Origin of the sequence: Nesterenkonia flava, assembly GCF_031432335.1 — a bacterium.
Taxonomy (GTDB): Bacteria; Actinomycetota; Actinomycetes; order Actinomycetales; family Micrococcaceae; genus Nesterenkonia; species Nesterenkonia flava.
Genome location: NZ_JAVKGT010000023.1, coordinates 1 through 50,381 on the forward strand (window position 1 = coordinate 1; position 50,381 = coordinate 50,381).

The following is a 50,381-nucleotide window of genomic DNA, read 5'->3' on the forward strand; positions in this document are numbered from 1 at the left end:
ACCGGACAACACCACTTATCCTGCCGGAGAACTGGTGCCCTTAGAAGCTAACGGGTGCGAGCCAGGTCTTTGCGGCGAAGCTCCACCAGTTCACCCCACCGGATACCGGAGGCTGTCAGTGTCCAGATGATCAGGGAGAAGTACGGGGTCTGCGCCCGCTCCCGCAACAACCGCGGCTCTTCCGGGGTGAGGTATACCGTCTCATGGCTGGGGAGCTCGTCACGTCTGCCGAGCACACCGCGGGCGGGGTTGTCCTGCAGGTGCTTGCCCACCTGACGTTTCAGGGCGGCGGAGACGATGGCGTGCAGGTTGTTCTTCGTCTTCCAGGTAGCTGGGAGCCTTCCGGGTTCGCTTTGGTGCGCCCCACCCTAAGACCGTCCAACCAGGCGGCGATGTCCTCACTGGTCAGCTCAGGCAGAGGGATGGCGGCAAGGCTGGTGCCCTTCACGTGCTGGGCCATGTCGCGCCGGTACTTCCGGGTGGTCTCAGTGTCTCTGAGCTTGCTCAGGTGGGTCTCGATGGCGTCCCAGACTGTGGTCCCGTGAGCGTCGGCTGCCTTCTTCGCTTTCCGAGCCAGGCTGAGGGTGTTCTGGTTCACGTCCAGATACAGCTTCAGGGTGCGAGCCTTCGTCTCGTCACGGAACGGCTGGGACATGTCCCGCTTCAGCTCACGGTCGTACCACTTCACATAGAACGATGCTCGACCATCCTTGCGTGTGTGCGTTGTCAGGCTCGCCATGGGCACTGACTGTAGCCGCCGCCGGGGCACGGTGCCGGGCGGTCATTTCAGGAAAATCGGCTTTTATTTCAGGAAAACCCCCACCTGACCGGAAAACTCCTGGTCAGATGGGGGTTCGTTGGCGGAGGCGGGGGGATTTGAACCCCCGATCCCCGGTTAAGAGGATCCTTCATTAGCAGTGAAGTCCGTTCGGCCGCTCCGGCACGCCTCCAACGCTCATCAACCCTTGCGGATAACAAGCGCCTACCTAGCCTAGCGGGTGCGGGCCGTTCAGATCAAAGCCGCCCCGGTAGGGTAAGAGAGCACACAACCACAAGGAGGACATGGATGGCAGGCAGCGGGCGCGAGTTCACCATCGCGGTGATCGGAGCAGGACCCCGCGGCACCTCATTCATGGAACGCCTCCTCGCCCTGGTGGAGCGCACCGACGCCCGGACCGCCCAGCGCCTGCGGCTGCTCGTCATCGACCCCGCGCCCCACGGACCCGGCCGGGTCTGGGACCCCGAGCAGTCCCCGCTCTACCTGATGAACACCCCGGCCTCCTACCCCACAGCGGCCCCCAGCGACGAGACCCTGGAGCACCTGCCGGCGTCGTCGGTCTCCATCAGCTTCCTCGTGTGGGCCCGACAAAACGGCCTGACCTACGAGGCCACCGATTACCCCACGCGCGCTGACTACGGCCGCTACCTGCGTTGGCTCCAGGAAATGACCACCGAGCGCCTCCAGGACGCCGGCGTGGTGGTCAAGCACCTCCTCACCGAAGTCACCGCCCTCAGCCCCGCAGCGGACGGCTACTCACTCACCCTGGCAGACCGCGAGGATCCCATGGAGGTCAACGCCGCAGTCCTGGCACTGGGCCACCTGCCCGCCCACCTGACGGGAGGCGCCGAGCAGCTGGCGCGCTCAGCCGCGGAACTCGGGCTGCACTACATCCCCGCCTCCGTCCCCACCGACGTGGACTATGCCTCCTTCCCCGCCGGCGAGACCGTCCTGGTACGTGGCATGGGCCTGAACTTCTTCGACCTGATGATCCAGGTGACTGTGGGCCGCGGCGGCGAGTTCGTTCCCGTTCCCGGCGCACCGGCGGGCAGGACCCTGGAGTACCGCCCCAGCGGGGACGAACCGCACCTGGCCGCCGGATCCCGCCGTGGCACCCCGTACCGCGCCAAGACCGTGGTGCCTGGATTTGTGCCCGAGGGCATCGACCTCGTCCATCTCACCGAGCCGGTGCTGGCTGAGCTCCTCGATCAGCACGGACGGCTCGACTTCCGCGAGCACCTGTGGCCGCTCATCGAAGCTGACGTCCGGCATACCTATGAGCGCTTCGGCGGCACCAGCCCGCAGGACTTCGACATCCGCACCCTGGCCCGGCCCTTTGACGGACGCTCCTTCCGCAGCGCGTCTGAGTACCAGACCGCCATGCTGGAGTTCCTCGAGCACGACGCCGCCACCTCAGCTGCGGGCACCGCGAGTCCGGAGAAGATGGCGATCGCGGCTCTGCACGCCGCGCGCATGCGCATCAAGCCTCTGCTGACCGCCCACCAGATCAGCAACGCCAGTCGACTGCACGACGTCGAAGGCTGGTTCGAGTCCCTGGTGGAAGGCCTAGCCAGTGGTCCGCCGCTGCAGCGCATTGAGGAGCTGGCAGCCCTGGCGCGCGCCGGCGTCGTCGAGTTCCTTGGCCCTGATCCGGTCTACGGCGTGGACCGTGAGCACGGCCTGTTCCTGGCCGACTCCCCCACGGTCAGCGGTGCGCGGTACTCGGCAGCGCACATGGTGGAGGCGATGATGCCGCCGAATAAGATTCCTGCCTCAGACTCGCCGCTGGTGCACAGTCTGCTGCAGCAGCACCTGGCCTATCCGGCCGGGCTTGTGGTCAGCGACCATCCCGGCGAGCGCGTGCTGCACAAGGGCTTCGCCGTCACCGAGGCCCCGTACCGGCTGCGCGGCGAGAAGAGCAGCACCGAGGCCCCGCTGTATGTGCTGGGCCTGCAGCTGTCCTCGGTGCACTGGGGCACTGCCATCGCCGCGGAGGCCGGAGGTGATCCGGCCGCTTCGGCACGGACACTGCTGGATGCCCAGGAGGCTGCGGCGGACATCCTACGGCGACTCACAGAGGACGCGGCCTAGCCGTCCTCCCAAAGACCCGGCCGACGTCGTCGTCCCCCTTACTCCTGCCCGCGTGCAGCTTCGTAAGCAGGGGCCGATTCTGGGGCGTAGTCCACCCGGCGCCCCCGCGGATAGTGCACGTCTGCAGCGATGGGAGCAGGCGCCCCGGGCGTGAAGTACGGTGCCAGCCGTTCTCGCAGTCCCGGCTCGCACACGTAGACGAAGGTGCCGCGGATGGCCCGGCTCAAAAGGACCGAGTAGATGTTCCTCACGTACTCCAGCAGATCCTCATCCTCGTACGTGATGCCCAGCCGCGGATTGTTCTCCTTGCCCTTGGCGTCGAAGTAGTTTTCACGGCTGAAGTCGATGCGCTGGTCCTTCTCATTCCAGTAGAGGTCGGGCCCGATGATGACCCCCGCATAGTTCAGGTCATAACCCTGCACGGTGTGAATGGACCCGACTTCCTCCAGCGATGTCTTGGAGTTGATCCAGTCTTTAGACGTGCGGTTCCACTGAAGTCCGTATCCGTCCAGCACAATGTCGTGTGCCGCGGGGTCCTTGCGGCTAACCCATTTCCAGGCGTAGCCAGCCACCAGGCGTGAGAGACCGAACTCGGCGTCCTTGGCGCGAATGGCCTCGTGCATCTGCCGCAGATCCGTAAACATCGCCAGCTCATAGTTCGGGAAGGTCTCGACCTCCGGATGTTCGGAGCGGAGTATGGAACGGACGTAGTCGATGTATCCGCTACCGGCCCGCACCCGAAGCTGGGATTCCAGGCGATGATGCCGTTTCTCGGAGCGGGCGGTTTCCACCATGTCGTCCCATACCGATGTCGGCAGGTCAGCGGGCCTCACGCTCTGTGCGCGATCCAGCAGGAGAATCTGATGCCTGCTCTTGGCTCTGATCCAGTCCCATTGGGTGTGGGTGCTCTCCCCGTCACCGAAGAGCTTCTGGTTGATCTCCGCGAACCGGGTGTTCTGCATCGCGGAGGGCTGGTTGGCGCGGCGGTTCAGGCGGTGAGCCTCATCCACCACCAGAACGTCGTAGTGCTGATCTCCTGCACCTACGGCGAAGGGATCCAGCACCATCGACTTCTCCAGGTACGGGGTCCGTTTGAAGACTTCTGTGACCGAGGCGCGGAGGGACTGCTGGGGAATCACCAGTCCGATGGTGAGGCCTCTCAGCATCTCCCGGTTCTCCTCAGTGAAGAACTCCGCGAACCGGGCGTCGCTGTCGTCCAGGGAGGTGTCTAGGTCCTCGTCGTCGGCGGTGGCGATGTCGATCAGCAGCTTCATCAGGTAGATGGCCACCACGGTTTTGCCCGTGCCGGGCTCGCCCTCCACGATGATCGGCCCACCGGCCTGCTCACGTTCCTGGGGATCCAGGAATCCGCGCACCACGTCCTCGACAGCAATCGCTTGCTCGGGTGTCAGAGCCTTGAACGGGGAGAGTTTGAAGAGGTCATCGTTCTCGATCTCCGGCAGGGTGCGTTCGAAAATTCCCTGGGCGCGCAACTCCTCGAAGATCTCGCGGAAGACTCGGCGGTACTCATCGCGCTCGAAGTAATTGTTGTCGACGATCCCCTTGTTTCGGTTGAGCAGCGAGAACTGCCGCTCACCACCCAGGTACTGAATGAGGAAGGATTCCAGATCCAGGGCCGCTGACTTGTTGAATTTGTCGTCCAGCACAATCTGGACGCGTTTCAGTCCCTCCTTGGCACGCTTGGCCAGATGCTGCTGGAGACGAGAAGCCACGTTGCCGGACTCGCCCACATAGATGGACTTGTTGTTGCGCAGCGTGTACACGGCCGGCCAGTTAGCGTACCGGTCGTCACTCTGGGGCAGGATCGCGATCGCATCCTTGTTGAACGGGTAGCTGCGGATCTCAAAGCTGGTCATATTTGGTGCTCCGCCCCTTTGCCTTCTCCACGGGATACTTTGCCCGAGTCACTTCCAGCTTCTCCAAGACAATCTGCTCGGGGTCCCACCCCATCTTGTCTGCCAGCAGGTAGCAGTAGGTCAGAACATCGGCCAATTCTGCCTGGACCCGTTCCGGCTCTGACGATTCACCCCACTGCACGCATTCCAAGAGCTCACCCGACTCGATCGCTACGCTCTTGATCAAGTTCTCTTGGCTGTGAAACTGCGCCCAGTCGCGCTCAGCAACGAATTCCCGCAGTGCTTCTCGGACCCGTTCAAAGGACATACCCGCCACGCTATCGTGAGCTGGCGTCCAGGTTGGCGATGTTGAGTCGTTCATGGCCCTGCCCGTCCCGCATCAGGAGGTACCCATGACCCGCACACAGGCACCCACACCGTATGCACCCCACGGCGCTGAGCCGTTCTACCGCCAGCTCTCCCCCAGCTGCGGGCTGCGCGTTTCACCCATCGCCCTGGGCACCCTGACCTTCGGCCGCGGCGAGGCCCTGCATCACATGGGCGACCTCGACGCCGACGGTGCCGCCGAGCTGCTCACCCTCGCCCACGAGGCCGGCATCAACCTCATCGACACCGCCAACCTCTACGGCGGCGGCGTGGCCGAGGAGGTGCTCGGCGCAGCCCTGAACAAGGTCGATTTCGCCGAGGACCTCCTGGTCACCACCAAAGCCCGCATGGTCATCGGCGACGGCCCCAACGACGGCGGCGCCTCCCGCTGGCACCTGCTGCGCGAGGTCGACCGTTCCCTGACCCGCCTGGGCCGTGAGCACATTGATCTCTTCTACCTCCACCAGTGGGACGGTCAGACCCCGCTGGAAGAGACCCTGGAGACCATGGACACCCTGGTCCGCTGCGGCAAGATCCGCTACTACGGCGTCTCCAACTACCTGGGATGGCAGCTGCAGAAGGCTCTGCGCGTCTGCGAGGCTAACGGCTTCATCAAGCCGGTCTCCCAGCAGATCCTCTACTCCGCCTACACCCGCACCGCCGAGTACGAGCAGATCCCCTCAGCGCTCGACGCCGGCATCTCCACTCAGCCCTGGAGCCCCCTGAACATGGGACTCCTCACGGGCAAGTGGCGCCGTGGGCAGCAGCCCGAATCCCCGGCCCGCCTGAAGGACGGCACCGGTCAGGAGATGCGCATCCCCGACTGGGAGACCCTCTACCAGGTCGTCGATGCCCTCGAAGAAGTCGCGAACCGCTACGAAGCCACCATCCCACAGGTGGCCCTGGCGTGGACCCTGACCCGCCCCGGCGTCCACAACACGGTGGTCGCCGCCCGCAACGCCGACCAGCTGAAGGACCTGCTCGGCTACGCGGAGCTGGGCCTGAGCGCCGAGGATGTGGACCGCATCAACCAGGTCAGCGACCCTGCGATCATCTACCCGCACTGGCACCAGGCAGACATGGCGACAGACCGCCTGGGCCCGGCCGATGAGGACATCATCGGCACCATCGGGGACCAGGTCGCCGAGCAGTTCGGTGCCCGCGAGTAAGCACGCAGGCGCCTCTCCCGGCCGCGGCCTGCGCCCCTAGAGTGGGGACACCGCCGCGGTGAGCTTGGGCGTGACTTTGTAGTGGCGCAGCTGGGCGCTGACCTTAGGTGCCCCAGATGATGTCCAATCGCACCCAAAACAACGCATGCGCCAAGCGGCGCGGCGAGCACTTCACTGTGTCCGCCGCGCCGCTCAGGCATGGTTTTCACTCCAGCTCCAGGCGGCCTGAGGGGCGCAAGCGCACCAACGGGCCGCGGCCACTGGGGTCACGCGATGTGACAGCCATCACATTAGTGCATGCTTTGGGGTACGTCAAAAGTCGTAGTGGCGCGCGACCAGCTCGTCCACTCGCCCTCCGCGGTGGTCGCTCTTTGGCCACATCTCCCGCCCCTGGAAGGCTCCCCGCTCAGGACCCCCGCCCTGACGCGGGCCTCCACGGTTCGCTGTGCTCGTGTCCGCGCCTCACGGTAAGGTCTACTCCGTGACAACCGCGCTCTACCGCCGATACCGCCCTGACACCTTCGCCGATGTCATTGGGCAGGAGCATGTCACCGGACCCCTGGTGACAGCTCTGGGCAAAGACGCGGTCTCCCACGCCTATCTCTTCTCCGGCCCGCGCGGCTGCGGCAAGACCACCTCGGCACGCATTCTGGCGCGCTGCCTCAACTGCGCACAGGGCCCCACCGGCTCTCCGTGCGGAGAGTGCGAGTCCTGCCGCGAGCTGGCCACCGGCGGACCGGGCTCACTGGACGTCATTGAGATCGACGCCGCCTCCCACGGCGGTGTGGACGACGCCCGCGACCTGCGCGAGCGAGCCACCTTTGCCCCGGTGCGCGACCGGTACAAGATCTTCATCATTGATGAGGCCCACATGGTCACGGCAGCCGGCTTCAACGCGCTGCTGAAGATCGTCGAAGAGCCCCCGGAGCACATCAAGTTCATCTTCGCGACCACGGAGCCGGACAAGGTCATCGGCACCATCCGCTCCCGCACCCACCACTACCCCTTCCGCCTGGTGCCGCCGGAGCCCCTGCTGGACTACTTGGAGCGGCTCTGCGCGGCGGAGAACGTGGCCGTAGCCCCTGGGGTGCTGCAGCTGGTTCTGCGCGCGGGCGGCGGCTCAGTGCGCGACACTCTCTCCGTGTTGGACCAGCTGATCGCGGGCTCCGAGGAGGGCGGGATCGCCTACGACCGGGCTGTGGCGCTGCTGGGCTTCACCCACGCCGCCCTGCTGGACCAGGTGGTGGACGCGGTCGCTGATCTCAATGGTGCCCAGGCGTTCTCCGTGGTGGACCAAGTGGTCCAGTCCGGGCAGGATCCGCGCCGCTTCGTGGAGGACCTGCTCGAGCGGCTGCGCGACCTTATCGTGGTCAAGTCCGTGCCCGAGAACCCCGCAGCCATTCTGCGCGGCGTCCCCGAGGACCAGATCCGGGCGATGACGGCCCAGGCCGCCAAGCTCGGCTCGGCTGAGCTGTCCCGGGCGGCTGATACGACCGCCACCGCACTGACCGAGATGGTCGGCGCCACCTCACCGAGGCTTCACCTGGAACTGCTCATGGCACGCCTGCTGCTGCCCCATGCAGAACAGGGCCACGCCAGCCTCGCCGCCCGCCTAGAGCGGCTCGAACGGCGCCTGGACTTTACGACTGGCGCCGGGGTGACACCCGCCGCCGAAGCACCCAGTGAGGCTGCGGCGCCCAGTCCACCCGAGCAGCCCACACCGCATGACGACGACGGCTGGGCCACTCCCGGTGTCAGCTGGGGTCCGCCCACCACCCCGGATCCGGTCGGACCCTCGACTCCCGAACCGGTCCGCGCCACCTCCGGTCAGCCAGAATCTGGGCCGGCCGCCTCGGAACCCTCGCCCAGTGATTCGGGTGAGACTGAGCAGGGCTGGGGCCAGGAGCCGGCGTCGTCGTCTCCAGCACCCGGGCGCCCACGCCATGACCAGAGCCGGGAGTCGCACGGCCAGCCCACTCAGGGACGGGAGACGCACGCTCGCCAGCATCAGGGAGCAGGCCCCCACGAGCGCCCGAGTGCCCCCCAGTGGGATGCCTCGCCCCAGCAGGCGCCGGGCGCCCCCGCGGCGGCACCGCCCTCTGCCCCTGCTCAGCAAACCGCACCGCAGCAGCAGCCTTCTCAGGCGCAGCGGTCCGCGGCGTCCTCCCCCTCCGGACAGCAGGGCGGTCGCGGCGGATCAGAAATGATGCAGCGGGCCTGGCCCGACATTGTCGAAGCCATGAAGTCCCGGTCACGCATGCTCTGGATGCTCGTCAAGGGCAACGTGAGCGTGACGGGCTTCGATGGAGCCACCCTCACCCTGGCCTTCGCGAATGAAGGAGCCCGCAACACGTTCTCCAACCGCAAAGGTGAGGACGCGCTGAACGAGGCGATTCAGGAAGTTCTCGGCATGCAGGTCAGATATGACCTGGTCACCGGAGGTGCTCCCCCGACAGGTGGTGGGGCGCCCCCAAAAGCTGAAGGCCGGAGCACTCCGGCCGCCGCTGAGGAACCCCCCGCAGACTGGGACACCCCCACCGAACCACCCGCCTCCTCCGAGGACGACTGGTCGGCGCCTTCTGCCTCCTCACCGCAGCCCACAGCGCCTTCACCGGTATCAGCCTCGTCACCCACGCCAGCCACGCACCAGGACAACCCTGAGCGCGGGTGGACCGACGCCGGCGCTCAGCAGGGCGCCGGATCACCTAGCTCCGCTTCGGACTCCGTACCGAGCCCCGCACCCCAGAGCTCCACGACCCAGGGCCCTGCCCCCCAGGAGACTGAGTCGACCTCCGCGCGCCCGGCTCACCATGCACCACCGGAGAAACCGGTCATCCCCGCTTTCGCCCGCCGCGCCGGCGGCTCCGCTCCGGCGGCAAGCAGCGGCGCCTCGGTTCAGCAGACAACTCCGGCGGCACCCGCCAGTGAGGCGGGGAGCCGGGCGGCAGAGATCCGTCAGCGCCTGGCTGCCCGACGCCCCACACTTCAGGAGCCTCCGCCGGATCCCTTCGGCGATGTGCCCCCGGACCCGATGTATGACAACACCCCTCCCCCGGACTGGGCCGAGGCAGCCGCTCCGTCGTCAGACATGGACGACATCCCCAGTGACGACGACGTCACCCTGGAGCACTCCGGCGTCTTCGGCCGCCGGGCGATCGAGCGCATCCTCGGCGGCGTGCTCATCGAAGAACGGAGCCTGCGCGAGGACGAGGCGTAGGCGCCGTAGACTGATCCAGTTCCCCCCACGGAAGACCCCACAGGAAGGGCACCGGCAGCAGCGTGTACGAAGGCGCAGTCCAGGACCTGATCGATGAGCTCGGCCGACTTCCGGGCATCGGCCCCAAATCCGCTCAGCGGGTGGCCTTCCACATCCTGGAGGCCGACGCCGCGGATATGAAGCGCCTAGCCGAGGCCATCAGGACGGTCAAGGAGAAGGTCCAGTTCTGCGAGATCTGCTTCAACGTCTCCGAGGAATCCCGCTGCCGGATCTGTCAGGATGAACGCCGCGATGCTTCGCTGATCTGCGTGGTCGAAGAGTCTAAGGACGTCATGGCCATTGAGCGGACCCGCTCCTTCCGCGGCAGGTACCACGTGCTCGGCGGCGCCATTAATCCCATCGCCGGAATAGGCCCTGATCAGCTGCACATCCGCGAGCTGCTCACGCGCCTCTCGGATGAGACGGTCCAGGAGGTCATCATCGCCACCGACCCGAACCTGGAGGGCGAGGCGACCGCCACCTACCTGGTGCGCATGCTCTCAGCGGTGGGCATCACCATCACGCGCCTGGCCTCGGGCCTGCCAGTCGGCGGGGACCTCGAGTACGCCGACGACGTCACGCTCGGCCGCGCTTTCGAAGGCCGCCGCTCCGTCTCCTGAAGCGGCTCGAAAGAGCCTCGCGACCGCTGCATCACGAAGAGTAATTAAACCGTGATGGGGATAACTCTGCTCGATTTAGATTCATGCAATTCTGTATCGCGGATCGCAGTCGACGTAAGGCATCCCCGGCGCCGGGCTGATTCAGGCGGTTTATTTTCCAGAATGTTTCGCGCACCCCATTTCCTCCCGTCTGGCGGCATCACCATTAGGAAAGCCGATTTTCCGGCACTACGGTCAACAACACCCGGGTCTGCCCCCACGCCGCTCCCGCACTGGAGCCGTGAGCAGGTCCGGGAACTCGCACACCACTGATCGACCTTTGACACGAGACTGAGGTACCGGACTGATGGATTCCACAACCCCTTGGATGCGCTTCGGCGCCCTGAGCGCCGCCGCCCTTCTGGCCCTGACCGCCTGCGGTAACGGTAATGACAATGGCAACGGCACCGATGCCAACGGTGATGACGCAGGCGACGGCGAGACACTCACCATCGCCCTCAACGGCGAAGAACCCTATTCCTGGATTGACACGGAGACCGGTGAGCCCACTGGCGCCACCATCGCCATTGCTGAAGAGATTTTTGGCGAACGAATGGGCTACGACCTGCAGATCGAAGAGGAGCCCACTTGGGGCAACCTCATTCCCGGACTGACCAACGGACACTGGGACGTGGTCTCCGCGGGCATGTCCATCAACGCAGAGCGCTGCGCCGAAGCAGCCTTCGGCGAGCCTGAGCTGGTCTACACCACTGCACTCCTGGTCCCCGAGGGCAATCCTGAGGGAGTAGAGAATTTCGAGGATCTTCAGGGCACGGACCTCAATGTGGTCGCGATGAGCGGTGCTATTGAGCCCGGGTGGCTGGAGGAACTGGGCATCGAACACGACACGGTGGACTCCCCGGATGACGGGATCGACTTTGTCCAGGGCGGCCGCGCTGATGTCTTTGCGCTGACCGCCATCTCCTTGGAGACCATGGCCGGAGACATCGACGGGCTGGAGGTCACCGACTCCTTCATCCATGAGTTCTCCGTGGGCGCCCACGCCTTCCGCAGCGGGGACGAGGATCTCGTCAACGAGTTCAACGAACACCTGGCAGAACTCCAGGACTCCGGTGAGTACCTGGAGATCGTCAGCGAGTTCGGCTTCACCGAAGATGAGATGCCCCCCAGCGACCTCACCGCACAGCAGCTGTGCGAGGAAGATCCCGCGGAGCTGACTGAGCAGTACGCCCAAGACTGATCCTCACCCGCACCCGTTGACGTGTTCTGCGGCCGGCCCTGACAAGGAGCCGGCCGCAGAGCATGTCACCCCACCTACTGCTCACAAGGGGAAGATCTGTGGATTTCTTCGCCGACTGGCCTGACTACTTCGACGTGGTGATCGCCTGGTCCGACCGGTTGCTGGCCGGCCTCTGGACCACCATTCAGCTGACCATCTTCGGTGGAATGCTGGCCTTCGCCGTCGCCATCGTCCTGGGGCTGATGGCCAGCAGCCCCAGCCTGTGGCTGCGCGCACCGGCACGCATCATCATCGAGTTCTTCCGCGGCGTCTCACTGGTGGTCGTCCTCTTCCTGCTGCTCTACGTTCTGCCGCAGGTGTGGATGCGCAACCCGGACCTTCCCTTTGAGGAACTCATCCGCAACACGTTCCTCCTGGGCGTGCTCGCTCTCGGCATCAATTACGGCGCCTATGGCGCTGAGGCAGTCCGCGCCTCACTGACCACAGTCCCCAAGGGGCAGTGGGAGGCGACGACGGCCCTGTCGATGTCCTGGCCCCACAAAATACGCCGGATCATCTTTCCCCAGGCCTGGGCGCTGATGCTTCCCTCACTGACGAATCTGTGGGTGCACCTGCTCAAGGGCAGCGCGATCGCCTACATCATCCCCTTCGTCTCTGACTTCACCGCCGAGCTCAACCAGCTGCGCCGACCCACCGACATCTGGTTCTCCCATGCCTTCATCGGCCTGATCACCTACTTCATCCTGGCGCTGATCATCACCCTGTTCATGCAGGCGCTTGAGGCACGGGCCAAGCACAAGCTGGGACGCGGCCCCTCCCTGCGAGAGATCCTCTCCCCTGAGCCCAAGGCCGCCAGGCTTGGAGGTGCCGCATGACTCTCCCACTGACTCTGCGCACCGGCACCATCCGTGCCGCCGAGATCGATGACCCCACGATGGTCGATGAACAAGAGGTCCGCGAAAGCCCGTTCTGGGACTGGGGCTTCGCCCTCGACGCACTGCCCGAGATGCTCCTGGCATTCCTCCAAGTCACCCTCGTGGTCACCGTGCTGGGCACCATCATCGCCGCCATCTTAGGACTGATCATCGCCGTCCTCATCACGGTCCTGCCCAGGCCGCTGGCGTGGATCGTGCGCTGGAGCGCCAACTTCATCCGCATGACACCCATCGTGGTGCAGCTGATCTTCGTCTTCTGGACGTTTCTGTGGATGGATGCGATGACCATCGGCATCATCGTCTTCGGCGTCCACTACGCCACCTATATGTCAGAGGTCTACCGGGCCGGCATCGAATCCGTACCCAAGGGCCAGTGGGAGGCGACGACGGCGCTGTCCATGTCCGCCGTGCGCACCTGGCGCAAGGTCGTGATCCCCCAAGCGCTGCGCTCCACGGTGCCCTCGCTCGGCAACTACGCGATCTCCATGTTTAAGGACACCCCGTTCCTCATCGTCATCTCCGTGGCGGAAATGGTCACCGTCGCGGGACAGATCGGTGCCCCCACGTTCCGCTACACCGAGGTCTACGTCATCGCAGGACTGATCTTCCTGGCCGCCAGCTATCCCACCGCCGTTCTGGTCAATCGATTGGAGAAGCGTCTTGCCTACGCCCACTGATTCCCCGTCCCCCGCCGAGACCGACACCCCCGTCATTGAGTTCCGGGACGTGGAGAAGCGCTTCGGGGAGAACATCGTCCTCAAAGACCTGAACTTCACCGTGGCCCGCGGCGAACGCGTCACCCTCATCGGACCGTCCGGTTCCGGGAAGACCACCATCCTGCGCCTGGTCATGACCCTGGAGGAGCTCACCGGCGGCTATATCTTCATCGACGGTGAACCGCTGACCCACCAGGAGAAGGACGGCAAGCGCGTGCCGGTCTCCAAGAAACAGCAGAAGAAGCTGCGCACTCGCATCGGCATGGTCTTCCAGCAGTTCAACCTCTTCCCCAACATGACGGTGCTGGAGAACATCATCGAAGCACCCATCCACGTATTAGGCCGGCCCAAGAAAGAGGCCATTGCCAAGGCCCACTCCCTTCTGGACCAGGTCGGGCTGCCGGATAAGGCCGATGCCCACCCCACCAGCCTCTCCGGCGGGCAGCAGCAGCGCGTGGCCATCGCCCGGGCCCTGGCCATGGACCCGGAGATCCTGCTGCTGGATGAGGTGACCTCAGCCCTGGATCCAGAGGTCGTCGGAGACGTGCTGGGCATCCTGCGCGAGGTCGCAGACTCCACCAACGTCACCATGCTCATCGTCACCCATGAGATGGGCTTTGCCCGCGACGTCTCCCACAAAGTGATGATGTTCGACGGCGGGCGCGTGGTCGAGGAGGGCCCTCCGGAGAAGATCTTCACCCACCCCGAGCACGAGCGCACACAGAAGTTCTTGGGGGCGGTGCTGGGAGACAAATAAGCACTCCGCCCACATACCGGGACGGCGTCGTCGCGCCCATGCATGATGACCCGTGCCGGAATAGACTGTGTCCGATTACCCACCACACACTCACCGGGAGTGAGAACCACACGCATGAGTCTGATCGTCCAGAAATACGGCGGTTCCTCTGTCCAGGATGCCGAGAGCATCAAACGGGTCGCCAAACGCATTGTGGAGACCAAGAAGGCCGGCAACCAGGTGGTGGTCGTGGTCTCCGCCATGGGAGACACCACCGATGACCTGCTGGATCTCGCCGACCAGATCTCCTCCAAGCCGCCGCTGCGCGAGATGGACATTCTGCTGTCCTCCGGCGAGCGCATGTCCATGGCCCTGCTGGCGATGGCCATCCACGAGCTCGGCGAGGCCGCGCAGTCCTTCACCGGCTCCCAGGCCGGCATGATCACCGACGCGATCCACGGCAAGGCCCGCATCATCGAGGTCTCCCCCGCTCGCGTGCAGGAAGCGGTCGACGCCGGACAGATCGGCATCGTGGCGGGCTTCCAGGGCATGAGCCGGGAGTCCAAGGACATCACCACCATGGGTCGCGGCGGATCCGATACCACCGCCGTCGCCCTGGCCGCCGCGCTCGGCGCCGATGTCTGCGAGATCTACACCGACGTCGACGGCGTCTTCACCGCCGATCCGCGCGTGGTCAAAACCGCCAAGAAGATCGACGTGATCTCCAGCGAGGACATGCTGGAGATGGCCGCTGCCGGCTCCAAGGTGCTGCACCTGCGCAGTGTGGAGTACGCCCGCCGCTTCGGCGTGAAGCTGCACGTGCGCTCCAGCTTCTCCCAGCTGGAAGGCACCTGGGTCATCCCAGACGATAAAGACAAGGTCACCCTCCAGGAAGGCGAACCATTGGAACAGCCCATCATCTCCGGCGTCGCCCATGACGCCTCCGAAGGCAAGCTCACCATCACCGGTGTGCCCGACGTTCCGGGCAAGGCCGCCGAGATCTTCAACCTGATCGCCGAGGCCGGCATCAACATCGACATGATCGTCCAGGACGTCTCCCTGGAGACCAAGACCACCAACATCTCCTTCACCCTGCCCGGCGCCGACGGCCCCCTGGCCGAGGACGTGCTGACCAAGCATCAGGAGGAGATCGGCTTCAAGGACCTCGACTTTGTGCCGCGCGTGGGCAAGGTCTCGCTGGTTGGCGGCGGCATGCGCACCCATCCCGGCGTCTCCGCGAAGTTCTTCAGCGCCCTGCGCGACGCCGGCATCAACATCGGCCTGATCTCCACCTCCGAAATCCGCGTCTCCGTGATCACCGATGTGGAGCTGCTGGACAAGGCCGTGAAGGCCATCCACACCGCGTTCGGCCTGGACTCCGATCAGGAGGCCACCGTCTACGCCGGCACGGGGCGCTGAGACCGACTCGCCCACTGCGTCAGACACAGCTTGGGGCGGCAGGTTCCGGAATCGGATTCCTGCCGCCCCAAGTCTTCGGTGCGAGGTGATACGACCATGATGTTAGTCGCAAGCACAGAGAAATTTCAGCACTTTTCAGGATTGAACCTGATTTCTGAAAGCGAGCATCACAGCCGCGCCCAGGCTCACGACGCCGCCGTCTCCCGCTATACGCAGGGGTTCCTGGCTCGCCGGCATGCCGGGAAGAAGCACCCGGTCGAGGACTTTCTCTTTACGTACTACTCGCACACTCCCGGCCAGCTCGCGCGCTGGCATCCCGGCGTCGGACAGGTCCTCGAAGGGGCGGGCGCGGGGCCGCAGGCCAGCTGGAAGTTCTACACCCCGGTCGACGACGGCACCTCCACCGGTGGAGTTACGGTTGACGCTGCCCGCTTCTGCCAGGACCGGGCGGTGATGATCGACTTCGCCCGCCACCTGCTCAGCAGCACGGCAGCACAACCTGCCCAGCTCGGATGCTTCGGACTGCACGAGTGGGCCATGGTCTATCGCTCCGAGAAACACGGCCAGCGCCACGACCAGGTACCTCTGCGCTTGGGAGCGGAGGGCACCGATGAGGTGGTGGAGTCACTGCGCATCAGGTGCACCCACTTTGACGCGTTCCGGTTCTATACACCCTCAGCCCAGCCGCTCAACGCGCTGCAGCCCACGCGCGAGACCCAGATGCAGATGGAGCAGCCGGGCTGTCTGCACGCCAATATGGACCTCTACAAATGGGCCTACAAGCTCATTCCGGCCGTCAGCAGCGACCTTCTGCTGGAGTGCTTCGACCTGGCCTGGCGGATCCGCGAGCTGGACATGCGCGCCTCCCCCTATGACCTGCAGGACTGGGGCTACGAACCGGTGCGCATCGAAGAGCCCGCCGGCAGAGCCGAGTACACCCGCGCCCAGCGCGCCTTCTCTGAAGAGGCCCAGGTGCTGCGTGGGAAGATCCTGGCAGTTCTCGACCGGCTTGATCAGCTCACTGCCTGACATCCCGCCGGGCACCCTCCGACCGGGGCCCCGTGGGATGCCCGTCCGCGATCCCGCGGTGAAACATTCTGCGGGCCAGTCGTGCTCCCACTGCCTATCGCCCCGCTTATTGTTTCACCGGAGACCCTTCAGGACCGGAGCATGAAACAGCAGCGGGATGCGAGGGGCCCGGGCTCAGGCGTTGGCGCCGGCAAGGACCTTCTGGCACTGGTCCAGCAGCTCGCGCATCTGCGCGGCAGTATGGCGACCGTTGAAGATCTCCGTGCCGTTCTCGAAGGTCTTGCCAGCCGAGAGCGGGCCGGCGTTGACGGCGTCGTACCCCAGAGAGTCGATGAAGTTAATGACCAGGCGGGTGGCGTCGTCGTCATCGGAGGCCACGGCTAGGGCCCGGCGCTTGGGGTCACCGGCGGGGTAGGAATCGACCTCGATGTCGCCGTAGCCGATGTGATTCAGGGTCTTGACCAGGCGAACGTCGCCGAAGAACTCGGCGATGACCTCAGATGTGGAGTGGCCCGACTCGAACTCCTCCATGATGCCGTCCACCGGTGCCCAGTAGTTCATGGTGTCGATGACCACGTGGCCGGCCAGCACCGAGGTGTCGATGCTGCGGTACTTGTGCAGCGGCACCGCCACGATGATGATGTCGCTGCCGCGCAGCTCCTCCTTGTCCACGGCCACGGCACCGGGGACGATGACCTCGGTGAGCAGCTTGATCTCCGAGGCCGGGCGGCTCGTGGCGATCTTCACGCTGTGCCCGGCCCGCACGGCCTGACGGGCGACGGCGGTACCCACACGTCCGGCACCCAGAATTCCGATCTTCATAGCTGGTCCTCATCTCCCTCAAGGCAGGCGGCACTATTTCTAATTTGAAAGAACGCCGTAGGCGGGGACCCTGTTCCCCACTGTGGGCAGCACCACACCAGCTGCCGCGGCAAGGCGGCGACGACCGCCCCGACCAGCCCTGTGCCCCGAGCGCCGGGAACCCCCGCCGACGGGTAGACTTGACGGGCAAGCTCGCGGAGCGTTCGGTCTCGAGCGTGAGACGGCACTTTCGCGGGCGCTCACCCGTATCTGTCTCACGCAGGAGAATTCATGCCGCGCATCATCGTCGAGGTCATGCCCAAACCCGAGATCCTCGACCCGCAGGGCAAGGCCATCGTCAACGCACTCCCCCACCTGGGCTTCACCGACTTCTCCGGTGTCCGGCAGGGCAAGCGCTTTGAACTGACCGTCGACGGCGAGGTCACCGAGGAGATCCTCGAGCAGGCCCGCAAGGCCGCCGCCGAGATGCTCTCCAACCCGGTGATCGAAGACGTCGTCGCCGTCCGGGTCGACGAGGGTGACGCATCGGCATGAGCGTTGAGACTCCCCTGATCGGCGATTTTTCCTCCTCACCCGCCGAGGCGCTCGACGGCGCCCGCGTCGGCGTGGTCACTTTCCCCGGCACCCTGGATGACCGCGACGCCGCACGCGCCGTGCGCCTGGGTGGCGGCACCGCCGTGCCCCTGTGGCACGCGGACGACTCCCTGCACGGGGTCGACGCCGTGGTGCTGCCCGGCGGATTCTCCTACGGCGATTACCTTCGCGCCGGCGCCATTGCCCGCTTCGCTCCGGTCATGGGCACCCTGGTGAAGGAGGCCTCGGCCGGCTCGACGTCGTCGTCCCCCCTGCCGGTGCTGGGCATCTGCAACGGATTCCAGATCCTCACCGAAGCGCATCTGCTGCCCGGCTCCATGATCAAGAACAACCACCTGAAGTTCATCTGCCGGGACCAGGCGCTGCGCGTGGAGAATAACCAGACCGCGTGGACCAGCCAGTTCACCGACGACGAGATCATCGCCATCCCCCTGAAGAACCAGGATGGTCAGTACGTGGCCGACGACGCCACCCTCACTCAGCTCGAGGAGGAGGGCCGCGTGGTCTTCCGCTACGTGGGCGGCAATCCCAACGGCTCCCGCAACGACATTGCCGGGATCACCAATGAGGCCGGCAACGTGGTGGGGCTGATGCCTCACCCCGAGCACGCGGTGGAGGGCGGCTACGGCCCCGATGACACCACCGGCATGCGTAACGGCACCGACGGACTGACCCTGTTCACCTCCGTCATCTCATCCCTGGCAGGAGGCACCAAATGACCGAGCAGGCAGCTGAGCAGCCCACCGCTGCAGAGCAGACGGTCCAGGAGACGCAGTTCAACATCGACACCGTCGAGAACGCCTCCGCCACCCCGGACACCGACCTTCCCTGGGCCGAGCTGGGGCTGAAGGAGGACGAGTACCACCGGATCGTGGAGATCCTGGGGCGTCGCCCCACCGCCGCCGAGCTGGCCATGTACTCGGTGATGTGGTCCGAGCACTGCTCCTACAAGTCCTCCAAGGTCCACCTGCGCCAGTTCGGCGAGAAGGTTACCGAGGAGATGAAGAAGGACCTGATGGTGGGCATCGGCGAGAACGCCGGGGTCACCAACCTCGGTGACGGCTGGGCCGTGACCTTCAAGATCGAATCCCACAACCACCCCAGCTACGTGGAGCCCTACCAGGGTGCGGCCACCGGCATCGGCGGTATTGTGCGCGACATCATCTCCATGGGCGCCCGGCCGGTGGGCGTGATGGATCCCCTGCGCTTCGGCGACATCGACCACCCGGACACCAAGCGCGTGCTGCCCGGTGTAGTCTCCGGCATCGGCGGATACGGCAACTCCCTGGGCCTTCCGAACGTGGGCGGTGAAGTCGTGTTCGACTCCGTCTACCAGGACAACCCGCTGGTCAACGCCCTGGCCGTGGGCGTGATGCGGCACGAGGACATCCGGCTGGCCAATGCCTCCGGCGTCGGCAACAAGGTGGTGCTCTTCGGTGCCCGCACCGGCGGCGACGGCATCGGCGGAGCCTCCGTGCTGGCCAGCGAGTCCTTCGACGACTCCAAGCCCTCCAAGCGTCCAGCCGTGCAGGTGGGCGACCCCTTCGCCGAGAAGGTGCTCATCGAGTGCTGCCTGGAGCTGTTCAAGAACGAGCTCGTGGAGGGCATCCAGGACCTGGGCGCGGCCGGCATCAGCTGCGCCACGTCCGAGCTGGCCTCCAACGGCGAGGGCGGCATGCACGTGGAGCTGACCAACGTGCTGCTGCGCGACCCCACCCTGACGCCCGGCGAGATCCTCATGTCGGAGTCCCAGGAGCGCATGATGGCCGTGGTGACTCCCGAGAACACCGCACGGTTCGAAGAGGTCATGGCCAAGTGGGGCGTGGAGTACTCCTGGCTCGGCGAGGTCACCGACACCGGACGACTGATCATCGACTGGAACGGTGAGACGATCGTCGACGTCGATCCGCGCACCGTGGCCCACGATGGCCCGGTCTATGAGCGTCCCTATCACCGCCCCTCCTGGCAGGACGAGCTCCAGGCCGATACCTTCCGCGCCTCGGAGGCGGCCAAGGATCTGCCGAGCACGGCGGAGGAGCTGGGTGCCGCCGTCGTCGAGCTCATGTCGCAGCCCAATATGGCTGACGCCTCCTGGATCACCGATCAGTTTGACCGGTTCGTGGGTGGCAACACCGCGCTCTCCCAACCCGACGACGCCGGCGTGATCCGTGTGGACGAAGAGTCCGGTCTGGGCGTGGCGCTGTCCACCGACTGCAACGGGCGCTACGCCTACCTGGACCCCTATGCCGGGGCACAGCTGGCCCTGGCCGAGTCCTACCGGAACGTGGCGACCTCGGGAGCGATCCCCATGGCCGTCTCCGACTGCCTGAACTTCGGCTCCCCCGAGGACCCGGAGATCATGTGGCAGTTCGCCGAGGCGGTCCGAGGCCTGGCCGATGCCTGCATGGAGCTCGGCGTGCCGGTGACCGGAGGCAACGTCTCCCTGTACAACCAAACGGCCGGCCGCGCCATCCACCCGACCCCCGTGGTGGGCGTGCTGGGCAAGTTCGACGATGTCTCGCGCCGGACCCCCTCCGGATTCCAGCGCTGGGCCGATGGGCAGGCGATCTACCTCCTGGGCGTGACCCGCGATGAACTGGACGGCTCCGAGTTCGCCCGCATGCGCGGTCACCTGGGCGGCACTCCGCCGAAGGTGGACCTGGCCGCGGAGAAGGTCCTGGGTGAAATTCTCATCAACGCTTCCCGCGACGGAATGATCGACTCCGCCCACGATCTCTCCGAAGGTGGCCTGGCCGCAGGACTGGCCGAGATGAGCCTGCGCTTCGGCGTCGGAGCGCGCGTGGCCATCGATGAGCTGTGCGAGCGAGACGGCATCGACCCGTTCACCGCACTGTTCAGCGAATCCCAGGCTCGGGCACTTGTTGCCCTGCCGCGTTCGGAGGAGCTGCGCTTCACTGATATGACCACCGCCCGCGGCGTCTCCGCGATCCGCATCGGCGTGGTGGATGCGGAGTCCGGTGGCCTTGAGGTGACCGGTCCCTTCGAGGACGGCAGCTTCGCCATCGCCCTCGATGAGCTGAAGGAGGCGTGGAGCAGCGTGCTGCCCAGCCGCTTCGACACCCTGATCGAGGCCACCGAAGCCGTGCGTCAGGAGAAATAACCTTCGCCGCGGCGCTGCGCCGCTGCGTTCCTCGGGGCGGGCTGGTCGCTAAGACCGGATCCCGCCTCGGGGTGCATCTGGGGACGTCTCAGACCCCGAGGGATGCCTGTACGGAGAGCAGCGTCTGGGCGGAGGAGCGCAGAAGCTGCGCCTCAGCGTCGGAGAACGGCGTGGTCAGTACCGGCTGCGCCCCGCCGGCCGAGACCACGGACGGCAGGGAGAGCGCGGTGCCGCTGATGCCGAGGAAATCGTCAACAACGCTGCTCACCGGCAGGATCGCGTGCTCATCGCGCAGGATGGCCTCCACAATGCGCACCGCGGAGAGCCCGATGCCGTAGTTGGTGGCTCCCTTGCCGGCGATCACCTGGTAGGCGGCGTTGCGCACCTCATCGGTCAGTGTCGCCAGTTCTCGGGGTTCGAAGACCCGCTGGCCCTGACGCTCCCACTCCAGCAGCGGAGTGACACCGATAGTCGCCGCGGACCACAGGGGGAACTCCGTATCGCCGTGCTCACCGACGATGTGGGCGTGCACGCTGGAACGCGCCACGCCAGCGCGCTGAGCCAGCTTCCAGCGCAGCCGGGCCGTGTCCAGCACAGTTCCGGAGGAGAAGACCCGGTGCGGGGGCAGTCCGGAGACGCGCTGGGCGGCAACGGTGAGCACGTCGCAGGGGTTGGTCACCAGCAGGTAGATCGCCTCGGGAGCACGCTCCAGCAGCTGGGGCATCATGCTCCGCAGAATCTCGACATTGGTGCCGGCCAGATCCAGCCGGGTCTGGCCGGGACGCTGCTTGGCTCCGGCGGTAATGACGACGACGTCGGCCCCCTCCACGTGCGCAAGGTCTGCTCCGCCGTCGATATCGGTGGCACCGGTGAACTGGCTGCCGTGGGCGAGGTCCAGCACCTCGGCCTGTACCTTCGCTTCGTCAATGTCGTAGAGCCGCACATGCCGGGCCACACCCCGGATCATGGCGGCATAGGCCGTGGCGGTGCCCACGCTTCCTGCGCCCACTATGGCCAGGGTGGAGTTCTCGATAGCGCTCATGCGGCAAGCCTACACACGCATCCGCGAGTGGGAAGGTTCGGTCAGGAGGAGGCGGCCAGGGCCTTCAGCCATCGCCGACTCTGACGGGGGCTGCGCAGGCGCACCACGCTCAGATTCGCAAAAGCGACCTTCAAAGGTCGGAACCACAGGCTTCAGCGCGTCCCGGGTCCGCCACCCCCACCGAATCACGGGGTCGGCATCGGTGAAGAACGTGTGCAGGGCAGGCTCGACGTTCCCGTTCCACAGCTCGCGGCGTTCTAGCCGGCGCTTCACCGTGCGCCGCACAAGTCGCTGCATCTGCACCCGTGCGGGATAGTCCAACCACACCAGAGTGTCCGCGCGGGAGCCCCAGAATCTCCGCCATCTGCGTGCACAGAGTGGTCTTGCCCGAGCCGCTGGCACCGGCGACGGCAATGCGACGCGGGGTCCAGGTGATCGGCTGCTCAGCGGTGCGCACTGGCCAAGCCTCATAGCCGCCCCCTCGCCTCAAGAATTAACTAGATGATCTAACTACCTGTACCATCAGGGCATGTACGACGACGTCGCCACTTTGCGCACACTGCAGGCCATTCAGGTGCTCAACGACTCTCTGGACCGGATGCACAGCAACCTCACACGTGCCATGGGAATGCACACCTCGGACCTGCGGGCCCTGCGCATGCTGGCGATCCGGGAGCAGCAAGGCAGCACGGTGACCCCACACGCGCTGGCCGCGCACCTGGGCATCACCACGGCCGCGGCAACCTCCCTCGTCGACCGTCTGGTTGCTCAGGGATACGCCCAGCGGCAGCGGCATCCACACGACGGCCGCTCGCGCATAGTGATTCTGACCCCGCGCGCCCGTCAGCACTTCTTTCAGCACTTCGGGGGGCATCTGCAAGCAATGCGCGAACTGATGGAACCCATGGACACCCCTACCCTGCACAGCATCGCGGAGTTCCTCGAGGCTCTCGCAGCCCGAGTAGTAGATCCGTCCGGCACCGCACCAGCTCTCCACGAAAGGGACTCCCCATGACCCCCGCAGAGTCACAGCCGGTCACCCGGCGCAGCATGCGCCGCGCGCGATCCCATCCACGAGGGCTGCGCATCCTCCTGCCCGCGGTGCTGGCGGTGGTATGGCTAGCGTGGACCGCGTGGGGCGGACAGACGTTCGGGAACCTGTCCGAGGTCACCACCAATGACCAAGCCACCTTCCTCCCGGCCGATGCGGAGTCCACCCGCGCCCTGGAGCTCCAGGAGCGCTTCAGCGACCAGGACGCCGTCCCCGCGACCATCGTCGCGGAGTTCAGCGACGGTGAGCTCACCCCAGAGGCGATGAGCAGCGCGGAGGACCTCGCTGAGCAGGCAGCTCAGGTGGAGGGTGCGGACCAGGTCATCCCGCCCCAGCCCTCCGAAGACGGTGCGGCCCTTCAAATACTGGTCCTGCTGGATGAGGAGGCCGCGGAGAACGGGGCCCTGGAGGAGCTGCGCGATCTGGTGACCGAGACCTTCGACGAAGACCAGTGGCAGGCCTATGTCACCGGTCCAGCCGCCCTCTCAGCGGATCTGTCGGGGGCGTTCGCCGGGATTGACGGCATCCTGCTGCTAGTGGCAGTGGCCGCGGTGTTCATCATCCTCATCATCGTCTACCGCTCCGTGCTCCTGCCGGTTCTGGTGCTGCTGTCCTCTGTCGGAGCGCTGTGCGCGGCCATCACTGTGGTCTTCTTCATGGCCCAGCAGGGCTGGATCCAGCTCAACGGCCAGGTGCAGGGCATCCTCTCCATCCTGGTCATCGGCGCCGCCACCGACTATTCCCTGCTCCTGGTGGCCCGGTACCGCGAGGAACTGGGGCGTTCCGAGAACCGGTTCACCGCACTGGGAACCGCCGTGCGACGCTCGGCTCCGCCCATTCTGGCCTCCGGAGGCACCGTGGCGGTGGCCCTGCTGTGCCTGCTCTTCTCTGACCTGAACTCCAACCGGGCATTAGGACCGGTGGCCAGCACGGGCATCGTCTTCTCCATGGCTGCCACCCTGACGTTCCTGCCCGCACTGCTTGCGCTGACAGGTCGGCCAGCGTTCTGGCCCAAGGTGCCCCACGTGGAGACCGACACCTCAGCCTCCCAGTACACGCTGTGGCGCCGGACAGCCGGAATGGTGCGCCGCCGTCCGCGCACCGTCTGGGTGGTGGTCACCCTGCTGCTGCTAGTCAGTGCCGCCGGAGTCACCCAGCTGAAGGCCAGCGGCGTGCCCCAGTCGGATCTGGTGCTGGGCCAGACGGATACCCGTGACGGACAGGCGCTGCTTGAGGAGCATTTCGACGCCGGCACAGGCGCCCCCACCTCCGTTTTCGTCGACGCCGGTGAGGCGCAGGAGGCCCTGGACCTGGTCTCCGGCACCGACGGCGTGGCCAGCGCCTATCTGGTGGCTGAGAATAATGCTCCCGCCGGCGATCCTCAGCAGGCCCATGAGGTCGACGGCGTCGTACAGATCTCCGCCACCCTGGACAGCCCCGGGGACTCGCTGGAGGCCGAGGAGACCGTGCGTCAGCTGCGCGCCGAGCTGGCTGAGCTGGAATCTGAGGCGTTGGTCGGCGGCACTACCGCCACGCAGCTGGACACCAACGACACCGCCCAGCGCGATCTCCTGGTGATCATCCCCCTGGTGCTGGTGGCGATCACCGTGATCCTGGTGCTGCTGCTGCGCTCGGTGGTGACTCCGCTGCTGCTGCTGAGCACCACCGTGCTCTCATACCTCTCGGCGCTGGGAATCTCCGCACTGGTCTTCAACCACGTCTTCGACTTCCCCGGTGCCGATGCGAGCGTGCCCCTCTTCGGCTTCATGTTCCTGGTGGCACTCGGGGTCGACTACAACATCTTCCTCATGACCCGCGCCCGGGAGGAGACGCCCGAACACGGACCCGCTGAGGGAGTGCTGCGCTCGCTGGTGGTCACCGGCGGGGTCATCACCAGCGCCGGCATCGTGCTGGCGGTGACGTTCATGGCGCTGGCGGTGCTGCCGCTGATGTTCATGGTGCAGCTGGCGTTCCTGGTGGCGGTGGGAGTCTTCATCGACACCTTCATCGTCAGGACCCTTCAGGTGCCGGCGCTGTGCGTGCACGTCGGTCGCGGCATCTGGTGGCCCTCCCGCCTGAGCCGCAAAGACCTCACCCCAGCTTCCTGAGCCCCGCCAAGGGGAGGCCCGCTCGGCGCGTGGGATCCAGGGAACCCGGGCCTCAGAAGGGGTTCAACAGCCGGTGCACAAAACGGCGGGTGCGCTCCTGGCTCGGGGCGCGCAGAACCTCACTCGCGGGGCCTTGCTCCACCACGACGCCGCCGTCCATGAAGACCACCTGATCTGCCACCTCGCGGGCGAAGGTCAGCTCATGGGTGACCAGCACCATGGTCCACCCCTCCTCAGCCAGCTCCTTGATCACGGTGAGCACGTCGCCGACCAGTTCGGGATCCAGAGCGGAGGTCGGCTCGTCGAAGAGCAGCAGCGAGGGGCGCAGCGCCAGGGCACGGACAATGCCGACCCGCTGCTGCTGTCCGCCGGAGAGCTGATGCGGATAGTGGTCCCGCCGCTCGGAAAGTCCCACCCGGGCCAGCAGCTCCTCCGCCTCGGCGACGGCCTCGGCCTTGGGGCGCTTCTGGACCTGGACCGGGCCTTCGATGACGTTCTGCAGCACCGTCATGTGAGGGAAGAGGTTGTAGGACTGAAAGACCATGGCGCTGCGGGTCCGCAGGCTCTCGCGCTCCCTCTGCGAGGTCCGGGGGCCAAAGGTCACCGCCGGTCCGCCCTCGAAGGCCACGGTGCCGGCGTCGGGCCTCTCCAGGCCGTTGAGGCAGCGCAGCACGGTGGTCTTACCGGAGCCGGAAGGTCCGATGAGCGCCGTGACTTCGCCGGGGCTGACGCTGAGGTCGATCGAGGACAGCACGGTGTTCTCACCGAAGGACTTCTGAAGGCCCGTGACCTTCAGAAGCGGGCTACTTGGCGACATAGCGGTCGAGTCTCCTTTCCAACCGGCCCTGACCTATCGAGAGGACCAGACAGAAGACCCAGTAGATCGCTGCAGCCTGGAGGTACAGAGCCATGAACTCGAACGTGGAGGCCGAGATCTGCTGGGCCACCCGGAACATCTCGGTGACCAGGATCAGGGAGGCCAGCGAACTGTCCTTCACCAGGGAGATGAAGGTGTTCGACAGCGGGGGCACGGAGACCCGCGCGGCCTGCGGAAGGATCAGCCGCTTCAGCGACTGCGTCCGGGACATGCCGATGGTGTACCCGGCCTCCCACTGCCCCTTGGGCACCGAGAGGATCGCCGCGCGAATGACCTCGGCAGCGTAACCGCCCACGTTCAGCGAGAAGGCGATGATGGCGCTGGGCCAGGGGCTGATGGTCACCCCTATGGAGGGCAGCCCGTAGAAGATGACGAACAGCTGCACCAACAGCGGGGTGCCGCGGATGACCGAGATATAGGTCCGGGCCAGCCAGGAGACCAGCGGGTTGCTGCTGATGCGCATCAGTGCCACCACCAGCGCGATCACCAGACCAATCGAGAAGCTGGCCAGGGTCAGCGGAATGGTCCCGGTGAGTCCGCCCTTGAGCATCGGCCAGAAGGAGCTGACCACCAGCTCCCAGTCGATGTCCACGTCAGTGATGCCTTCCGTCGAGGTCCTGGCGCAGCGCCTGAGCGCTGCGCATCCGGTTACTGGGAGACGTCAGCGCCGAAGTACTTCTCGCTGATCTCACTCAGAGTACCCTCCTCGGCCAGCTCTGCCAGAGCCTCATCCACGGCGTCCACAAGAGAATCGCTGCCCTGACGGAAGATGAAGGCCGCGTAGGAGTGGTCCTCGGTTTCGGCGGCGATCTTGATGTTCTGGTTGTCCTCAGTGGCCTGGTAATCCAGGTAGGTGAGCTTGTCGTTGATGGTCGCATCCACGCGACCCTGCTCCAGCAGCGCCACGGCCTGAGCCCAACCCTCCACGGCCTCCACCTCGGCACCGGACTCGGTGGCCAGCTCGTACCAGTTCGAGGTCAGCGACTGTGCCGTCGTCGCGCCGTCGAGGTCTTCGAAGCTGGAGATGTCGTTGTTCTCCGCCAGAGTCACGATCACTCCGTTGGAGACGGTGTAGGGCTCGGAGAAGAGGTAGTTCTCCTGGCGCTCTTCGGTGATGGAGACCTGGTTGGCGATGACGTCGAAACGGGCGGAGTCCAGTCCGGCAAACATGGCGTCCCACTGGGTCTCCTGGAACTCGACGTCGACGTCGAGCTTCTCAGCAACGGCCTCGATGATCTCCACGTCATAGCCGGTCAGCTCGCCGGAGCCACCCTCGTGGTAGGAAAAGGGCCGGTAGGTGCCCTCCGTACCTACCGTCAGCACGCCGGCTTCCTGCACCTCTTCAAGGGTCAGGCCGGAGGCTTGCTCTTCCGGTCCCTGATCGGGGCCTTCGGTCGGGGCGGAGTCCCCGCCGCAGGAGGACAGTGCCAAAGCGGCAATGCCGGCAACGGCAAGGGAAGTGCAGCGGCGGATGCTCATGAGGATCGGGGCCCTTTCTGGCACAACGGGAAGCGTGCGACGAGGGAGTACGCTACACCCGCCAAAGCCAGAAAGGGGAGTTTGTGTTACGCCATAAGACAACCGCGCGAGACCCCAGCTCAAAGCCCCGTGTCAGGGGCACCTACGCGCGGAATCCGCGGCGGGGTCAGTTGATTCCGTAGGCGAGCAGACCGTGGGCCCAGTCCTCGATCGCGGGCCAGTCCCGCAGATCCGTGTCAGTGGGCGCCTTGGCCACCTTCAGCTGCAGCTTCTCGAAGAAGCTGAGCTTCTCGGAATCGATAGCACCGCGGAAGTAGGCGATTTCACGGTGCGGGAACTGCTTGAGCCGGGCTGTGAGCTCCGGCGCGAGGGACTCGCCGCCGCCTACGGCGAAGAGGAACAGAGGCTTACCGGTCAGCTCAGTGCGGTGCGCCTCCAGAAAGAGGGTGCCCTCGCCCAGGAGCTTCTGGCGGTAGACGGGGATGCCGACGACGACGTTGTCGGTCTCGTACAGCCACTTCCCGGCCTCCCCGACGTCCTTGACGTGGGCGGAGACTCCGCGGGCGCTCAGCGTAGCGGCGATCCGTTCGCCGATCTCCGCAGTGGAGCCGTGCTTGCTCGCCACAACGACCATGGTGGTCATAGGGTCATCCGCCTTTCGCCTGGGACTGGAGGTCTTCCCCCGAGCTTATCGAATCAACCCGCACCAGGGACACCATCCGGAGCGCGACGCGAGGCGCGTCAACTCTCCTTGACATTTCATGTCAAGTTAAGTTGTCATTGAGTCATGCCCCCCGATAACACCCCCTGGCTTCACCCCGTGAAGTCGCACCGTAAGAGCCTGCGCCTGACACAGGCCGAGCTGGGCCAGCGGGTGGGCGTGAGCCGCCAGACCATCGTGGCGCTGGAGCGCGGAGACTATGCCCCCAGCGTTTTCCTGGCCCTGCGCATCGCAAGGGTTCTGGGCTCGACCGTTGAGGACCTCTTCGGTCAAGCAGAAGAAGCAGGCCGACAGCCCAGGGAGGGCACCGCATGACATGAAGAGGACGAGACCATCACGCTACGGCCGGCGGGCGCATGGTCGAGCGCCGTTCCCCGCAGTGTTTTATCTGAACTGGCCTACTTGATGCCGCGCAGATCCAGTTCCAGCTGGGTCTCGGCGCCCTCTTCCAGAGTCACCGGAATGCCCCAGTCCTGCTGATAGAGATGGCAGGCCGCATGCATGGGGATCTCTTCCCCCGGGGCACCGTCACAGGCTGCCGCCCGGGCGGTGATGTGCAGAACGCCCTGAGGGACCTCAGAGTTCAGCCGCAGTGTGCGCTGCAGGCCTTCGGAGGTGCCTGCACCCTCGGTGATGAGTTCTGGCGGGGTCGAGGAGACCTGCAGCTGGGTGGGATCGCCCCATCGATCATCGAGCTTCTGCCCGGAAGGTGCCGAGAAGCCGATGCTGAGTCGGAACTCCCCCGGTGCCACTGCGGTGGCCGGACGCTGAGTCTGGGACGCTCCTTCGTCCACGGTGAGGTACTCCTCGGGCACGGCGATGCGCACGAGCTGGTGGGCATTGGTCTCAACCACCAGAAGAGTGGCGCCGTCGGCATCCAGCAGCACGTCGGAGGGCTCGTTGAGACCTCGCGCCACGGTGGAGACCTCCGCGGGGACGGTCGAGCCGTCTGCTGCGGTGTGCTCCCCGCGCCAGCGCCTGATAGCGCCGTTGTAAGTGTCGGCCACCAGCACCGAGCCGTCGGGAAGAGCGGTCACGCCCAGCGGATGCTGCAGCCGCGCCTGCGCCGGGTCGCCGTCGCGGAACCCGAAGTCAAACAGCCCCTCTCCGATGAGCGTCTGCGTCACAGGTGCGTGCGGATTCTCGGCGACTTTGAGCACGCGCAGGCTAGAGGTCTCGGAGTCAGCGATCCAGACATTGCCCTCGGCGTCCTGGGTCAGTCCTGAGGTCTGGGCGTACCAGGCCTCGTCGGCGGCGCCGTCGAGCAGCCCCTCCAGACCGGTGCCCGCATAGACGGCGATCTCCGAGGTGAGGAGATCGAAGCTGAAGATCTGATGCGTGCCGGCCATGGCGATGATGACGCGCTGGGCGGCCTCGCTCCAGAGCACATCCCAGGGTGAGGACAGGGAGACGTTCAGAGGGTCGGTGCCGAGGGAGCCGACCACCACCGCGCCCTCACGGGTGCGCTCGGCATCCAGCAGGCGCTGCACGCCATTGCCGGCCAGGGTGATGACCTCACCCGTGGCGGCCCGGATACCGCGCAGACGATGGTTGACGGTGTCGGCGACGATGACGTCGTAGCCGACCTGCTGCGCAACCTCTGCCGGAAGCAGCGCCAGCCCCTGGGGCTCGGTGAACTGCGCGCTCTCGGCGTCGCCGTCGGCATAGCCCTTCTCTCCGGAACCCCAGGAACGGGTCACGGTCTCCAGGTCCTCGGCGAGCTCCACAATGCGGTGGTGGCCCGTGTCAGCAACGAGGAAGCGCCCGGCGGAGTCCTCTCCGCCCAGAGCCCGGTCCACGGGAACGGCCTTGCCGGGGAAGCGCAGGGTGCGGCTGACTGGCTCGGGCGGGACATAGGGGCCGGAGCCGCGGTGCAGGGTGCCCTTGGCCTCGTGCTCAGCTACCAGCTCCTCCACCAGGGAGGTCAGACCCGCCACGTGGCCCTCGCCGGCGAGGGTCGCGGCGATGTAGCCCTCGGGGTCGATGACCACCAGGGTAGGCCAGGCACGGGCGGAGTAGTTCTGCCAGGTGACCAGCTCCGGGTCATCCAGCACGGGATGCTCAATCTCATAGCGCTCCACGGCTGCGGCAAGCGCGTCGGGGTCCGCCTCGTGCTCAAACTTGGGAGAGTGCACGCCCACGGTGACCAGCACGTCATGGAAGCGCTCCTCGAGGGGCCGCAGCTCATCAAGCACGTGGAGGCAGTTGATGCAGCAGAAGGTCCAGAAGTCGAGGATGACCACCTTGCCGCGCAGATCCTCAAGGGTGACCTGCTTGCCGCCGGTATTCAGCCAGCCGCGGCCGATCAGCTCAGAAGCGCGCACGCGGGCGCTGCGTCGGATCGCTTCGGTCGGTGCGGTCTCAGTCATCGGTAGTCTCTCCTAGCGCTGCCAGCGTCTCTTCAGTGATGGCCTCGGCGATCTGCGTGAACTCTTCAGAGCCCGCTGCCGACTCTCCCATAAAGGAGACCATCACGACGTCGTCGTCCTGAGGGGTGAACAGGATCTGGGCGGTTTCTGTTCCAGCCGGGGACTCAGCCCCGGCGGCGCGCCGTTCCCAGACGAATGCCGTGGTGTCCGGAAGATCAGCCTGGAGCTCCGGTTCGGAGATTTCCAGCACAAAGTCCCCGTCGTCCGTGGAGAATTCCACCTCCGAGCAGGAGGCGATGAGCTCCTCGACGGCCTGCTGGTACTCCTGAGCCCTGTCTCGGTCGTCCTGGTTCTCCAGGGGGGCAACTTCCAGGCTTCCCTGGCCGGCGAAGGTCTGCGCAGCGAAGTCCACACGTGCGGCGTCGGTCTCCAGCAGCAGTGGGGACCAGCCGTCAGCAAGTAGCGGGTCTGCGCACTCTGCCGGAGTGACCTCAAGGGCCTGGCGCTCTTCGAACGGGTCAGTCATCTGCTCGCGGTAGTAGTCCCGAGATTCCTTCGGCATGAATCCGGCCGCATCGAAGCCGTAGCTGGCCGCACGCTCGGCTCCGGCGGCTGCCGCAGCCACGGCATGCTCTGCGCCCGCCGGGTCCGGGGCCTGGGTCTCACCCTCGGGAACCTCGTCATCCTGTCCGCAGGCTGTCAGCAGGGCGAGCCCGCCCACCAGTCCCAGGGCGGCGAGCCGGCGGCGCCCGCGGTGACCGGGCATGATCCCCGGCGCAGAGGCGGGCCCGGGTTGCTGAACGGGCTCGTCGGTGCCTCGTGGGGCGGGGTGATTCATCGGCTCTGATTCCTCTCTGCCATGGCGGCGAACATTGCGTTGTACTCTTCCAGCTCGGCCTCGCCGGTGCGGTCAGCCTCTCGGTCCAGGCGTGTGGACTCACGCTTGTCATCGCGGGACCACTGGACCATGGCGATGACGGAGAGCAGCACCGCCGGCACCTCCCCCAGACCCCACATCAGCTCGCCACCGTGCTGCTGATCATCCAGGGCCGGGAACCACCCGTGGCCCATATTGCCGAACCATTCGGCCTGGATGAGGCTGTCCGCCCCGGAAATCGCCACCGCGAGGAAGGCGTGGAAGACCATCGTGGCCAGCAGGATGATCACGCGCATGAAATGCGGCGGTCGCGAGGGCAGCGGGTCGCGCCCCACCAGCACCAGCGCAAAGATGTAGCCGGTGAGCAGGAAGTGCAGCGTCATGAAGATGTGCCCCAGGTGGTACTCCAGGGAGAGCCCGAAGAGCGGGGTGTAATAGAACAGGACGATCGAGCCACCGAAGTTCACCGCTGCCACAATCGGGTGGGTAACGATCTTGGACCAGGTGGAGTGCACCAGCCACAGAATCCACTCCCTGGCCCCGCGGGTTCCGTCAGTGCGCGAGGGCAGAGCGCGCATCGCCAGGGTCACGGGTGAGCCCATGACCAGGAAGATGGGCGCCACCATGGTCAGTGTCATGTGCTGGATCATGTGTCCCGAGAACAGGACCATGCCGTAGACCGCGGGACCTCCGGAGGTGATCCAGAACAGGACCGTCAGGCCCACCAGCCAGGAGACGGTGCGCATGACGGGCCAGGAGATGCCTCGCCGGCGGACCTGAACGAAGGCGCGGACGTACCAGATGGCGAGGAAGGCGATGACTGCGACCCAGAGCCAGTCGATGCGCCATTGGGTCAGGTAGTTGACCAGGCTGGGCTCCGGCGGCAGGTCATAGCCGGTGAGTGTGCGGGCGGGTGTCGCGTCGGGAGGAAGATCCTCGGGCACCGGCGGGGAGGTCCGTCCCAGTACAGCGCTGATGCCGATCACCGCAGACATCAGAGCGATTTCGACGACGATGAGCTGCCACAGCAGCCGAACGGTGGAGACGGAGGTGACTGCGCCGCCGTCGTACTTGCGCGCGGGCTTGGCACCGGCGCCGGCGAGAGGGCCAGCAAGGCGCGGAATGATCCAGGCCCGGTGCATCCAGCCGATGCCCGCCAGAAGCAGGGTCCCGGTGGCTTTCAGCACGAGCATGAGGCCATAAGGAGTGGTCAGCAGCTGGGCGGGAGTTTCCACACGCAGGGCGCCGTTGATGATTCCCGAGGCGGCCACGGTCACCAGGCTGAGAGCCGCCAGCAGGGAGTAGCGGCGCAGCAGAGTCCCCAGCAGCTCTGGCCCGCCCTGGTCGCGCGCGGTGAGGGTCTCGGCGGTACGGCGGATCTCCGGCGCCAGCAGGGCCAGCACCACCAGTCCGCCCACCCAGATCACGACGCCGAGCAGGTGCAGTCCCAGCGAATTGACGGCAGCGGTGTGGTCGTCTCCGGAGGCGGAGTGGCCGACCATGGCCATGGGCACAATGGCACCCAGCCCGAGGGCCCCGATGAAGCCGACGGCGGCGGGGTTCCGGAAGGCGGTGATCAAGGTGGAGAAGAGCCCGGCGATGAGCACGATGGCCATCCAGGCCTGCCCTGTGGCGATCCCCGTGACGTACCCGAAGAAGCCCGAGGAGAAGCTTTCAGAAGCCGAGAGTCGCAGCCCGGCCAGGGAAGAGAAGCTCAGCACCAGCACGGCGATGGCGGCCACAGTCCAGACCACCGAGGCGATGGTGGCGATCTGCAGGGCACGGGCGTAGAGCGGGTGCTCCTGCGCAGCAGCACCCGCGGAGCTCTGCTGGCGCTTCTGCTGACGGACGCGGGGCCCGGTGCGGGCGGGGATGGCCACCGCGGCCAGGACGGCGGCGGCCACCGCGGTGGCCATGGCCAGATGGTGAACGTAGCGGGCCACCGGCAGGCCCCAGTGGGTGACGGCGCCGGGGTCCGAAATGGCATCGGTCTGCCCCACGCCGGTGAGCAGACCGGCTGCGGTCAGCGTCAGCAGACCAAGGCACAGTGCGGCCGCGGTCAGAGGCAGGGGGGCGACCCAGGTACGGGCAGGGGCTTGGGCCATGGAGGGAATTCTACGCGCGGTAGAACACGCGGCGCATATCGCCGGTGCTGACCGCACAGACAGACGACGACGGCTCCCCGCCTCAGCAGGAGGAGGGGAGCCGTCGTCGTGTGTACTAGCGTGACGCTAGCGGAGCGTGAAAGCTCACTTGCCGGAAGCAGCAGCCTTCAGCTTGGAGCCTGCGGAGAGCTTCACGGAGTAGCCGGCGGGGATCTGAATGGTCTCGCCGGTCTGGGGGTTGCGGCCGGTGCGGGCGGCACGCTCGGTGCGCTCCACGGAGAGCCAGCCGGGGATGGAGACCTTCTCGCCCTTGGAGACCTGCTCGGTGAAGACCTCGAAGACGGCATCCAGCACGCCGTTGACGGCGGCCTGGGAGTTGCCGGACTTCTCGGCGACGGCTGCGACGAGCTCGCTGCGGTTCAGTGCCATAACTGTGTCCTCCTGGACTGTTCTCTTGCTGTCCCGTGAGCGCCACACTTCCGCGTCATTCCGCGGCAGAAGGGCTTATTCCGGGCTTTCAGTCTGGCAACTTACCACGGTGGGCCGTCCGGAACCGCCAAAAACAGGCGTTTTGCGGCGAGTTGGCGGGGTTTCGTCCACTGGCGAACGCAATCGGGGGCAGAATGCGGCACCGCACCGCCTGCGCGCGAGCTTTGTCGCTTCCTGGGAACACACAAAGGGCAGCACCCCCGAAGGGATGCCGCCCTGTGCTCAGCGGGTCAGGCTGGCCGCTCTCTTGACGGTATTACCAAGAAGACTTGGTGATACCAGGGAGCTCGCCGCGGTGAGCCATATCGCGGAAGCGGATACGGCTGATGCCGAACTTCTGGAAGGTGCCGCGGGGGCGACCGTCGATGCTGTCGCGGTTGCGGACACGGATCGGGGAAGCGTCGCGGGGCAGCTTCTGCAGGCCCACGCGAGCTGCCTCGCGCTCTTCGTCAGATGCGTTGGGGTCAACGAGGGTCTTCTTCAGCTGGGCGCGCTTCTCGGCGTAACGCTCAACGATGACCTTGCGCTGCTCGTTCTTTGCGATCTTGGACTTCTTAGCCATGATCAGCGCTCCTCTCGGAAGTCGACGTGCTTGCGGACCACAGGGTCGTACTTCTTCAGCACGATGCGGTCAGGGTTGTTGCGGCGGTTCTTGCGGGTCACGTAGGTGAACCCGGTGCCGGCCGTCGACTTCAGCTTGATGATGGGACGTACGTCCTTGTCTTTTGCCATTAGAGCTTCTCACCACGCTTCAGAAGGTCGGCGACGACGGCGTCGATACCGCGGACGTCGATGGTCTTGATGCCCTTGACGGACAGGTTCAGGGTCACTTTGCGGCCCAGCGAAGGCACCCAGTAGGTCTTCTTCTGGATGTTCGGGTCGAACCGGCGCTTGGTGCGGCGGTGCGAGTGGGAGATCTGATTGCCGAACTGCGGCGTCACTCCCGTCACCTGGCAACGTGCTGCCATGATCACTCCTCTTGGATGAAAGTACGTAGATGTATTTATTGCATTCACCGTGACGTACGAGGACGACCAGGCTGGGTGAGATCCAACCGAAGTGCCTTGCGTGCGCACGGAGGCCCCTCTGATTACTCAGGCAGCTTCCGTGCAGACGGTGCAAAATCGTTCGCCGCACTGTTTTCCGGCGCCTACCCCTTTCAGCAAAAAGGGCACAGCACAGCTCGGCAGACAAAGATCAATCTTAGCCAGAAGCGCCTGATCCCCGCAACTGCGCGGATTCGCGCTCACGGTCATCCTCGGTGGCGCTTTCACGCGTCTCCGCCTCGGCGGCGTTCTCCGCGGACTCCCGGACCTTCTCCACGAACCAGCTGGCCAGGGTCGCAGTCACCGAGCCGATGAGTCCCAGGCCGGCGATCATCAGGCCCACCGCGATCCAGCGTCCCAGATCGGTGACCGGGTAGTGGTCACCGTAGCCAACGGTAGTGATGGTGACCACCGCCCACCAGGTGGCATCCCCGAAGGAGGTGATGTTGGCCTCGGGATGGTTCTGCTCGGCATCCAGGATGGCCAGTGCCGCGATGAGCACCAGCAGAGCCGAGGTGAAGCCGACGTAGAGCGTAATCTTGCCCCGCAGCGCCGCGCCCGCCGAGCGCTGCAGTACGTGCAGCAGAGTCACCAGGCGCAGCAGACGCAGGGGCCGGAGAAACGGCAGCACCACGATCGCCAGCTCGTGCAGGTGCGTGATGAACCACTGCTTAGTGTGGGGCACGAGCACGAGCGAGACCACGTAGTGGACCGCGAAGATCACCCAGATGACGTTCATGGTGACTTCCGGCCAGTCCGTGTCGGTGATCCGCAGATTGCCGATCACCACATAGGCATAGACGCCCAGGAAGATCAGGGAGATGCCCGCCATCGGCCACTCGGTGAGGGTGGACCAGCGGTCGAACGCGGCGCGGTTGTTCCAGATCTTCCCCATGCCATCAGCCTAACCAGGAACTGCCGCCGGTCCCCCGTCGAGGGCGCCGAGGCCTCACCGCTCGCTGAGGGCCTACCTAGAGGCGCGCTGGACTGCGGTCGCAGGCCGCGTGAACTTCTCTCCGGAGGCCACCTCATAGGCCCGAGCCGCGCGCAGCGCCAGCCGATCCTGAGTGCGCGCAGCCACGAACTGCAGCCCCACGGGCAGACCGCCACCCTCCCCGGACGCCGTCACACCACAGGGCACAGAGACCGCCGGCTGCTGGGTCATGTTGAACGGGTAGGTGTAGGGAGTCCAGGAGGTCCACAGCTCGGACCTCCACCCTTCGGGTGCCTGACGCGTGCAGTCGAAGGCGGTGATGGGCATGGTGGGGGTCACCAGCAGATCATAGGTTTCGTGAAACGCGCCCATCCTGACTCCCATCGCCATGCGCACCGCCGTGGCGTCGAGGTAGTCCCCGGCGGTGGCGCCGGCATACTCCTCGATGCCGGCCCGCAGTCCAGGGTCGATCTCCCCCAGAGCATCTGGTCCGTAGACTTCCAGGACCTTGGCGGCGCCGGTGAACCACAGCACGTGAAAAGCCTCCACCGGGTCATCGAAGCCCGGATCGACCTGCTCGACGATGGCACCGGCCTCCTCCAGCAGCCCCACCGCTTCGGCGACCAGGCGCTCCACCTCGGGATCGTTCTCCCCATACCCCAGGGTTGGTGAGTAGGCGATGCGCAGCCCAGAGATTCCGTCGTCGAGCCCTGCGGTGAAGGTGGTCTGAGGGGTCGGCAGGGCCGACCAGTCACGGGAGTCGAATCCGGAGATGATGTCCAGCAGCAGGGCGGTATCGGTCACCGTGCGGGTCATCGGCCCCGCGTGAGCCAGCGTCCCGAACGGGGATGAGGGAAACATCGGCACCGTCCCGTACGTGGGCTTGATGGCCACTGTGCCGGTGAATGACGCGGGAATGCGGACTGAGCCGCCACCGTCGGTGCCCACCGACCAGGGCCCCATCCCGGCTCCGACTGCGGCGGCGGATCCCCCCGAGGAACCGCCCGACGTCGTGCGGGGATCCCAGGGGTTGGAGGTCGCGCCGGAGCGCAGACAGTCAGTGGTGCCCTTCCAGGCGAACTCCGGGGTGGCGGTCTTGCCCAGCAGCACCGCTCCGGTCTCCTTCAACCGGGCCACGCAGGGGGCGTCGTAATCCCAGGGACCAGATTCGTCGATGAGCTGAGTTCCACGCAGCGTGGGCCAGCCGGTCGTGGCGAAGATGTCTTTGATGGACGTCGGAACCCCGTCACCTGGTCCCAGCGTTTCCCCGGCGGCCCAGCGGGCGGCGGAGGCCGCTGCCGCATCCAGGGCCGCGTCCCGGTCCACCAGCACGAAGGCGTTGAGCTCGGCGTCACGCGCCTCGATCCGGTCAAGCGCCGCTTCTGCCGCATCGACCGGAGTGAACTCTCGCGCCGCGTAGCCCTCCAGCAGCTCTGCGGCTGTCATCTCTGCCAAGTCCGTCATGGCCCCTCCTCCCTACAGTGTTGACGCACCCACAAGCCCGCGGGTGCGGCGAGGCCGGCGGCCTCCATCAGTGTCTGGGCACGTAGCCCTTCCTCTTATCCACCACATTGCGCAGCGGCTCCCCCGCCAACCAGCGTTCAGCGTTGTCCAGGAACTGCTCGGCCAAGGCCGGTCGCCAACCGACCACGTCCCCGGACATATGGGGGCTGATCAGCACGTTCTCCAGCTCCCAGAGTTCGGAGTCGGCCGGCAGCGGCTCGGTGGCGAAGACGTCCAGGGAGGCAAACCCCACAGGCCCGTTCTTCAGGGCGCTGACCAGGGCCGGTTCGTCCACGTGCTCTCCCCGGCCGATGTTGACCAGATGCGCCCCGGGCTTCATGGCCGCCAGGACCTCTGCGCTGATCAGGCCCCGGGTGGCCGGAGTCAGGGGCGCGGCGTTGACCACAGTGTCGGCCCATCCCACGTGGGCGGCAAGCTCATCGGAAGAGAACACCTCACCGAAATCCTCGTCCTGGGTCCGGGCCCTGCGCCCGACTCCCCGGACCTCGATTCCCACCGCGCGCAGCAAACGGGCGATCTCCCGACCGATGGCGCCGGTGCCGATCACCAGTGCAGTGGTTCCCGTGACACGTGCGGTCTCACGGTGCTGCCAGCGCTTCTCACTCTTGTGCCGGTATCCGAGGGCGAACTGCTTGGCTTCAGCCAGGATGGCGCCGAGGACCCATTCCGCGATGGGTCGGTCAAAGACGCCCTGGGCGTTGGTCACCGTGACCTCGGACTCCACGAGCTCCTCAAACAGAAGCTTGTCGACGCCGGCGGCGGAGACATGGATCCACTGCAACGCATCCGCCTGATTCCATACCTCCGCCACATCACGGGAGAAGGCGTGCCACAGGAAGAGGGCATCGGCACCGCGCAGGGCCGGTCCCAGCTCGTCGGCCTGGACGCAGCGAACCTCGGCTCGCCCGGCGAGCCGCTCCAAGCCCGGGGGAACATGATGGGAGACCTCGGAGTCCGCGGGAGAGCACAGGACGGTGATCACGGGCAAGGGGTCTGACATGTTGCTAGGCTAGGGATCCCGATTGCAGATTGTCAACAATCTTTGCGATCATGGAGGGATACCACCCACCCAACCCCACCACCCCGACGACGCGGAGCGACTTTCATGACGGCAACCCCGACATTCCAGCAGGTCAGACGGGAGTCCACGGCATCCCTGATCACCCGCCAGCTACGCGAGGGCATCATGTACGGCCACCTCGCCCCCGGCTCGCAGCTCTCCGAGGCGGCACTGGCCTCGAGCTTCGGGGTCAGCCGCGGCCCCCTGCGTGAGGCGATGCAGCGCCTGGTCCAGGAGGGCCTCGTGCTGGCCTCTCCCAACCGCGGGCTCTTCGTGAAGGAGCTGGATCAGGAGGAGATTCGCGACCTCTACTCCGCACGAACGGTCCTGGAATCCGCGGCCGGCCGCCTCATCATCCGCGAGCAGGGCCCGGTCCCCGCCGTCGTCGCTCTGCGTGAGGCCTACGACGCGATGCAGACTGCAGCCGAAGCGGGAGATCTCACCGCTCTCTCGGACGCAGACTTCCACTTCCACGAGGTGCTGGTCGCCGGCGCCGGGAGCCCGCGTCTGCGTCGCATGCACGACACCCTCATGGTCGAGACCCGCATGTGCCTCACCGCCCTTCAGGACACCTACCGCGACCCCGAGGAGCAGGTCCAGGAGCACAAGGACATCGCAGAGGCCATCGCCGAGGGTGACGAATCGCGCATGATGTCCGCGATCGAGGAGCATATGAACGAGGCGCTGACCCGCCTGATCAGCGGGCAGTCCACTCCGGAGCCTGTCTCACACCCCGCCCCCGCGCCGTGACCGTACTCTCCCGTAGACTGGGGGTTATGTATTCGCCGAGGCCCGCCGCGCGCGCTTCCGTGGCCGCCGCCGTCCTCGCTGGCGCCCTGCTGATGGGAGCATCAGCTGCTCACGGTTCCACATCCTCGGAGCCCGCGCTCGTCGAGACGACCCCTGAGCTGATGGCCGCATCTGCCCCGACGGCCCTTCAGGAAGACCTCGACGAGGACGAGGACGACGACGACCTCGACGAGGACGCCCCGGCGACTGAGACTCCTGCTGCAGAAACCCCCGGGACGGACCAAGACTCCCCGGGGACCGAATCCCCGGAGGAGGAGACCGAGGAACCCGAGACGGGCGAGGACGACGATGGACTGCCGCAGGAAGAGTTCCACGTGACCTGCTCCGGTGCCATTCTGAACGCCGGGGAGACGCACACCGTCCAGTGCAATACATCTCCCGGCGCCAGCCTCTCGCTGGGCTCCACAGCCTCCCAGGTGGGTGGAACGGTCTCCCTCTCGGGCTCGGACATCACTTATACGGCACCGGCGGCCTACCGAGGCACGGGTCAGGACCTCTTCACCGTGATCGCCGCCGGTCCCGACGGCCAGGAGGCCAGAACCCAGGTGATCTTCACGGTGCACGGCAACGCCACGGACCCGGGCACCCCGGCGACCACCCCTCCCCCGACCGAGGCGGCACCGCCTGCGGCTCCCGACTCCCCCACCTCCGGGACGCAAAACCCGGACAACGGAACAGGGCCCACGTCTCCCGGGATGCCCACGCAGCAGAGCCCCACCTCCGGAACGACCTCCCCCGGCGCCCCGACCTCCCCCAGTCCGACGGCGACCAGCTCTGCCCCTTCCTGGAGCGAGAGCCCGCTGACGTTCTTCCCGCTGCCCGGCTTCCCGCAGTTGGATCAGGACATCCCTGAGGGCCCCCAGGCCACAGCTTCCGCCTCACCGGAGGGACCTGAGGAGACCTCCGAGGAGGACGACGAGGCTGCCGAGTCCGACGCCGACCGGGAGGATGAGGACGAGAACTACGGCGATCTGGCCGAAACGGGCATGGGGACTGCGGGATGGGCTGCGCTGACCGCTGCTGTGGCACTCCTGCTGGGCGGCATTGCGCTGCTGCTCAGCCGGCGGACCGCCTGAGCGTTGCTTTCCGCTCAGCCCGCCGAGTCGGCTGAGTCCGCGGACTCTGAGGACGCCGCGGCCGGGCGCAGCACGTAGCCGGCCCCGCGCACCGTGTGGATCATTTTGGGATGCTCCGCCTCGATCTTCTTGCGCAGATACGAGATGTAGAGCTCGACGATGTTGGCCTGCCCGGCAAATTCGTACTCCCAGACCTGCTGCAGAATTTCCGCCTTGGGCAGCACCGTGCGGGCGTGGCGCATCAGCAGCCTCAGCAGCCGGAACTCGGTATCGGAGAGGTCAATGTCCTGACCCGCACGCGTCACGGTCCGGGTTGAGGTGTCCAGCTCAAGATCACCGACCACGAGACGTTCACCGTCGCGACGCTCCGGCAGCCGGCCGGTGAGCAGATGCAGGCGGGTCAGGGACTCCTCGATGTCGATCGTGCCGCTCATATGGTCATCCCCGGGCGTGCACAGGGTAAGAATCTCCTCACGAGAAGCTCCGGCGTCGAACCAGAAGAGGGCAGCGGACTCTGCGGCCTCCTCACGCAGGGCAGCCGCGGCGTCCTCGAGACCCGCAATGCGGCGACTGGTGCGGGCGTCAATGACGAACAGCGCCGCGTGGTCTTCCCTGGCGGCCTCCAGCGCCAGAGACCCGGAGGATGCCTGGAGGACTTTCACATCCAGGCCCCGCAGCCGCTGGGCCAGCTCGTTGCTGGCCGGGGAAGGACCGGCGAGCATCAGCACCGGAGAGGAAATCCTCAGGGACACCGCGGCATGGGGCTCAGGGGCCTCTCCCGCGTCTTCTCCCTGGGCACCGGGCACACCGTTCATGTCCATGCGCCCTCCCCACGTGGTCTCGACTCACACAGCCGCTGTCCAGATGATATACAGACTCACTCGCCCATGCCTTGGGTTCACTATACGGACACTCCAGGTCAGCGAAAGTTATCCTGCGCCCGAGCGCGCGTAGGGTATGAGCAGATGTCGAGCGAGAAGTAAGGACCACCATCATGACTGAGGCTGCGGTGACCAGTCAGTTCAGAGCAGCACGTGACCAGCTGGTGCGCTGCCAGCAGGATTACGCGAAGGCCCGTGCCGAGTTTGCCTGGCCCCGATTCGAGCACTTCAATTTTGCCCTGGACTGGTTCGATGCGATCGCCACAGCCCCCGAGCGCGGCGACCAGGATGCCCTGGTCATCGCCGAGGCCGACGGTCAGGTGCTGCGCCGCACCTTCGCACAGCTGGCAGAGACCTCCGACCGAGTGGCCAACTGGTTGCGCGGGATCGGCGTACAGCGCGGGGACCGCATCATTCTCATGCTCGGCAATCAGGTGGAGCTCTGGGAGGTCATGCTGGCAGGCATGAAAGTGGGTGCCGTCCTGATTCCCACCGCCACGCAGATGGGCCCCTCCGAGCTTCAGGACCGCGTGGCTCGCGGTGAGGTGGCCTGGGCCGTGGCCGATGCTGCGAATCTGCAGAAGTTCGCCGAGGTCCACGGGACCTTCAACCTCATCCACGTGCCCGGTCACTACAGCCCGGAGACCCCCAGCCCGGACGTCACCGCACCCTCGGGCGAGTCCCGCACCGTGCTGCGGTACAGCGATGCCTACGCGGCGTCGTCGTCGTTCACACCCGCTGAACCCACGCCCGCGGACGAGACCCTGCTGCTGTACTTCACCTCCGGCACCACCACGCTGCCCAAGCTCGTGGAGCACACCCACACCTCGTATCCGGTGGGGCACCTGACCACCATGTACTGGATCGGCATCCAGCCCGGTGATGTGCACCTGAACGTCGCAGGTCCCGGGTGGGGGAAGCATGCCTGGTCGAACTTCTTTGCTCCGTGGATCGCCGAGGCGACGATCTTCGTCTACAACTACCAGCGGTTCGACGCCGTCGAACTGATGGATCAGATGGGCCGTCATGGGGTCACCAGCTTCTGTGCTCCGCCGACAGTCTGGCGCATGCTCATCCAGGCTGACCTCACCCAGCTGACCAACCCGCCCCGCGTCACCGTCTCCGCGGGCGAACCTCTCAACGCCGAGGTCATCCAGCAGGTCCAGCGGGCGTGGAACACCACCATCCGCGACGGCTTCGGTCAGACCGAATCCACCCTGCAGGTCGCCAACACTCCCGGTCAGCCGGTCAAGCCGGGGTCCATGGGCCGCCCGCTGCCCGGCTTCGACGTGGTCATCCTGGACCCGCAGACAGGCCAGGAGGCCCAGGAGGGCGAGCTGTGCCTGCGCGCCGAACAGAGCGGTCCGCACCGGCCCGTGGGGCTGATGAAGTCCTATTACGGCGATCCCCAGCGCACCGCCGAGGTCTTCCGCGGCGGCGTCTACCACACCGGAGATGTGGTCTCCCAGGACGAGGACGGCGTGCTGACCTACGTGGGGAGGGCCGACGACGTCTTCAAGTCCAGCGACTACCGGATCTCCCCCTTCGAGCTGGAGTCAGTGCTCGTGGAACATCCGGCAGTGGCGGAAGCAGCGGTGATTCCCTCCCCCGATCCGCTGCGGCTCTCCGTGCCTAAAGCCTTTGTGGTGTTGGCCGCAGGCTACGAGTGGACGCGTGAGACCGCTGCCTCGATCCTGACCCACTGCCGCGAGACGGTGGCACCGTTCAAACGCATCCGACGGATCGAGCTGGCGGACCTGCCCAAGACCATCTCCGGCAAGATCCGCCGCGTGGAGCTGCGCGCTCTGGAGGAGTCCCGCTCCGTGGACGGACAGGCTCCCGCCACCGCCGAGGGTGAGTTCCTGGAATCCGACCTGCGGTGAGCCGGTCCCGCGGGCGGGGACACCCCGGGCGCTAAAGCCAGTCGCGTTCGCGCGCGTAGCGGGCGGCGTCGTGCCGGGTGCGGGTCTGCGTCTTCTGCATCGCGTGGGAGAGGTAGTTCCGCACCGTGCCCTCGGCCAGGTGCAGGCGTGCGGCGATGTCGGCCACCGAGTACCCCTGTGAGGTTTCGCGCAGCACGTCAATCTCCCGCTCGGTGAGGGGACAGTCGTCCACCACGGCGAGCGCCGAGACATCCGGATCGATCCATCTCTTGCCCGCATGCAGTGCGCCAATCACCTCCGCGATGTGCTCGGGCTCAGCGGACTTACTCACGAAGCCCCGCACCCCCAGCTTCAGGGCCCTGCGCAGCACGCCGGGGCGGGCATGGCGGGTCAGCATGAGGATCGCCTGATCAGGAACCTGCTGCTGCAAGCGGGCCACGGCCTCCAGACCATCGGTGCCGGGCATCTCCAGGTCAATCACCAGCACATCCGGGTGGTGCTCCAGCACCGCCGTCACGGCCTGGGCGCCGTCCTCCGCCTCGGCGAGCACGCTGATCTCACCCTCCAGAGGCAGCAGGGACGCCAGCGCTTTGCGCAGCAGCACCTCATCATCAGCCAGCACAATGCTGATGCTCATCGGGCTGCCCCGCTGTCTGCCGCCACCGCGACCTCGGTCTGGCATCCGTGCTCCGGGAGCACGGCGTAGGTGGTGAAGCGTCCGTTCTGCACGGCGGTCTCCAGCCGGCCGTCATGCTGGGCCAGCCGTTCCCGCAGCGTGGCCAGACCACGCTGGCGCGTACTGGCTGCTGCTGCACCGTCGTTCTCAATGCGCAGGCTGCGCCCGGTGACGATAATCCTGACGTGCGTGGCCTGAGCGTGGCGCAGGATATTGGTGGTGGTCTCCCGCAGGACTTGGCCCAGCAGCTCGCTCCAGGCGACGCCGTCGTCGTCGTCCTTCTCCACACTCACCCGGATCCCCGCCGCCTCAAAGAGATTCTTGACGTTCTCCAGCTCCGCGTTGAGGTTCAGCGTGTGCTGCGCGTAGGCCAGCTCCTTGGTGCGCGTAATGGTGTCAGCCACCAGTTCATGGACCTCCCGCAGCTCCTGAGCGGCACGCTCGGGGTCTCGGCGCAGCAGCTTCTCCGCCAGGGTGACTTTGAGTTTGACCACGTGGAGGGCGTGCCCCTGGATGTCGTGCAGGTCGCTGGCAAACCGAAAGCGCTCCCGCATCACCGCCAGGTCGGCGTCAGCCTGCTGCAGGCGCCCCAGCTCCCCCACCAGATCGAAGTGGCGCTGGGTGATCACCATGGCCCACGCGAACAGCCAGGTCATACCCCCGGGAAGCACAATGTAGGGCACCAGCTGGTCACCGGCGCGCTCGGGCCGCAGCATCAGATCCAGTGCGCCGATGGCGGCCACCGCCACTCCCAGCACGAAGCCCGAGACCAAGCGGTGACGCGGCAGCTTGGAGATGACCACACCGGCGACGACGGCGAGCATGAAGAAGCCGCGCGGACTGTCGACCACCACCACGCTCAGCACCCAGGAGAGCGCCGTCACCGCCAGAGCCGGGTAGACCAGGGGGTGCGTTCCGGTCTCCCGCCATGTCAGCACCGCGATGACCGCGCCGAGCACTCCGGCCCCCAGGATGACGACGTCGACCCAGGACTGGGCATCCATGATCAGGAAGATGATGCCGATCGGGATGGTGCTGGCCACCAGGGACACGATGTTCAGACGCCGGATCTGCCGGTGGGTGGATTCGGTGTTCGCAGTCACCCGTTCAGCCTAATCGGCGCGGCCTGCCCCACACAGTGACGCTACGTCATACGCAGGTTCTGACATTGCGGCACTGCTCGCGGGCTCCGGATCCCAGAAGGATGGAGGCACAAGACAACGGAGAGGCACGACGACGCCGCTCCCCACCTGAAAAAGGAGACACCTCATGGACTTCATGCCCGACTTCATCACCGACTTTGTGGTCGATGTCCTCACCTGGCTCGGCGATACCCTGACCGGCGCGGAGCCGTGGCAGCAGTTCTTTGTGATTCTGCTGGCGGGAGCAATCCCGTTCGTGGAGTCCTACCTCGCGAGCTTCTTCACGGTACTCCTGGGAGTCACCCCTTGGTTGGCGGTGCCGGCTGCGATCCTGGGCAACTGGCTGTGCATGATGGTGCTGACCGCTCTCACCGGAGGTGCCCGTGACGCCGCGACCCGCGGCCGGGACCCCAAGCCGGAGCAGGAGACCAGCCGCAGCCGCCGCCGCGTGGCCAAGTATGTGGACCGCTTCGGGGTCCCCGGAGTGTGCTTCCTGACCCCGCTGGTGCTGCCCACCATGATCACCGCACCCATCCTGGTGGGCTTCGGAGCCTCCCGACGGAACGTCTACCTGTACATGACGCTGTCGATCATCGCCTGGGGCGTGCTGTTTGGCGTCTTCAGCGACTGGGTGATGACCTGGTACGGCCTTGGCTGACAGGCGGTCACGGCGCATGGGGGCTCTGCCACGGCAGGGCCCCGGCCGTGCTGGGCCTCAGAAGATGAAGTGGATCAGCGCCGCCAGCAGAAAGGCGGCCACCGCGGTGCCGGCAAGCAGAAACTCCACCAGAATGCCGATGCCCATGGCGCGCAGGGCTTTCAGGCTGGCGGACCCCGCCGCCTGCCAGTCGTAGTCCCGCCGGATAAGCTCCGCACCGAAGAGGCCCAGGGCAAAACCGAGGAAGAGCCCCAGGGGCGGAAAGATGACGAGGCCGATGACGGCGCACACAATGCCGATGAGGATCGGTCCGCGCGGAATCCTCTCCCTCTGCAGCGCCCGGCCCGTGAGCACCGTGGAGGCGCTCCACCCCGCCAGCGCCAGCAGCATGCCGATCACGGCGGCGGTCCAGACCACCGGTCCTCCCACGAGGATCGCCCAGATCAGCAGACCCAGAATAATGACCAGGCTGCCGGGCAGCACCGGCAGGATCACCCCGACCACGCCGGCCAGCAGCACCAGGCCGATGATGATGGTGGTCACCGCTTCAGCGGTGGTGGATTCAAGCATGGCGGACCTTCCGGATCAGTTCAGCGGATTCTGTACATGCGGATGGTAAAGACCACCACGGGAAGAAGCACCGCGGCCATCGCGAACCAGATGAGCGGGGTGAGACCGAACCAGCCGGCCCACTCGCCCGCCATCGAGACCGGGATCAGGGCCATCCCGGCGCAGAGCCAGATCATCATCTGCTCGGCATTCTTGTACTGGCGCTGGATATTCTCCTCGGTGAGCTGGAAGGGGAAGTTGAAGATGCGCGGAAAGCGACCCAGCGCCGCGCACAGGACAAATGCGCCCAGGGAGAGGAGATACGGCAGAAGCGCCTCGTTCGGACTGCCGTAGCGGGTGACCTCCCCGGCGGCGTTGTAGTGCATCGGCACCTGATCCTCAGCTCCGGCCCACCACATCGCGAACCCCACGGAAGCGACGATGACCATCGCGATGGAGGCCGCGTAGAGCCCCCGGTGGAAGAGGTCCAGGGTGTAACGGCGCGGCGGGCGAGTGCCGAAGCTGGGGTAGATGACGGTGCCGTCGGCGTCGCGCAGAGGAACGCCTCGCTGCACCGCCTCCTGATAGGTGCTGGCGTAAGCCACCTCCTGCGACGTGGTGCGGTCTGTCTCCTGATGCGTCATCTGCTGAAGCCCCTCGTGCGTCGTCGTGCTCTGGTTATTTCAGTTTTTCAGAAAACTGTCGTCCAGCGCGTTTCCGACGTCAGGGATGACGCGCCGCTAGAGCAGAGTCAGCAGCTTCCCCGGCACCGGGGTGAAGTAGTGGGCCAACAGGTCCTCATCGACCTCCGTGACCGCAGCAGGCCGCCAGCGCGGGCTCTTGTCCTTGTCCACGACCTGGGCGCGGATCCCCTCACGGAAGTCATGGGAACGCAGCGCATGCACCGCGATCGTGAACTCCTGGCTCAGCGCCGCCTCCAGACTGAGCTCCGCTGCCAGGCTGATAGCGCGGTGAGCGACCTTGACCATCGTGGGTGAGGCCGCCCGCAGCACATCAAGGGCCTGCCCAGCACCGGGATGCTCCTCACTGAGTTCCAGCAGGCGTTCCATAATCTCCTCGACCGTCTCCGCCGAGTAGGCGTCCTCAATCCACACCGCCGCCTCCGCCAGGGGAGCCGGCTCCGGGCTCACGCTGAAGCGCGGAAGCACCTGATCCACGTGCTCTTCGGTCAGGGCCTGGGTGAGTTCATCGATGCTGGAGGAGTCGATCTGCACGTCGGCCAACCCCATGTGCAGGGCATCGGCGGCGCCCACGTGCAAACTGGTCATGCCGGCGTGCAGACCCAGCCGCCCCGGGGCCCGGCCGTAGAGGTAGGAGCCGCCGGCATCCGGTGAGAAGCCGATCATGGTCTCGGGCATGCCCGCACGCGTGCGTTCGGTGACGATGCGGTGGGATCCGTGGGCGGAGACGCCGATTCCGCCGCCGAGCACCACCCCGTCCATCAGCGCGATGTAGGGCTTGGGGAACCGTGCGGTCGCCAGGTTCATCACGTACTCGGCGGTGAGAAAGTCCTCGCCGCCGAAGTGTGCCTGGTACGCCGGGGTTCCCTCAGGCAGCAGCGGTCCGCCGTCCTGGGGCTGCTGGGAGACCATGTCCTGATAGAGGGCCACGATGTCCCCGCCGGCGCAGAGCCCACGGTCGCCGGCGCCGCGCACGAGGACCTGAGTGACGGCGTCGTCCTCCGCCCAGTCGGCCAGCTGGACGATGATGGACTCGCACATCAGCTGGGTCAGCGAATTCAGGGCCTTGGGGCGGTTCAGCGTGATCAGGCCCAGGTGGCCGCGGACCTCGAAGGCTACGTTGCCGGCATACGTCTCTCGTCCCATGTGAGCCAGACTACAACGCCGACGCCGGCGGAATCACTACCCCTGGAGGCGTACCGCAGGCCGTTGACCAGCGCGGACCGTAGGCGCGGGGAGAGGAACGCTTAGGCGTTCCACAGGCCGTAGGAATCGGCCAGGGAGGCGATCTTCTGTGCGCGAGCCAAACGCGGCAGGTAGGAACCGTCACCGATGGAGGCGCCGCGCTCATGGGCCTCGATGAGTTCGCGGGCCCACGTGAGCTCATCCTCGGAGGGTGAAAGCCCCTTGTTGACCTGCTCCACCTGCGCCCGGTTCAGCGAGAGCTTTCCGGTCATTCCCATCTCGGCAGTGACCCGGCAGGCTTCAGCGATGGTGGCGTCGTCGGCGTTGGCTTCCGTGGGACCGTCGATGGCACCGGGCAATCCTCCCACGCGGGAGGCGATGACCAGCCGGGAGCGGGCATAGGCCAGAGCCATGGGGTCGGCTGATACACCCACGTCCTTACGGAAGTCATTGGTACCGAAGGCCAGGCGGAAGGTGCCCGGCGCGGAGGCGATCTGGGTGGCGTTCTCCACGCCCAGGGCCGATTCGATCAGGGCGATCACCGGGGTACCAGCGCGCAGCCGCATGGCGGTGTAGGTGACCTGATCGGGACGCTCCGTCTCGGCGAGCATGACTCCGCGCAGACCCTCGGCCTTGGACAGGGCAGCCACGTCGTGCTCCCAGTACTCCGAGGTGGTGGGGCTGATGCGTACCCAGGCGGTCATTCCGCCGTTGAGGGCCCGCAGCACGGCATCGCGAGCCTGCTCCTTCTGGTCGGCCGGAACGGAGGCTTCCAGATCGAAGATCACCGAGTCCGCCTCTGAGGCGAGGCCGGGCGCAAAATCCTCTTCCTTGGCGGCGTTGATCAGCAGCCATGAGCGGGAAAGTTTGGCAGGCAGCGCAGCGGCTCGACGGTTCCGGATCGGCATGCTGAAAGCCTACCGGAGAACGCACCGGCACCTGGTGTTTGCGGGGTCCGTCACACCGCGTTCCGCCGCCTTGACATGGTTACTCGTCGGTTGCACTATAGATGAACCGGAGATATTCAAGTTTGAAACATCTCCGCGGTGAAACACCAGACGAGGCATTGGAGTTTCCGTTCCCTCCGATGTCGTCATCTGCCCCGTGAGAAGCAGTTAGAGCGCCGGGTGCGAATCGTCCCACCCCCTCCGTGCAGCACCCGGGTGCGCTTCTCTTCCAGGGCGGGAGGCTGCCCCCGTTCACAGCCTCCCGCCCTTTCTCACATCCGCTGACCGAAGCCCTCCGGGGCGAAGTCCTCACCCGTGAAGCAGCTGTCGTATCCTGTTCCAATGACCTGCTCCCCCCGGCCTGTCCGGCGCTGGCTTGCGGCTTCCGCCGTAGCCGCAGCTCTTCTCACCTCGGCTTGCTCCCCTGGCGGCGGCGAAACCGAGACCGACGACGCCGAGTCTCCCGTCCCCGAGAACCCGCTGCCCGAACCCGAGTACGAGGGCGATGACACTATCCGGCTGCCGGTGGCCATGGTGAGTCCGGCGGGTCACTCCGAGCGGGCCCCCATCGGGGAAGACGGCACCCTGGAGTCCGACCTTGCGCCGGGAGCGCAGCTGGACAACACCGGGGTCTCCCAGCCCCACCCGCACATGACGGAGATTGCCCGCACCGGGACGTTCGGCTGCGGCGACACCATTTCTGTGGTGCAGACCGTCCCGATGGTGACCGACGACGCTGCCAGCGCAGCCCTGGGCTTCCTCCTGCAGGATCAGCTCTACTCTCACGGGGATCCCGCGTTCATCAATGCGCTGGCGGTCTCCGCCGACTCGCTGGAGCTGGACTCCGTGAGCGTCGACGGCGACACGGTGACCGTTCAGCTGAGCGGGGAGGCGGTGACCCGCAGTTACTGCGAGGCGTGGCAGGCGCTCAAGCAAGTCGAGACCACGGCGATCGTGGCCACCGGCACCCGATCGGCGAACGTGCTGCTCAACGGTGAACCGATGGCGGCACATCTTGGGGTGGACGACGACGGCACACCCCTGGAGATCATCCAGATCCAGCGCGACGACTGACCGCGCGGCCCGGGGCGCGCCTGGAGCCCGCGTCGGCTGTTTTCTCCGCAGGTAGCCCTACCTGCCGAGAAAGTGTGCTGAAACTGCAGCTTCCGGCCCCTGCTGACGCTTCTTTCTGCAGTTTCAACACACTTTATGTACCCGGACTGCGGTCGAAAGTCGCCCACGGGACCGGTGCTTCGGGCGTGAAGGCGAGCCCCAGCTCGCCCAGAGCGCGGCGGGGTTCCCCCGCCCACGGAACCAACACTTCAGGCGTGATGGCGAGCGCCAGCTCGCCGAGAGCGCGGCGGGGCTTCCCCGCCCGCGGAACTAGCTGTGATGTTCAGACACGTTGTTCCGACGAGGTTC

The 50,381-nt window shown here is 66.1% G+C and carries 48 protein-coding genes and 1 tRNA gene; 21 read left to right on the forward strand and 28 right to left on the reverse strand.

The genetic code is table 11. The annotated features are described in order from the left end of the window. Window positions 1-47 precede the first annotated feature (47 nt). The 3 genes from RH857_RS09290 to RH857_RS09300 all read right to left on the reverse strand — a co-directional run bounded on the left by RH857_RS09290 (window position 48) and on the right by RH857_RS09300 (window position 950). The gene (locus RH857_RS09290; protein WP_310537702.1) at window positions 48-272 is read right to left on the reverse strand and encodes a site-specific integrase; all 225 of its coding nucleotides are present in this window, start codon (window positions 270-272) and stop codon (window positions 48-50) included. Between the two features lie 8 nt (window positions 273-280). Next, window positions 281-739, reverse strand: a complete 459-nt coding sequence (locus RH857_RS09295) for a hypothetical protein (protein WP_310537703.1) — start codon at window positions 737-739, stop codon at window positions 281-283. A 119-nt stretch (window positions 740-858) separates the two neighbouring features. Further along, window positions 859-950: transfer RNA gene (locus tag RH857_RS09300), tRNA-Ser, on the reverse strand. 116 nt (window positions 951-1,066) lie between these two features. Between RH857_RS09300 and RH857_RS09305 the strand changes: the two genes are divergently transcribed. Next, window positions 1,067-2,869: an FAD/NAD(P)-binding protein gene (locus RH857_RS09305; RefSeq protein ID WP_310537704.1), complete on the forward strand. Its 1,803-nt coding sequence runs from the start codon at window positions 1,067-1,069 to the stop codon at window positions 2,867-2,869. 38 nt (window positions 2,870-2,907) lie between these two features. Here the strand turns inward: RH857_RS09305 and RH857_RS09310 are convergent, their stop codons facing one another. Continuing rightward, a complete protein-coding gene (locus RH857_RS09310; protein ID WP_310537705.1) occupies window positions 2,908-4,746 on the reverse strand; it encodes a DNA/RNA helicase domain-containing protein in 1,839 nt (612 codons plus the stop codon). Further along, complete coding sequence (locus tag RH857_RS09315; protein ID WP_310537706.1) at window positions 4,733-5,053, reverse strand: nucleotide pyrophosphohydrolase; 321 nt, start codon at window positions 5,051-5,053, stop codon at window positions 4,733-4,735. Before RH857_RS09315 ends, RH857_RS09310 begins: the two co-directional genes overlap by 14 nt. Before the next feature lie 85 nt (window positions 5,054-5,138). Between RH857_RS09315 and RH857_RS09320 the strand changes: the two genes are divergently transcribed. The 9 genes from RH857_RS09320 to RH857_RS09360 all read left to right on the forward strand — a co-directional run bounded on the left by RH857_RS09320 (window position 5,139) and on the right by RH857_RS09360 (window position 16,232). After that, a complete protein-coding gene (locus RH857_RS09320; protein WP_310537707.1) occupies window positions 5,139-6,281 on the forward strand; it encodes an aldo/keto reductase in 1,143 nt (380 codons plus the stop codon). 481 nt (window positions 6,282-6,762) lie between these two features. Further along, the gene (locus RH857_RS09325) at window positions 6,763-9,498 is read left to right on the forward strand and encodes a DNA polymerase III subunit gamma and tau (RefSeq protein WP_310537708.1); all 2,736 of its coding nucleotides are present in this window, start codon (window positions 6,763-6,765) and stop codon (window positions 9,496-9,498) included. Window positions 9,499-9,560: 62 nt separating this feature from the next. After that, a complete protein-coding gene (recR, locus tag RH857_RS09330) occupies window positions 9,561-10,157 on the forward strand; it encodes a recombination mediator RecR (RefSeq protein ID WP_310537709.1) in 597 nt (198 codons plus the stop codon). A 346-nt stretch (window positions 10,158-10,503) separates the two neighbouring features. Continuing rightward, the gene (locus RH857_RS09335; RefSeq protein WP_310537710.1) at window positions 10,504-11,397 is read left to right on the forward strand and encodes a transporter substrate-binding domain-containing protein; all 894 of its coding nucleotides are present in this window, start codon (window positions 10,504-10,506) and stop codon (window positions 11,395-11,397) included. 98 nt (window positions 11,398-11,495) lie between these two features. Next, window positions 11,496-12,272 (forward strand): amino acid ABC transporter permease, encoded by a 777-nt coding sequence (locus RH857_RS09340; RefSeq protein WP_310537711.1) that lies wholly within the window; start codon window positions 11,496-11,498, stop codon window positions 12,270-12,272. 59 nt (window positions 12,273-12,331) lie between these two features. After that, a complete protein-coding gene (locus RH857_RS09345) occupies window positions 12,332-13,009 on the forward strand; it encodes an amino acid ABC transporter permease (RefSeq protein ID WP_374761146.1) in 678 nt (225 codons plus the stop codon). Next, entirely contained in the window at window positions 12,993-13,805 is an 813-nt protein-coding gene (gene ehuA, locus RH857_RS09350) for an ectoine/hydroxyectoine ABC transporter ATP-binding protein EhuA (protein ID WP_310537713.1), read from the forward strand. Before RH857_RS09345 ends, ehuA begins: the two co-directional genes overlap by 17 nt. Before the next feature lie 114 nt (window positions 13,806-13,919). Then, a complete protein-coding gene (locus RH857_RS09355; RefSeq protein ID WP_310537714.1) occupies window positions 13,920-15,203 on the forward strand; it encodes an aspartate kinase in 1,284 nt (427 codons plus the stop codon). 147 nt (window positions 15,204-15,350) lie between these two features. Next, complete coding sequence (locus RH857_RS09360; protein WP_310537748.1) at window positions 15,351-16,232, forward strand: 3-methyladenine DNA glycosylase; 882 nt, start codon at window positions 15,351-15,353, stop codon at window positions 16,230-16,232. A gap of 174 nt (window positions 16,233-16,406) precedes the next feature. Here RH857_RS09360 and RH857_RS09365 read toward each other — a convergent pair whose 3' ends face one another. After that, the gene (locus RH857_RS09365; protein ID WP_310537715.1) at window positions 16,407-17,054 is read right to left on the reverse strand and encodes an NADPH-dependent F420 reductase; all 648 of its coding nucleotides are present in this window, start codon (window positions 17,052-17,054) and stop codon (window positions 16,407-16,409) included. Between the two features lie 270 nt (window positions 17,055-17,324). Between RH857_RS09365 and purS the strand changes: the two genes are divergently transcribed. The 3 genes from purS to purL are packed head-to-tail and all read left to right on the forward strand — an operon-like array spanning window position 17,325 to window position 20,769. Next, window positions 17,325-17,588 carry a phosphoribosylformylglycinamidine synthase subunit PurS gene (purS, locus tag RH857_RS09370; RefSeq protein WP_310537716.1) on the forward strand — a complete coding sequence of 88 codons (264 nt, stop codon included), beginning with the start codon at window positions 17,325-17,327 and terminating at the stop codon, window positions 17,586-17,588. Then, window positions 17,585-18,367 (forward strand): phosphoribosylformylglycinamidine synthase subunit PurQ, encoded by a 783-nt coding sequence (gene purQ, locus RH857_RS09375; protein WP_310537717.1) that lies wholly within the window; start codon window positions 17,585-17,587, stop codon window positions 18,365-18,367. The genes purS and purQ overlap by 4 nt, the downstream gene beginning before the upstream one ends. Beyond that, a complete protein-coding gene (gene purL / locus RH857_RS09380) occupies window positions 18,364-20,769 on the forward strand; it encodes a phosphoribosylformylglycinamidine synthase subunit PurL (RefSeq protein WP_310537718.1) in 2,406 nt (801 codons plus the stop codon). The genes purQ and purL overlap by 4 nt, the downstream gene beginning before the upstream one ends. 88 nt (window positions 20,770-20,857) lie before the next feature. On the opposite strand, the gene RH857_RS09385 is transcribed toward purL, so the two are convergent. Next, complete coding sequence (locus tag RH857_RS09385) at window positions 20,858-21,811, reverse strand: L-lactate dehydrogenase (protein WP_310537719.1); 954 nt, start codon at window positions 21,809-21,811, stop codon at window positions 20,858-20,860. A 529-nt stretch (window positions 21,812-22,340) separates the two neighbouring features. On the opposite strand from RH857_RS09385, the gene RH857_RS09390 reads away from it, so the two are divergent. Together RH857_RS09390 and RH857_RS09395 are read left to right on the forward strand one after the other, a co-directional pair. Further along, window positions 22,341-22,826: a MarR family winged helix-turn-helix transcriptional regulator gene (locus RH857_RS09390; protein ID WP_310537720.1), complete on the forward strand. Its 486-nt coding sequence runs from the start codon at window positions 22,341-22,343 to the stop codon at window positions 22,824-22,826. Next, entirely contained in the window at window positions 22,823-24,970 is a 2,148-nt protein-coding gene (locus RH857_RS09395) for an MMPL family transporter (RefSeq protein WP_310537721.1), read from the forward strand. Before RH857_RS09390 ends, RH857_RS09395 begins: the two co-directional genes overlap by 4 nt. Window positions 24,971-25,022: 52 nt before the next feature. Here the strand turns inward: RH857_RS09395 and RH857_RS09400 are convergent, their stop codons facing one another. The 4 genes from RH857_RS09400 to RH857_RS09415 form a co-directional block, all read right to left on the reverse strand. Then, on the reverse strand, window positions 25,023-25,787 hold the full coding sequence (locus RH857_RS09400) for an amino acid ABC transporter ATP-binding protein (RefSeq protein ID WP_310537722.1): 765 nt from the start codon (window positions 25,785-25,787) through the stop codon (window positions 25,023-25,025). Next, on the reverse strand, window positions 25,774-26,433 hold the full coding sequence (locus RH857_RS09405; protein ID WP_310537749.1) for an amino acid ABC transporter permease: 660 nt from the start codon (window positions 26,431-26,433) through the stop codon (window positions 25,774-25,776). Before RH857_RS09405 ends, RH857_RS09400 begins: the two co-directional genes overlap by 14 nt. Window positions 26,434-26,495: 62 nt before the next feature. Further along, complete coding sequence (locus RH857_RS09410) at window positions 26,496-27,326, reverse strand: amino acid ABC transporter substrate-binding protein (RefSeq protein ID WP_310537723.1); 831 nt, start codon at window positions 27,324-27,326, stop codon at window positions 26,496-26,498. A 166-nt stretch (window positions 27,327-27,492) separates the two neighbouring features. Next, a complete protein-coding gene (locus RH857_RS09415; protein ID WP_310537724.1) occupies window positions 27,493-27,969 on the reverse strand; it encodes a flavodoxin domain-containing protein in 477 nt (158 codons plus the stop codon). A gap of 144 nt (window positions 27,970-28,113) precedes the next feature. Here RH857_RS09415 and RH857_RS09420 point away from each other — a divergent pair, with 144 nt between their 5' ends. Next, window positions 28,114-28,362 (forward strand): helix-turn-helix transcriptional regulator, encoded by a 249-nt coding sequence (locus RH857_RS09420; protein WP_310537725.1) that lies wholly within the window; start codon window positions 28,114-28,116, stop codon window positions 28,360-28,362. Between the two features lie 83 nt (window positions 28,363-28,445). Here the strand turns inward: RH857_RS09420 and RH857_RS09425 are convergent, their stop codons facing one another. From RH857_RS09425 to RH857_RS09470, 10 genes are all read right to left on the reverse strand, one after another. Beyond that, on the reverse strand, window positions 28,446-30,416 hold the full coding sequence (locus tag RH857_RS09425) for an NHL domain-containing thioredoxin family protein (RefSeq protein ID WP_310537727.1): 1,971 nt from the start codon (window positions 30,414-30,416) through the stop codon (window positions 28,446-28,448). Next, a complete protein-coding gene (locus RH857_RS09430) occupies window positions 30,409-31,254 on the reverse strand; it encodes a hypothetical protein (protein WP_310537728.1) in 846 nt (281 codons plus the stop codon). The genes RH857_RS09425 and RH857_RS09430 overlap by 8 nt, the downstream gene beginning before the upstream one ends. Then, on the reverse strand, window positions 31,251-33,398 hold the full coding sequence (locus RH857_RS09435) for a bifunctional copper resistance protein CopD/cytochrome c oxidase assembly protein (RefSeq protein WP_310537729.1): 2,148 nt from the start codon (window positions 33,396-33,398) through the stop codon (window positions 31,251-31,253). Before RH857_RS09435 ends, RH857_RS09430 begins: the two co-directional genes overlap by 4 nt. Window positions 33,399-33,542: 144 nt before the next feature. After that, the gene (locus RH857_RS09440; RefSeq protein WP_044493282.1) at window positions 33,543-33,827 is read right to left on the reverse strand and encodes an HU family DNA-binding protein; all 285 of its coding nucleotides are present in this window, start codon (window positions 33,825-33,827) and stop codon (window positions 33,543-33,545) included. A 316-nt stretch (window positions 33,828-34,143) separates the two neighbouring features. Beyond that, complete coding sequence (rpsN, locus tag RH857_RS09445; RefSeq protein WP_310537730.1) at window positions 34,144-34,449, reverse strand: 30S ribosomal protein S14; 306 nt, start codon at window positions 34,447-34,449, stop codon at window positions 34,144-34,146. Window positions 34,450-34,451: 2 nt separating this feature from the next. Beyond that, entirely contained in the window at window positions 34,452-34,619 is a 168-nt protein-coding gene (gene rpmG / locus RH857_RS09450) for a 50S ribosomal protein L33 (protein ID WP_022872124.1), read from the reverse strand. Beyond that, a complete protein-coding gene (gene rpmB, locus RH857_RS09455; RefSeq protein WP_310537732.1) occupies window positions 34,619-34,855 on the reverse strand; it encodes a 50S ribosomal protein L28 in 237 nt (78 codons plus the stop codon). Before rpmB ends, rpmG begins: the two co-directional genes overlap by 1 nt. A 235-nt stretch (window positions 34,856-35,090) precedes the next feature. After that, on the reverse strand, window positions 35,091-35,828 hold the full coding sequence (locus RH857_RS09460; protein WP_310537733.1) for a potassium channel family protein: 738 nt from the start codon (window positions 35,826-35,828) through the stop codon (window positions 35,091-35,093). Window positions 35,829-35,900: 72 nt separating this feature from the next. Next, window positions 35,901-37,331, reverse strand: coding sequence for an amidase (locus tag RH857_RS09465; protein ID WP_310537734.1), 1,431 nt, complete (start codon window positions 37,329-37,331; stop codon window positions 35,901-35,903). 67 nt (window positions 37,332-37,398) lie between these two features. After that, window positions 37,399-38,391: a D-2-hydroxyacid dehydrogenase gene (locus RH857_RS09470; protein ID WP_310537735.1), complete on the reverse strand. Its 993-nt coding sequence runs from the start codon at window positions 38,389-38,391 to the stop codon at window positions 37,399-37,401. Window positions 38,392-38,496: 105 nt separating this feature from the next. Between RH857_RS09470 and RH857_RS09475 the strand changes: the two genes are divergently transcribed. Together RH857_RS09475 and RH857_RS09480 are read left to right on the forward strand one after the other, a co-directional pair. Continuing rightward, complete coding sequence (locus tag RH857_RS09475) at window positions 38,497-39,201, forward strand: GntR family transcriptional regulator (protein ID WP_310537736.1); 705 nt, start codon at window positions 38,497-38,499, stop codon at window positions 39,199-39,201. A 26-nt stretch (window positions 39,202-39,227) separates the two neighbouring features. Then, a complete protein-coding gene (locus RH857_RS09480; RefSeq protein WP_310537737.1) occupies window positions 39,228-40,337 on the forward strand; it encodes a hypothetical protein in 1,110 nt (369 codons plus the stop codon). Window positions 40,338-40,351: 14 nt separating this feature from the next. Here RH857_RS09480 and RH857_RS09485 read toward each other — a convergent pair whose 3' ends face one another. Further along, on the reverse strand, window positions 40,352-41,158 hold the full coding sequence (locus RH857_RS09485) for a winged helix-turn-helix transcriptional regulator (protein WP_310537738.1): 807 nt from the start codon (window positions 41,156-41,158) through the stop codon (window positions 40,352-40,354). Window positions 41,159-41,331: 173 nt separating this feature from the next. Here RH857_RS09485 and RH857_RS09490 point away from each other — a divergent pair, with 173 nt between their 5' ends. Then, on the forward strand, window positions 41,332-43,101 hold the full coding sequence (locus RH857_RS09490; protein WP_310537739.1) for an AMP-binding protein: 1,770 nt from the start codon (window positions 41,332-41,334) through the stop codon (window positions 43,099-43,101). Window positions 43,102-43,132: 31 nt separating this feature from the next. On the opposite strand, the gene RH857_RS09495 is transcribed toward RH857_RS09490, so the two are convergent. Both RH857_RS09495 and RH857_RS09500 read right to left on the reverse strand, forming a co-directional pair. Next, window positions 43,133-43,738: a response regulator transcription factor gene (locus tag RH857_RS09495; RefSeq protein ID WP_310537740.1), complete on the reverse strand. Its 606-nt coding sequence runs from the start codon at window positions 43,736-43,738 to the stop codon at window positions 43,133-43,135. After that, the gene (locus RH857_RS09500) at window positions 43,735-44,880 is read right to left on the reverse strand and encodes a sensor histidine kinase (protein ID WP_310537741.1); all 1,146 of its coding nucleotides are present in this window, start codon (window positions 44,878-44,880) and stop codon (window positions 43,735-43,737) included. Before RH857_RS09500 ends, RH857_RS09495 begins: the two co-directional genes overlap by 4 nt. Window positions 44,881-45,046: 166 nt before the next feature. Here RH857_RS09500 and RH857_RS09505 point away from each other — a divergent pair, with 166 nt between their 5' ends. Then, window positions 45,047-45,577, forward strand: a complete 531-nt coding sequence (locus RH857_RS09505) for a hypothetical protein (RefSeq protein WP_310537742.1) — start codon at window positions 45,047-45,049, stop codon at window positions 45,575-45,577. A 57-nt stretch (window positions 45,578-45,634) separates the two neighbouring features. Here the strand turns inward: RH857_RS09505 and RH857_RS09510 are convergent, their stop codons facing one another. From RH857_RS09510 to RH857_RS09525, 4 genes are all read right to left on the reverse strand, one after another. Next, on the reverse strand, window positions 45,635-46,147 hold the full coding sequence (locus RH857_RS09510) for a DUF456 domain-containing protein (RefSeq protein WP_310537743.1): 513 nt from the start codon (window positions 46,145-46,147) through the stop codon (window positions 45,635-45,637). 20 nt (window positions 46,148-46,167) lie between these two features. Next, complete coding sequence (locus tag RH857_RS09515; protein WP_310537744.1) at window positions 46,168-46,770, reverse strand: DUF1648 domain-containing protein; 603 nt, start codon at window positions 46,768-46,770, stop codon at window positions 46,168-46,170. Between the two features lie 96 nt (window positions 46,771-46,866). Further along, complete coding sequence (locus RH857_RS09520; protein ID WP_310537745.1) at window positions 46,867-47,973, reverse strand: enoyl-CoA hydratase/isomerase family protein; 1,107 nt, start codon at window positions 47,971-47,973, stop codon at window positions 46,867-46,869. A gap of 101 nt (window positions 47,974-48,074) precedes the next feature. Next, window positions 48,075-48,920 carry an HpcH/HpaI aldolase/citrate lyase family protein gene (locus RH857_RS09525; RefSeq protein ID WP_310537746.1) on the reverse strand — a complete coding sequence of 282 codons (846 nt, stop codon included), beginning with the start codon at window positions 48,918-48,920 and terminating at the stop codon, window positions 48,075-48,077. Between the two features lie 381 nt (window positions 48,921-49,301). On the opposite strand from RH857_RS09525, the gene RH857_RS09530 reads away from it, so the two are divergent. Continuing rightward, entirely contained in the window at window positions 49,302-50,033 is a 732-nt protein-coding gene (locus RH857_RS09530; protein WP_310537747.1) for a hypothetical protein, read from the forward strand. Window positions 50,034-50,381: the final 348 nt, after the last annotated feature.

Bases quoted from the DNA above. Each gene is read 5' to 3' on its own strand.
- RH857_RS09365 (WP_310537715.1), bottom strand. From the start codon at position 17,054: ATGAAGATCGGAATTCTGGGTGCCGGACGTGTGGGTACCGCCGTCGCC.
- RH857_RS09345 (WP_374761146.1), top strand. From the start codon at position 12,332: ATGGTCGATGAACAAGAGGTCCGCGAAAGCCCGTTCTGGGACTGGGGC.
- RH857_RS09315 (WP_310537706.1), bottom strand. From the start codon at position 5,053: ATGTCCTTTGAACGGGTCCGAGAAGCACTGCGGGAATTCGTTGCTGAG.
- RH857_RS09430 (WP_310537728.1), bottom strand. From the start codon at position 31,254: ATGAATCACCCCGCCCCACGAGGCACCGACGAGCCCGTTCAGCAACCC.
- RH857_RS09530 (WP_310537747.1), top strand. From the start codon at position 49,302: ATGACCTGCTCCCCCCGGCCTGTCCGGCGCTGGCTTGCGGCTTCCGCC.
- RH857_RS09510 (WP_310537743.1), bottom strand. From the start codon at position 46,147: ATGCTTGAATCCACCACCGCTGAAGCGGTGACCACCATCATCATCGGC.
- rpmG (WP_022872124.1), bottom strand. From the start codon at position 34,619: ATGGCAAAAGACAAGGACGTACGTCCCATCATCAAGCTGAAGTCGACG.
- RH857_RS09465 (WP_310537734.1), bottom strand. From the start codon at position 37,331: ATGACGGACTTGGCAGAGATGACAGCCGCAGAGCTGCTGGAGGGCTAC.
- RH857_RS09440 (WP_044493282.1), bottom strand. From the start codon at position 33,827: ATGGCACTGAACCGCAGCGAGCTCGTCGCAGCCGTCGCCGAGAAGTCC.
- RH857_RS09355 (WP_310537714.1), top strand. From the start codon at position 13,920: ATGAGTCTGATCGTCCAGAAATACGGCGGTTCCTCTGTCCAGGATGCC.
- RH857_RS09480 (WP_310537737.1), top strand. From the start codon at position 39,228: ATGTATTCGCCGAGGCCCGCCGCGCGCGCTTCCGTGGCCGCCGCCGTC.
- RH857_RS09305 (WP_310537704.1), top strand. From the start codon at position 1,067: ATGGCAGGCAGCGGGCGCGAGTTCACCATCGCGGTGATCGGAGCAGGA.
- purQ (WP_310537717.1), top strand. From the start codon at position 17,585: ATGAGCGTTGAGACTCCCCTGATCGGCGATTTTTCCTCCTCACCCGCC.
- RH857_RS09425 (WP_310537727.1), bottom strand. From the start codon at position 30,416: ATGACTGAGACCGCACCGACCGAAGCGATCCGACGCAGCGCCCGCGTG.
- RH857_RS09310 (WP_310537705.1), bottom strand. From the start codon at position 4,746: ATGACCAGCTTTGAGATCCGCAGCTACCCGTTCAACAAGGATGCGATC.
- RH857_RS09390 (WP_310537720.1), top strand. From the start codon at position 22,341: ATGTACGACGACGTCGCCACTTTGCGCACACTGCAGGCCATTCAGGTG.
- RH857_RS09525 (WP_310537746.1), bottom strand. From the start codon at position 48,920: ATGCCGATCCGGAACCGTCGAGCCGCTGCGCTGCCTGCCAAACTTTCC.
- RH857_RS09470 (WP_310537735.1), bottom strand. From the start codon at position 38,391: ATGTCAGACCCCTTGCCCGTGATCACCGTCCTGTGCTCTCCCGCGGAC.
- purL (WP_310537718.1), top strand. From the start codon at position 18,364: ATGACCGAGCAGGCAGCTGAGCAGCCCACCGCTGCAGAGCAGACGGTC.
- RH857_RS09400 (WP_310537722.1), bottom strand. From the start codon at position 25,787: ATGTCGCCAAGTAGCCCGCTTCTGAAGGTCACGGGCCTTCAGAAGTCC.
- RH857_RS09515 (WP_310537744.1), bottom strand. From the start codon at position 46,770: ATGACGCATCAGGAGACAGACCGCACCACGTCGCAGGAGGTGGCTTAC.
- RH857_RS09420 (WP_310537725.1), top strand. From the start codon at position 28,114: ATGCCCCCCGATAACACCCCCTGGCTTCACCCCGTGAAGTCGCACCGT.
- RH857_RS09435 (WP_310537729.1), bottom strand. From the start codon at position 33,398: ATGGCCCAAGCCCCTGCCCGTACCTGGGTCGCCCCCCTGCCTCTGACC.
- RH857_RS09415 (WP_310537724.1), bottom strand. From the start codon at position 27,969: ATGACCACCATGGTCGTTGTGGCGAGCAAGCACGGCTCCACTGCGGAG.
- rpsN (WP_310537730.1), bottom strand. From the start codon at position 34,449: ATGGCTAAGAAGTCCAAGATCGCAAAGAACGAGCAGCGCAAGGTCATC.
- RH857_RS09520 (WP_310537745.1), bottom strand. From the start codon at position 47,973: ATGGGACGAGAGACGTATGCCGGCAACGTAGCCTTCGAGGTCCGCGGC.
- RH857_RS09395 (WP_310537721.1), top strand. From the start codon at position 22,823: ATGACCCCCGCAGAGTCACAGCCGGTCACCCGGCGCAGCATGCGCCGC.
- RH857_RS09335 (WP_310537710.1), top strand. From the start codon at position 10,504: ATGGATTCCACAACCCCTTGGATGCGCTTCGGCGCCCTGAGCGCCGCC.
- rpmB (WP_310537732.1), bottom strand. From the start codon at position 34,855: ATGGCAGCACGTTGCCAGGTGACGGGAGTGACGCCGCAGTTCGGCAAT.
- RH857_RS09475 (WP_310537736.1), top strand. From the start codon at position 38,497: ATGACGGCAACCCCGACATTCCAGCAGGTCAGACGGGAGTCCACGGCA.
- RH857_RS09410 (WP_310537723.1), bottom strand. From the start codon at position 27,326: ATGAGCATCCGCCGCTGCACTTCCCTTGCCGTTGCCGGCATTGCCGCT.
- RH857_RS09505 (WP_310537742.1), top strand. From the start codon at position 45,047: ATGGACTTCATGCCCGACTTCATCACCGACTTTGTGGTCGATGTCCTC.
- RH857_RS09295 (WP_310537703.1), bottom strand. From the start codon at position 739: ATGGCGAGCCTGACAACGCACACACGCAAGGATGGTCGAGCATCGTTC.
- RH857_RS09495 (WP_310537740.1), bottom strand. From the start codon at position 43,738: ATGAGCATCAGCATTGTGCTGGCTGATGATGAGGTGCTGCTGCGCAAA.
- RH857_RS09320 (WP_310537707.1), top strand. From the start codon at position 5,139: ATGACCCGCACACAGGCACCCACACCGTATGCACCCCACGGCGCTGAG.
- RH857_RS09460 (WP_310537733.1), bottom strand. From the start codon at position 35,828: ATGGGGAAGATCTGGAACAACCGCGCCGCGTTCGACCGCTGGTCCACC.
- RH857_RS09485 (WP_310537738.1), bottom strand. From the start codon at position 41,158: ATGGACATGAACGGTGTGCCCGGTGCCCAGGGAGAAGACGCGGGAGAG.
- RH857_RS09385 (WP_310537719.1), bottom strand. From the start codon at position 21,811: ATGAGCGCTATCGAGAACTCCACCCTGGCCATAGTGGGCGCAGGAAGC.
- RH857_RS09490 (WP_310537739.1), top strand. From the start codon at position 41,332: ATGACTGAGGCTGCGGTGACCAGTCAGTTCAGAGCAGCACGTGACCAG.
- purS (WP_310537716.1), top strand. From the start codon at position 17,325: ATGCCGCGCATCATCGTCGAGGTCATGCCCAAACCCGAGATCCTCGAC.